This window comes from Frateuria sp. YIM B11624 (assembly GCF_049727805.1).
Lineage (GTDB): Bacteria > Pseudomonadota > Gammaproteobacteria > Xanthomonadales > Rhodanobacteraceae > Frateuria_A.
This window is the reverse complement of record NZ_JBCNYA010000008.1, coordinates 1-57,671: the sequence shown is the minus strand read 5'-3', so window position 1 is coordinate 57,671 and position 57,671 is coordinate 1. Positions and strand designations below refer to the sequence as shown.

The window sequence follows — 57,671 nt, the reverse complement described above, 5'->3', positions numbered from 1 at the left end:
GTGCGAGCCGATACCGATCACCTCGATCGGTTCGCCCGGCTCGTACTCGCCCACGATCGCGGTCACCTTGTTGGTGCCGATGTCCAGGCCGACGACCAGCTGCTTGTCGTTGCGCGTCTTCATAGGGTCAGGCTCATGTGCGGGGCACCCCCGCGGCAGGTGCGGCGGCGTCGGGCCAGCGCACGGCGAATCCGTTGGTGTAGCGAAGGTCGGCGTAGGCGAAGGCGGCCTCATGGCCGGCCATCACCTGCGGGTAGACGTCGAGGAAGCGGCGCAGGCGCTTGCCGGCCTGGGCGCGGTCGCCCAGCACGATCTGCGCGCCCGTCGCGGTGGCCAGGCTCCAGCTGCCGCGTTCGGACAGCGCCACGCCGGAAACCTTGAGCGGCGTGCCGGCCACCGCCTTGAGCGCATCGGCATAGAACGCGATCACCTCGGGCATCTGCGCATCGGGGCCGTGCAGATCGGGCAGCGGCGCGGTGGCGGCGTCCTTGCCGCCGTCGAACAGCACGCCCTGGCGGCTGATCAGGCGGGTGCCGTTCCAGCGCGCGAACGGCTGGCGCTCGTAGATGCGCAGGATCAACGTATCCGGCCAGCGCTTGCGCGCCTCCACCGACTCCACCCACGGCAGCGCGGCCACGGCCTGCTGCACGGCGTCCAGGTCCAGCGCGAAGAAGCCGTGGCCGAGCCTGGGCAGTACGGCGGCGCGGATCTCCCCGGCGCTCACATGCTTGAACTCGGCCTGCACGGTCAGCTGCGTCACCGGCCAGCGGTCGGCGGCGAACCAGCCGCGCAGCACGCCGACCACCGGCAACGCGACCAGTGCGATGGCCAGGCACCAGGCAACGAGGCGGATGGCTCCCCTCACAGGCCCTCCCGGAAGCTGGTTTCCAGCACGCGCCAGCAGACGTCCTCGTAACCGATGCCGGCGGCCTTGGCCGCCTTGGGCACCAGCGAGTGCGAGGTCATGCCCGGCGCGGTGTTCACTTCGAGCAGGTAGTTGCGGCCCTGGCGGTCGCGCATCACGTCGACACGGCCCCAGCCGTGGCAGCCGAGCGCGTCGAAGGCGGTGAGGGCCAGCACGCGCAGCTCCTCCTCGGCCGCGCCCTCGAGGCCCGGGCACAGGTACTGCGTGTCCTCGGCGACGTACTTGGCGTTGTAGTCGTAGAACGCGCCCTTGGGCACGATGTGGATCGAGGGCAGCACCTGGCGGCCGAGCACGCCGACGGTCATCTCGTCGCCTTCGATCAGGGTCTCCATCAGCAGGTCGCCCGGGTAGCGGGCGGCGAGCTGGACGGCGCTGTCGAGCTGGCTCTCCTCGAACACGCGGGTGACGCCCACGCTGGAACCTTCGCAGGCCGGCTTGACGATCAGCGGGAAACCGACCTGTTTCGCCGCCGCGTGCACGGCCTGCGCGTCGGCACCCCGCGGCAATGCAACGAACTTCGGCGTCGGCAGGCCGAGCGACTGCCACACGCGCTTGGAGCGCACCTTGTCCATCGACAGCGCCGAACCGAGCACGCCCGAGCCGGTATAGGGCACGTTGAGCGACTCCAGTGCGCCCTGCAGCACGCCGTCCTCGCCGCCGCCGTGCTGGCCGTGCAGGATGTTGAACACGCGCGCGAAGTGGCCGGCGCGCAGAGCGTCGAGCAGCGCCGGAATGCCGTCGATCGCGTGCGCGTCGACGCCGCGGCTCTTCAGCGCGGCCAGCACGTTGCGGCCGGAGTCGAGCGATACCTCGCGCTCGGCCGAGCTGCCACCCATCACCACGGCCACGCGGCCGAACTGGGCGGGATCGGTGATTTTGGCAGGAGCGTTCACTTGGCAGTCCTCAGGTGGCCGGCCTGCGCGAGCTCCACCGCCGCCGCGCCGATATCGCCGGCGCCGAGCAGCAGCAGGAGGTCGCCGTCGCGCAGCAGCGTCGGCAGGGTGTCCTTGAAGTCGCGCGGGTGTTCGACGAGCACCGGGTCGACCTTGCCGCGCGCGCGCACGGCACGGGCCAGCGCGCGGCCGTCGGCACCGGCGATCGGCGCCTCGCCGGCCGGGTAGACGTCGGTCAGCACCAGCACGTCGGCCTCGGCCAGCACGTTGGCGAAATCGTCGAGCAGGTCGCGCGTGCGGCTGTACCGGTGCGGCTGGAAGCCGACCACCAGGCGCCGGTCCGGCCAGCCGCCGCGGGCGGCGGCGAACACGGCGGCGAGCTCACGCGGATGGTGGCCGTAGTCGTCGACCAGCAGCACGCTGCCCTGCTCCAGCTTCAGTTCGCCGCGGCGATGGAAGCGCCGGCCGACACCCTGGAAGTTCTCCAGCGCGCGGGCGATCGCCGCTGCCTCGACGCCGAGTTGCCAGCCGATCGTGGCGGCGGCCAGCGCGTTGAGCACGTTGTGCCGGCCCGGCAGGTTCAGCGTCACTGGCAGCGCCTCGGCACGGCCGGGCAACTGCAGGTCGAACAGCATCTGGAAACCGCTCTGGCGCACGTTGGTCGCGCGCACGTCGGCATCGGTGGCGCTGATGCCATAGGTCATCACGCGGCGCGTGGTGTCCCTGGCCAGCTTCGCGACCTCTTCGTCGTCCACGCACAGCACGGCCAGGCCGTAGAACGGCAGGCGGTGCAGGAAATCGGCGAAGGCCTTCTTCACCTGGGCGAAATCGCCGCCGTAGTTCTCCAGGTGGTCGGCGTCGATGTTGGTGACCGCCGCGATCACGGGCGAGAGCAGCAGGAACGAGCCGTCGGACTCGTCGGCTTCGGCGACCAGGTATTGGCCCGTGCCGAGCCGCGCGTTCGCGCCGGCGGCGTTGAGCTGGCCGCCGATCACGAAGGTCGGGTCATAGTTGGCTTCGGCCAGCACGCTGGCGACCAGGCTGGTGGTGGTGGTCTTGCCGTGCGTGCCGGCGATGGCGACGCCGCGGCGGAAACGCATCAGCTCGCCGAGCATCTCGGCGCGCGGGATCACCGGAATGCGCGACGCGCGCGCGGCGACCAGCTCCGGGTTGTCCTGGCGGATCGCGCTGGAGGTCACCACGACGTCGGCGTCGCCTACGTGCGCGGCCTCATGACCGACATGCACGACGATGCCCAGCGCCGCCAACCGTTGCGCGGTCGGCGAGTTGGCCTTGTCCGAGCCGGACACGGCGTAGCCCAGGTTGTGCAGCACCTCGGCGATGCCGCTCATGCCCACGCCGCCGATGCCGATGAAATGCACACGGCGGAAGGTGGTCATCAGGTCTTCGTGCGCGAGCAGGCGACGGGGCGTCATGCGGCCACCTCCGGACGTGCTGCGTCGAGGCAGGCGGCCGCGATGGTGGCGGCCGCGTCGGGCTTGGCCTGCATGCGTGCGGCCTCGGCCATCGCGGTCAGCCGCGCGCGATCGGCGAGCGACGCGGCCAGGCGCTGCGCCAGTGTCTGTACGTCCAAATCACGTTCCTGGATCAGTTCGGCGGCACCGGCTTCCACCAGCGCCTGGGCGTTGCCGGTCTGGTGGTCGTCCACCGCGTACGGGAACGGCACCAGCACGGCGCCCAGACCCGCCGCGGTGAGCTCGGCGATGGTCAGCGCGCCGGCGCGGCACACCGCGAGATCGGCCCAGCCGTAGGCGGCGGCCATGTCCTCGATGAAAGGCACCACCTCCGCCTCAACGTCGGCCTGCGCGTAGGCCGCGCGCGCCTCGTCCAGTCCGCGGCTGCCGCACTGGTGGCGCACGGTCGGGCGCTGGTCGGCCGGAATCAGCGCGAGCGCCTGCGGCAGCGCGAGGTTGAGCGCGCGTGCGCCGAGGCTGCCGCCGAGCACCAGCAGTTGCGGGCGCCCCGAGCGCGCAGCAAGGCGCTCCGCTGGTGGCGGCAGCGCGGCGATGCTGGCGCGCACGGGATTGCCCACCCACTCGCCATTCGGCAGCGCATCGGCAAAGCCCGCAAGCACGCGCTTCGCGAATCCGGCGAGCTTGCGGTTGGTGTAGCCGGCCACGCGGTTCTGCTCGTGCACCAGCAGCGGCGTACCGGTCATACGCGCAGCCACGCCGCCGGGACCGGCCACGTAGCCACCCATCGACAGCACGCTGCGCGGCCGCAGGCGGCGCAGCACGCGCAGCGAAGCGACGAGCGCGCGCGCCAGCATCAGCGGCGCCAGCAGGCGCGTCTTCAGGCCCTTGCCACGCAGGCCACCGACGGCAACGGTATGCAGTTCGATGCCGTGCGCCGGCACCACCCGCGTCTCCATGCCGCCGGCCGCGCCCAGCCAGGCCACCGGGATGCCCTGCGCACGCAGCACGTCGGCCACGGCCAGGCCCGGGAAGATGTGGCCGCCGGTGCCGCCGGCCATGATCAGCACGGGACGGTTCGCGCTCATGCGGCCACCGCCTCGCGCTCGCGCGGCGATGCCACTGCCGCGTTGGCGTCGGCCACCGCCACGGCGGGCATGCGCGTGGCCATCTGGCGCGCATCCAGCGCACGGTTGATCTCGAAGGTGGCGCGCAGCAGCACACCAGCCATGGCGCAGGTCATCAGCACCGAGGAACCACCCGAGCTGATCAGCGGCAGGGTCAGGCCCTTGGTCGGCAACGCGCCGAGGTTCACGCCGATCGAGACCATCGCCTGCAGGCCCAGCATCAGCGACACGCCGAAGGCCACGTAGCCGGCGAAGCGCTGGCCCACTTCCACGCCCTTCAGGCCCAGGTAGAGGCCGCGCCCGACCGCCACGGCGAACAGCCCGATCACCAGCACGATGCCGGCCAGGCCTAACTCCTCGCCGATCACCGCCAGGATGAAGTCGGTGTGCGCCTCGGGCAGGTAGGAAAGCTTGAGCACGCTCGAGCCCAGCCCGACGCCGGTCCACTCGCCGCGGCCGATCGCCATCAGCGACTGGGTCAGCTGGAAGCCGTCGTTGAACGGATCCTTCCACGGATCCATGAACGAGGTCAGCCGCTTCATGCGGTAGCTCTCGCTGGTCGCCGCGATGGCGAGCAGCGGCATCAGCGGCAGGCCCATCAGCATCAGGTACAGCGGCCGCGCGCCGCCCAGCCACACCATGCCGATGGTGACCGCGATGATCAGCGTGGCGGAGCCAAAGTCCGGCTGCGCCAGCAGCAGCAGCACGATGATGCCGGCCACCAGCACCGGCCGCAGCAATCCCCAGAACTTCGTCTCCACGCTCTCGCGGTGGCGCACCAGGAAGCTCGCCACGTAGACCACCAGGATCAGCTTCACCGCCTCGACCGGCTGGAAGCTGAGCACGACGAAGTTGAGCCAGCGCCGCGCACCATTGATGCGCATCCCCAGGTGTGGCACGAACACCGCCAGCAGCATGACGCCGCCGACCAGCAGCAGCGGGAATGCGTACTTCTCCACCTGCTTGAGCTCCGTGCGCATGGCCACGCCGGCCATCACCAGTCCGAGCGCCAGGTAGAACAGGTGCTTCTTCAGGTAATAGAACGCGCCGATGTGCTGGCTGTCGGCCACGGCGATGGAGCTAGAGGTGACCATCACCACGCCCATGCTGGCCAGCCCGACGAGCGCGACCAGCAGCGGCAGGTCGAAGCTGCCGCGCGGCCCGTGCCGCTTGATCGCCTGGCTGGAACCGAAGCCGAACATCGTCAGCGCACCTTCAACGTGGCAAGGCCGATCAGCACCAGCACGACGCTGATGATCCAGAAACGCACGATCACCCGCGGCTCGGGCCAGCCCTTGAGCTCGAAGTGGTGGTGGATCGGCGCCATGCGGAAGATCCGCTTGCCGGTGAGCTTGAAGCTGGCCACCTGCAGCATCACCGACACGGTTTCCAGCACGAACACGCCGCCCATCACGATCAGCACGATTTCCTGGCGCACGATCACCGCCACGCAGGCCAGCGCCGCGCCGATGGCGAGCGCACCGACGTCGCCCATGAACACCTGTGCGGGATAGGTGTTAAACCAGAGGAAGCCCAGCCCCGCGCCGGCCAGCGCGCCGCAGAAGATCGAAAGCTCGCCCGCGCCGGGAATCGACGGGATGCCGAGGTACTCGGAGAACACCTTGTTGCCGGCGAGATAGGCGAACACGCCCAGCGCGCCGGACACCAGCACCGAGGGCATGATCGCCAGCCCATCCAGGCCGTCGGTCAGGTTCACCGCGTTGGAAAAACCCACCACCATGAAGTAGGCGACCACCACGAACAGCACGCCCAGCGGCAGCGCCACCTGCTTGAACAGCGGCACGTACAGCGCGGTCTCGGCCGGCAGCTGGGCGGTCTTGTACAGAAACACCGCCGCCGCCAGGCCGAACACCGACTGCCAGAAATACTTCCAGCGCGAGGCCAGCCCACGGCTGTCCCTGAGCACCAGCTTCTTGTAGTCGTCGTAGAAGCCGATCGCGCCGAAGGTGACGAGCACCGCCAGCACGATCCACACGTAGCGGTTGTGCAGGTCGGCCCACAGCAGCGTGGCGATGGCGATCGCCAGCAGGATCATCACGCCGCCCATGGTCGGCGTACCGGCTTTGACCAGGTGCGTCTGCGGGCCGTCGCTGCGCACCACCTGGCCGGCCTTGAGCGCGGCCAGCCGCATGATCAGGCCCGGACCCAGCAGCAGCGACATCGCCAGCGCGGTGAGCGCGGCCATGATCGTGCGGAAGGTGATGTACTGGAACAGGTGCAGGGCGGTGAAATGCCGCGCCATCCAGTCGGCCAGCTCAAGCAGCATCGATGGGGCCTCCGGAGGCGTGGGTTTGCTCTTTCAGTGACGACACAACCTGCTCCATGCCGGCCGAACGCGAGCCCTTGACCAGGCAGGTCACGCCCGCGTGCATCTGGCGTGCGAGCGAGGCGGCCAGCGCGGCCTTGTCGGCGTGGTGCTCGCCGCCCGTGCCGAAGGCCTTGACCGCCGCCGCGCTCAGCGGACCGACCGCGAACAGCCGCTCGATGCCGGCCGCCTTCGCACGCGCGCCGATGCCTTCGTGCAGCGCGCGCGCCTCGGGGCCGAGCTCGGCCATGTCGCCGAGCACCAGCCAGCGCTCGCCGGGCGCCAGCGCCAGCGTGTCGATGGCGGCGCCGACCGAGCCGGGATTGGCGTTGTAGCTGTCGTCGATCAGCGTCCAGCCGCCCGGCATCGCCTCGCTGCGCAGCCGCCCGGCCACGCCCGGCACGTGCAGCAGGCCGGCGACGATGGTTGCCAGCGGCACATCCAGCGCCAGTGCGATCGAGGCCGCGGCCAGCGCGTTGGCGATGTTGTGGCGTCCGGCCAGCGGCAGTGCCACCTCGGCTTCACCCTCGGGCGTGCGCAGCAGGAAGCGCGAACTGTCCACGCGTTGCTCGAGGATGGTCGCGCCGACGTCGACGTGGCCATCCAGGCCGAAGTGCAGCGTCGCCCGCGAGCCGGCAAGGCCTTCGAAGAAACCGGCGAAGGCATCGTCGGCATTGATGATCGCCACGCCGTCGGCCGGCAGCGCCTGGTACAGCGCGCCCTTGGTTTCGGCCACGCCCTCCAGACTGCCCATGCGCTCAAGGTGCGCCGGCGCGATGGTGTTGACGAGGCCGATATCGGGCCGCGCGATGGCCGCGAGGTAGGCGATGTCGCCTGGCTTGCCGGCACCCATCTCCAGCACCGCGTACTCGGTGTCCGCCGGCATTGCCAGCAGGGTCAGCGGCAGGCCCAGTTCGTTGTTGTAGTTGCCCGCGTTGACGTGGGTGCGGCCGTGGCGGGAAAGGATCGACGCGGTCAGCGTCTTGACCGTGGTCTTGCCGTTGGAACCGGTGATGCCGACCACGCGCACGTCGCGCTGCGCGCGCACTGCGCTGGCCAGGTCGCCAAGCGCCAGTTGGGTGTCGTGGACCAGCACCTGCGGCAGGTCCACGTCGACGCGGCGCGTGACCAGCGCCGCCGAGGCGCCGCGCAGGGCGGCCTCGCGCACGAAGTCGTGGCCGTCGACGCGCTCGCCCCGGATCGCCACGAACAGCTCGCCCGGCTGCAGCCGGCGGGTGTCGATCGCCACCCCGCTCACCTGCAGGTCGGGGCCGAGCAGGCCGCCGCCGGTCCACACCGCGATTTCGGAGAGGCGCATCATGCGTGGTTCTCCCGGGCCGGGCCGGCAAGGGCGGTGCGGGCGACGGCGAGATCGTCGAACGGACGCTTGCCGGCGGCGCCCTCCTGGTAGGTTTCGTGGCCCTTGCCGGCGATCAGCACGACGTCGTCGGGGCCGGCCTGCGCGATCGCCAGGGCGATGGCCGCGGCGCGGTCGCGCTCGACCGTAGCCGCGCGCTGCATGCCGGCGCGGATCTGCGCCACGATGGCATCGCCGTTCTCGCCACGCGGGTTGTCGTCGGTGACGATCGCCACGTCGGCCAGCCGCTCGGCGATCGCGCCCATCTGCGGACGCTTGCCCGCATCGCGCTCGCCGCCGCAGCCGAACACGCAGACCAGCCGGCCGGCGCAGTGCGCGCGCAACGCGGTGAGCGCCTGTTCCAGTGCATCGGGCGTGTGCGCGTAGTCGATCACGACCAGCGGATGGCGACCGTCGCCGCCGAGGCGATTCATGCGGCCGTTGACCGGCGCGAGTGCCTCGACCGCCTCGACGATGCGCGCGAACGGCTCGCCCAGCGCGCCGAGGCAGGCCACCACCGCCAGCAGGTTGGCCACGTTGAAACGGCCGAGCAGCGCGCTGCGGATCGCATGCGTGCCCCACGGCGTGCGCAGTTCGAAGGCCAGTCCCTCGGCGGAGGTCACGACGTCGGCGGCGCTGACATCGGCCACGGTGGCGATGCCAGTGCGCAGCACACGCATGCCATTCGGCAGGCGCTCGGCAAGCGCGCGACCGAAGGCGTCGTCCACGTTGACTGCGGCGGCCTTCAGCCCCGGGAAGGCGAACAGCTTGGCCTTGGCAGCACCGTAGGCTTCCATCGTGCCGTGGTAATCCAGATGGTCGCGCGTCAGGTTGGTGAACGCCGCGACCTCGAAGCCGACCGCGCCGACGCGGCCCTGCTCCAGCGCGTGCGAAGACACCTCCATCGCCACGTGCGTCGCACCCTGGTCGCGGAACCGCGCCAGCAACCGCTGCACGCTGATCGCATCCGGCGTGGTGCGTTCGCCCTCGTCGAGTGCGCCGTAGAGGCCGGCGCCCAGCGTGCCGATGCTGGCCGCGGTGCGGCCCAGCCGCGACAGCGCCTGGGTGATCAGCTGCACCGTCGAGGTCTTGCCGTTGGTGCCGGTGACGCCGACGATGCGCAGCGCGCGCGCGGGATGGTCGTAGAAGCGCGCGGCGATTTCGCCCAGGCGCGCGTGCAGGTCGTCGATCCACAGCACCGGCACGCCGGGAGTGAAACCCGCCACCGCCGGCGCTTCGGCCAGTACCACGGCGGCGCCGCGCGCCACCGCCTCGGCGGCGTAGGCGATGCCGTGCGCGCGAGTGCCGTGCAGCGCCACGAAGGCCTCGCCGGGCTGCACCTGGCGCGAACCGAGAGTGAGGCCGCAGATACGAAGATCGCCGAGCGCACCTGCGTCGGCGAAGTCGTGCAGCAACGCGGAGAGGGGGCGCGTCGTCATGGCCCGTCCTCCATCGGTGCGTCGTCGATCGGCATATCGGTCGGCGGCTTGCTACCGGCCAGGCCGTTCGGGCTCATCAATGGCCCGCCGGCATACCAGCGCCCGATGTTGTCAGGCGGCACGTCGAGCAGGCGCAACGCGCCTTCCATCACCCGCGCGAACACCGGCGCGGAAATGATGCCGCCGTAGTAGCTGCGCTTCTGCGGGTCGTCGATGACCACCACGCCGACCAGCCGCGGGTGGCTCGCAGGCACCAGCCCGGCGAAGGCGGCGGTGTAGTTGTTGCGCGAGTAGCCGCCGACCGCGGCCTTGTGCGCCGTGCCGGTCTTGCCGGCCACGATGTAGTTGGCGATGCGCGCGGTCGTGGCGGTGCCGCCCGGCGCGGTCACCGTCTCCATCATCTGGACGATCTCGTCGGCCACCTGCGTCGAGACGATCGCCCGCGGTTCGTTGTCGGCGCCCTTGATGAAGCTCGGCGTGTGCATCACGCCGTGGTCGCCCAGCGTCGCGTACGCGTTGGCCAGCTGCAGCGGCGTCACGTTAAGGCCGTAGCCGTAGCCCATGATCGCCTGTTCCAGCGGACGCCAGTCGCGGCCGATGCGCAGCAGGCCGGAGGACTCGCCGGGAAAGCCGCTGTTGGTGCTGTTGCCGAAGCCGAACGCGCGATAGGTGTTGTACATGAGCGCCGTGTCGAGCGTCATCGCGATGCGCGCGGCGCCCACGTTGCTCGACTTGGTGATCACGCCGGTGGGCGTGAGCACCCCATAGTTGTGCGTGTCGTGGATGTCGTGACCCTGGAAGTACCAATGGCCGCCGGTGGTATCGATCAGCGGACTGGTCGGCGTGTACTTGCCGCTGGACAGCGCCGCCGCCATCAGGATCGGCTTGATCGTCGAACCAGGCTCGATCAGGTCGGTGACGGCGCGGTTGCGCCGGTCGGAGAACTTGCTGCCGCCCAGCGCGTTGGGGTTGTAGGTCGGCAGGTTGACCATCGCCAGCACTTCGCCGGTCGGCACGTCCAGGATCACCATCGATCCGGAGGCCGCATCGAACTCGGTCAGCGCGTTCTTCAGCTCGTTGTAGGCGAGAAACTGGATGCGCCGGTCGATGCTGAGCGTGAGGTTCTTGCCCGGCTTGGGCTCGCGCACCTGCTCGACGTCCTCCACCACGTGGCCCATGCGGTCGCGGATCACCCGCTTGGCGCCGGGCTGGCCGGACAGCCAGTCGTCGAAGGCCAGTTCCAGCCCCTCTTGGCCATGATCATCGATATTCGTGAAGCCGAGCACGTGCGAAGTCACTTCGCCCGACGGGTAGTAGCGGCGGTATTCGCGCTGCGCGTTGACGCCCGGGATGTCCAGGTCCAGCACGGCTTGCGCCGCCTCCGGCGGCATCTGCCGACGCAGGTAGACGAATTCGCGGTCCGAGCGCTGCGCCAGACGCTCCTTCAGCTCGCCCGCATCCACGCCGAGCGCGGCGGCGAGGTCGGGGATGCGGTCGGCGTTCTCCAGCACCTGCGGCGGATTGGCCCAGATCGACATCACCGGCGTGGACACCGCCAGCGGTTCGCCGTTGCGGTCGAAGATGGTGCCGCGCGAGACCGGGATCTTCACCTCGCGCAGGAAGCGCGCGTCGCCCTGGTCCTGGTAGAACTGCTTGCGCATCACCTGCAGGTCGAACGCGCGCGCGACCAGCCCGAGCGAGGCCAGCGACAGCACGCCCACCACCAGCAGGATGCGCCGGCGTGCACTGGGGCCGGCGCCGCGGCGGCGGCCGCCGGAAGGTTGCGGCGTCGGTCGGCGCACGCTCATCGGCGCACCAACTGGATGTCTTGCGGCCTGGGCGTGACCATGCCGAGCTTGCTGCGCGCTTCCTGGTCGATGCGGCGCGGCTCGGCCCAGGTCGCCTGCTCCAGCTCGAGCCGGCCGTATTCGACGTTGAGCTCGTCGCGCTGGTTCTGCAGGCGGGTCAGTTCGACGAACAGCACGCGGCTCTCGTGGCGCGTCCATACCACGCCGATCGCGCTGACCAGCACGGCCAGCAGCACGATCACCAGTGCGATGCCGCCGAGCGCCCTCATGCGAGCTTCTCCGCCACGCGCAGCACCGCCGAGCGGGCGCGCGGATTGACCGCAAGCTCCTCATCGGAGGGAAAGCGCGCCTTGCCCACCGCCGCCAGCCGTGCCGGCGCCGCGGCGACCGGCGGGCCGCGCCGGCTGCCTTGCACACGGCCGGAGTGGTCTCGGATGAACTGCTTGACCGTGCGGTCCTCCAGCGAGTGGAAGCTGATCACCGAAAGCCGCCCACCGACCTTGAGCCGCTCCAGCGCGGCATCGAGCCCGCGCTGCACGGCATCAAGCTCGCCGTTCACGCGGATGCGCAGGGCCTGGAAGCTGCGCGTGGCCGGGTGCTTGCCCGGCTCGCGGCGGCCGATGGTGCGCTCGATCAGCGCCGCCAGTTCGCCGGTGCGGGCGATCGGCGCCTCGGCGCGGCGCGCGACGATGGCGCGGGCGATCTTGCGGCTGAAGCGCTCCTCGCCGAAGGTCCACAGCACGTCGGCGATCTCGCGCTCGTCGGCGCGGGCGAGGAACTCCGCGGCGCTCTCGCCCTGGGTGGTGTCCATGCGCATGTCCAGCGGCGCGTCGGCCATGAAGCTGAAGCCGCGCGCGGCCTCGTCCAGTTGTGGCGAGGACACGCCGAGGTCGAGCAGCACGCCGTCCAGGCCGCCGACGGTCTCGTCCCACTCGGCCAGTTCGGCGAAGTTGCCGTGGCGGATCGCCACGCGCGGCTCATCCGCGAACGCTTCGCGGGCGGCGGCGATGGCGGTCGGGTCGCGGTCCATCAGCAGCAGCCGGCCGTCGGGCCCCAGGCGCGACAGCACCGCGCGTGCGTGGCCGCCGCGTCCGAAGGTGCCATCCAGATACCGCCCGCCTGCCTGCACGGCAAGGCCCTCCACCGCTTCGTCCAGCATCACCGGGATGTGCCGCAACTCGGCCATGCCGCACCCTCCCGTCCCGTCTTCGTCCCGCACCGAAAGCACCGCGCCTTACAGGCGCAGGTCCGCCATGTCGTCAGTGATGTCGTCTTCGCCGAGGGTCTGGCGGATCTTGGCCAGGTGCGCCTGTTCGCTCCACAGCTCGAACTTGTTGCCCATGCCCAGCAGCACCGCCTTCTTCTCGATGCCGGCGGCGGCGCGCTGGCTGGCCGGCAGCAGGACGCGCGATGCGCCATCCGGCTCGACCACGGTCGCCGCGCCCACCAGCTTCATCTGCAGGTTGCGGTGCGGCGCCTTGACCATCGGCAGCGCGTTGACCTGGTCGCGCACCTTTTCCCACTCGGCATAGGGAAACAGCCACAGGCAGCCCGTCTCGAACGGGCTGTAGGTGACCACCAGTCGATTGGCGCAGGCGCCCGCGACCAGCTCCCGATACATGGTCGGGATGGCCAGCCGGCCCTTGTCATCGACGGTGATGGCGGTTTCGCCCTGGAACACCTGCGTGGACTCCACTGATTCCCACGATTTCACACAGGGTCCCACGATACGTCTCGCCTTTTGAGACGTCAAGGGAATTTTGCTTGCGAATCAAGGAGAAAGGCGGAAGTGTGGACGTATTTCCAGCCGTTTCGGAGAAAGGTCGGCAAGGTGATTGAAAGCTTGGGAAATTTTCAAATGGCCTGTGAGGCAAGTCACGGGCTTTTCGACGCCCACCCGGGCCGGACATGAACTGCCTGTTCAGGCCTAGGGTCCCTGCAGGAGCGACGACCGTTAGCCACCATCCCGCGCGACCCTTGGCATCAGCGCCTGCCGGATCGACCCGCCAGAAACGGAAAGGGCCAGGGCAGCGCGATCCCCTGCGCCACCCTGGCCCTTCCCTGGCAACGTGGCGAGGCACGCTGCCGCTAGAGGCGGAGCCGGCCTGTAAGCCGGGTTCTGTACGCCTTGCGGCGTGACAGTCATTCCTCTCGGCCAGGCGTCGCCGCCTGGCTCCAGCGACCTACCCGGGAACAACGCGGGCCGCGTTATCGTTCCCCTATTCGGTCTTGCTCCGGGTGGGGTTTACCGTGCCGTGCGGCGTTGGCCCCGCACGCGGTGCGCTCTTACCGCACCCTTTCACCCTTACCTGTGCCCTTGCGGGCCATCGGCGGTCTGCTCTCTGTTGCACTGGCCGTCGGCTCGCGCCGCCCAGGTGTTACCTGGCACCCTGCCCTGCGGAGCCCGGACTTTCCTCGACGCACTCGCGTGCGACGCGACTGTCCGGCCGACTCCAGTGTCGATTGTAGTCGAAGCATGCACACGGCGGGCTTCACCCCACCACGCGTAGTCAGCAAACGGCCGGTTCGACGATCGGCGCCGACTACGAAGCTTCGTAGAGGCTCTTGCGCGGCGCACCAGTGATCGCCGCGGCCAGCTTGGCCGCCTTGGCCGGCGGCAACTCCTCGCGCAGCAGTGCGAACACGCGCTGCCCTTCGGCCAGCCGCGCGTCCGTTTCCTCGCCGCGGCCGGCGACGAGGATCACGCACTCGCCGCGCTGCTGGTCCGGATCACCGGCCACGCGCGCGGCCAGTTGCTCCAGCGGCTCGCCGATCACCGTCTCGAACAGCTTGGTCAGTTCGCGCGCCAGCACCGCCTCGCGCGCGCCGCCGAACACTTCGCGCATGTCCGCCAGGCTTTCGGCCACCCGATGGGACGACTCATAGAAGATGAGCGTGCGCGGCTCGCCGGCCAATTCCTGCAGGCGGCTGCGCCGCGCACCCGCCTTCGGCGGCAGGAAGCCTTCGAACACGAAGCGATCGCTGGGCAACCCGGCCACCGACAGCGCCGCGATCGCCGCGCAGGCGCCCGGCACCGGCACGCAACGGATGCCGGCCGCGCGCGCAGCACGCACCAGGCGGAACCCCGGATCGCTGACCAGCGGCGTGCCTGCGTCGGAAATCAATGCCACCGATTGCCCTTCCAGCATGCGCCGCACCAGCGCATCGACCGCTTCGCGCTCGTTGTGCTCGTGCAGCGCCACCAGCGGCACGTCGACGTTGTGGTGCAGCAGCAGCGGACGGCTGTGGCGGGTGTCCTCCGCGGCGATCACATCGGCCGCGCGCAGCGTGGCGATCGCGCGCGCCGAGATGTCGTCGCGGTTGCCGATCGGCGTGGCGACGACCGACAAGCTGCCGGGCTGGACAGTAGGCATGGGAACTCCGAAGCGGTGCGCAAAGGGCGCGCGGCACGATCGGCTATGATCGCTCACCATGTCGACCACGACCAAGGGACACTCCATGCGACTGCTTCGCGCCGCCAGCCTCGGCCTGCTGATCGCCTTGGCCTCGAGCGCCTGCGTGCCGACCAAGGTGACCCGCTCGCCGCAGGAACTGGCCGCCGCGCAACATGCCGAGCAGCTCGTCAGCCAGGGCCAGTTCGACCAGGCTGTGCAGGCCTATCTCGACCTCGCCCGACAGACCGGCGACACCGACCACTACCGCATCCTGGCCGCCGAGGTGTACCGCGAGGAAGGTGCGATCGACCAGGCCGCGCCGCTGCTCGACCAGGTGCGCCGCCCGCGCCTCGAGGCCGAGGACGCCGCGCGCTACGACCTGCTCCGGGCGGAACTGGCGCTCGCCCACCACGATGCGCACACCGCGCTGCAACTGACCACCCAGCCTGCGCCAGTACCGTCCGCGCTCGAACTGCGCCTGCTCGAACTGCGCGCACGCGCCATGGAAGCCAGCGGCGACCTGTGGGGCGCCGCGCGCACGCGCGTGCAGATGGACCCGCAGCTCGAAGGCCTGGACCACACGCAGAACCGCAAGCAGATCCTCGATCTGCTCGGCCGGCTGGGGGTCGAGCCGCTGAAGCGCCGCGGCACCGCCATGCAGCAGGGCGACCGCATGCTGCCCTGGATCAACGAGGCGCTGACCCAGCTCGGCGTGCCGGTGGCCCAGCCGCAGCCGGATCTCGACCAGCCGGTCGGCACCATGCTGCCCGGCGCCAACGCGAACGTGCGCGAGGGTTACCGCATGCCCGCGCGCGTGGCGCTGCTGCTGCCGCTGGGCGGCAACTTCGCCGGCGCCAGCGGTGCGATCCGCCAGGGCTTCTTCGCCGCCTACGCCGACGCCGCGCGCAACAACGCGCCGCGCGCCGCGGTGAAGGTCTACGACAGCGGCGGTAGCGCCGACAGCGCGCTGAAGGCCTATCAGCAGGCCGCCAGCGATGGCGCACAGCTGGTCGTCGGCCCGCTCACCCGCGCCGAGGTGGCCGCCGTGTTCGGCCAGGCGCAGCTCCCGGTGCCGCTGCTCGCGCTCAACCATCCGGACGACAAGAGCCTGCCCGCCGCCGGCGCCACCGAGTTCGGCCTGCTGCCGGAAACCGAAGGTGCACAGGCGGCCGACCACATGGTCGAGCGCGGCATCCACGGCGCCTACGTCATCGTTTCGGACGACGACTTCGCCCAGCGCGCCGCCGGCGCCTTCAAGGCCGAGCTGGAGGCTCGCGGCGGCCACGTCGCCGGCATGGCCACGCTGCCGCCGGGCAAGGTGAACTACGCCAACGCGATCGCCGGGCTCAACATGCCAACCTCCGCGACGCCGCTGGCCGGCAGCGAGCCCGCAGCGGCCAGCTCGGCACCGGCCGCGGCCGGCAGCGCAGCGGTCGCCGCACCGGCACCGGTGCCGACCGGCGACACCGGCGTCTTCATCAGCATGCGGCCGGAGCAGGCGCGTCTGCTGCTGCCGCAGATGCACATCGCGCACGTCGGTCTGCCGGTGTTCGCCACCTCGCACATCTACGCCGGCGTGGACGACGCCGCAGCCGACCGCGACCTCGACGGCGTCGAGTTCTCCGACGCGCCCTGGCTGTTCGACGCCCAGCCGGGCCTGCCCAGCCACGACGCGATCGCTGCCCAGTTGCCCGCCGCGCGCGGCACCTCGGCGCGGCTGTTCGCCTTCGGCATGGATGCGTGGAACCTGGTGCCCTACCTCGACTGGCTGCGCGACCATCCAGGCAGCTACCTGCCCGGCGCCAGCGGCCAGCTCGCGGCCGACCAGTTCGGCCGCGTGCGCCGCGTACTGGTGTGGGCGCGTTTCCAGGACGGCCTGGCGCGCCCGCTGACCGGCAGCCTGCAGCTGGATGACGTGCCTTCCGCAGCGCCGCCGGTGGACGAGGGCGGCGGCACGCCGATCCCGGCCACCTCCACCGGCGTGCCGCCGGCCAGTTCGACCGGCCAGCCGCCCGCGGGCCACTGATGCGCGCGGCCGGCGACGCCTTCGAACAACGCGCCTGCCGCGAGCTCGAACGCGCCGGCCTCACACCGCTGGCGCGCAACTACACCACCCGCCACGGCGAACTGGACCTGGTCATGCGCGAGGGCGACACGGTGGTGTTCGTCGAGGTGCGCTACCGCGTGCGCGCCGGCCACGGCGACGCCGCCGCCTCGGTCACGCGGGCTAAGCAGGACAAGCTGATCCGCACCGCGCACCTCTGGCTGGCGGCGCATGCGCAGCATGCCCATCGCCCCTGCCGCTTCGACGTGGTGAGCTACGACGGACCCGCCGCCAATGCGCAGATGCACTGGCTGAAGGGCGCCTTCGAAGCCGAGTGAGCCTGCCGGCCATGCCGCTATCCGACGCCCTCCTCCACGCGCTGCAACCGGTCTTCGGCGACGCCCTGCACACCGGCCCGGCCGAGCGCCTGGCCTACGCCTACGACAACTCGCGCCTCAACGCGCAACCGGACGCCGTGGTGTTCCCCACCGAACACGCCCAGGTCGAGGCGCTGGTACGCCTGTGCCGCAAGCATCGCGTGCCGCTGGTCGCGCGCGGCCGCGGCAGCAACACCACCGGCGCCACGGTGCCGGTGGACGGCGGCATCGTCGCCAGCTTCGAGCGGATGAACCGCATCCTGCGGATCGACCCGGCCAACCGCCTGGCCGTGGTCGAACCGGGCGTGATCAACGGCGACCTGCAACGCGCACTGGCGCCGCACGGGCTGTTCTGGCCGCCCGATCCGAGCTCCTCGCCCTGGTGCAGCATCGGCGGCAACCTCGCCTGCAACGCGGCCGGCCCGCGCGCGGTCAAGTACGGCGCGCCGCGCGAGAACACCCTGGGCCTGCGCGCGGTCGCCGGCAGCGGCGAAGGCTTCCGCTGCGGCACCTTCACCAGCAAGGGCGCCACCGGCTATGACCTCACCCGCCTGCTGATCGGTTCGGAAGGCACGCTGGCGCTCATCACCGAGGCCACGCTCAAGCTCACGCCCAGGCCCTCGGCCATCCGCACGCTGCGCGCCACGTATCGCGACGTGGGCGCCGCCGCGCAGGCGGTCGCGCGCATCATGGGCCAGCCGGTGACGCCCTGCGCGCTGGAGTTCATCGACGAAACGGCGCTCAGGCTCGCGCACGCGCATGCGGGGAACGAGGTGCCGCTGGCGGGCGCCATGCTGATGATCGAGGTCGACGGCGAGCCGGACACGCTCGATGCCGCGGTCGCCGCGGTTTCCGAAGCGGCACGCGGTGCGGGCATGGAATCCCTGCACGTGGCGGCCACCGCGGAAGAAGCGCAGAAGCTCTGGGTCGCGCGCAAGGCGCTCTCCCCCGCGCAGCGCACGATCGCCCCGGACAAGATCAACGAAGACGTGGTGGTGCCGGTCAGCCGCCTGCCCGAGCTGGTCGAAGGCATCCGGCGCCTGGCGGCGAAGCACGACGTGCTGGTGGTGAGCTTCGGCCACGCCGGCAACGGCAACCTGCACGTCAACCTGCTGCCGCGCGACGCGGCCGAACGCGAACGCGCGCAATCGTGCCTGGCCGAGGTCTTTGCGCTGGTAATCGAACTCGAGGGCACGCTGTCGGGCGAGCACGGCATCGGCCGGGCCAAGCGCGAGTTCATGCCGCTCGCGCTGCAGCCGGCGACGCTGCACCTGATGCGCGAGGTGAAGCACGCCTTCGATCCCGACGGCATCCTCAACCCCGGCAAGCTGTTGCCCTGACGCGAGTGGGCCACTGAAGCGAGGCGCTACCATGTTCCGCTTCCAACCCGACGTGCACCATGCCCCGCCCCTCCCCGCTAGACCGGCTGCTCACCGAGATCCGCGCCTGCCAGCTGTGTGCCGCGCACCTGCCCCATGGCGTGCGCCCGGTGCTGCAGGCCTCGGCCACCTCGCGCCTGCTGATCGTGAGCCAGGCGCCGGGACGCAAGGTGCATTTGAGCGGCGTGCCGTTCGATGACGTGAGCGGCGACCGTCTGCGCGACTGGCTGGGTCTGGACAAGGTCGCGTTCTACGACGCGTCAAGGGTGGCCATCGTGCCGATGGGTTTCTGCTTCCCTGGCAGCGCGAACGGCGCCGACCTACCGCCTCGACGCGAATGTGCGCCGGCCTGGCATCCGCGGCTGCTGCCGCTGCTGAAGAAGGTCGACCTGACCCTGGCGATCGGCCGCTACGCCCAGGTGGGCCTGCTTGGCGCACAGGCCGGCCCGAGCCTCACCGATACGGTGAGCGACTGGCGCACGCACCTGGCCCGCGGCGTGCTCCCGTTGCCACATCCGAGCCCGCGCAACCAGCTATGGACCAAGCGCAACCCGTGGTTCGCGGAGGAGCTGCTGCCGGTACTGCGCGAACGCGTCGCCCTTGCCCTGCATTCGTAGGGTCAGGCCCGACGGGCGAGGATGAGATGCAGGCCGAAGGCCACGAACACGGCGCCGGCGAAACCGTCGATCCAGCGTGCCAGCCGCAGGTAGCCACGGCGCATCGCCGGCAGCGCGAAGAACGCCGCGACCAGCGCGAACCAGGCGAACGTCTCGGCCACGATTAGCGCCCACAAGCCCCAACGCGCGGCGGCATCCACACGGTCGCCCAGGAAGGCCGAGAACACGCTGCCGAAATAGACCACCACCTTCGGATTGGCCAGGTTGGTCAGCAGGCCCGCGCGCATCGTGGCCAACTCGCCGCCGGGCGTGGCCACGGCTTCGCCATGCACAGCGGGCGCATGCGCGAATGCGCCGCGCAGCATGCGCCATCCCATCCATACCAGGTACAGGCCGCCGGCCACGGCGATCAGTTGCTGCAGCCACGCCAGCCGGTGCAATAACAGTTGCAGCCCGAGCAATGCCAGCGCCGACCACAGCGTGATCCCCAGCGTGATGCCCAGCACGCCGAACAGCGCCTGCTTGCGCGACCGGCTGACCGCCGTCTGCGAAACGAAGAAGAAGTCGGGACCGGGACTGAGCAGCGCGACCAGGTGGACGAGAGCGATGGTGAGGAAAAGATTCATGGATGGCGGTCCGTAGTGAACGTCCGAGCTTAAGTGGTCACGTACTTCGCCCTTTCCCCGGGAAGGAAGATCACGTGTCCACGCGAGGCACCGGGCACTCCGGCCCTTGGGAAACGATGTCTGCAAACCCGACGTGCGCACCGAACACCGAATCCGGAACAGCAGCCGCGGCAGGATCAACGCGCATGTCCACGCGCTGCGCTGCGCCTTGCCCGCCCGCAACCGTTTCTCTAACCTGCCGGACTTTGCAGCCAGGGCGTTCGTCCCGCGGCTTTTGCAGGGGGAAAGCACATGCGGGACTTTGCACCATGAACATCAAGCTGCGCCTGATCGTGATGAACTTCCTGCAGTACTTCGTGTGGGGTTCATGGCTCACCACCATCGGCGCCTACTGGTTCCAGACCCGCCACTGGGGCGGCGCCGAATTCGGCGCGATCTTCTCGACCATGGGCATCGCCTCGCTGTTCATGCCGGCGATCACCGGCATCATCGCCGACAAGTGGATCAACGCCGAGCGCCTGTACGGCATATTGCACCTGGGCGGCGCGCTGATGCTGTTCATCGTGCCGATGGTCGACAATCCGGCCACGCTGTTCTGGGTGATGCTGGTCAACATGTGCTTCTACATGCCGACCATCGCGCTCTCCTACACGCTGGGCTACAGCGCACTCAGGACCGAGGGCGTGGACATCGTCAAGGTGTACCCGCCGATCCGCGTGTGGGGCACGGTTGGCTTTATCGCGGCGATGTGGGCGATCAGCCTGCTGCACATCGAGACCTCGCCGGGACAGTTCCGCATAGCCGCCATCGCGTCGGCGCTGCTCGGCCTGTACGCCTTCTCGCTGCCGCGCTGCCCGCCGCGCGACACGCGCCATACTTCGATGATCGACGTGCTCGGTCTGCGCTCGTTCGCACTGTTCAAGAACTACAAGATGGCGGTGTTCTTCCTGTTCGCGATGGCGCTGGGCGCCGCGCTGCAGCTCACCAACGCCTACGGCGACACCTTCCTGCACGACTTCGGCAAGGTCGATGCCTATAAGGGCCTGCTCACGGTGCGTTACCCGAACATCGTGCTGTCGATCTCGCAGATGTCCGAAACGCTGTTCATCCTCGCGATCCCGTTCTTCCTCAAGCGCTTCGGCATCAAGACCGTGATGCTGATCAGCATGGTCGCCTGGGTGCTACGCTTCGGCCTGTTCGCCTACGGCAACCCGGCGGAACTGCTGTGGATGATCGTGATGTCGAACATCGTCTATGGCATGGCGTTCGACTTCTTCAACATCTCCGGCTCCCTGTTCGTCGAGGGCCAGGCCGACCCGAAGATCCGCGCCAGCGCACAGGGCCTGTTCATGCTGATGACCAACGGCGTCGGCGCGGTGCTCGGCAGCTCGATCAGCGGCCAGGTGATCGAGCGCTTCTTCACCGCGCCGGATGGTGCGCTGCAGTGGCACGGCATCTGGCTGAGCTTCGCCGGCTACGCGCTGGTGGTGGCGGTGCTGTTCGTGATCCTGTTCCGCCACAAGCACATTCCGGAGAACGCGGCGCAGGCGAACCTGGGGCAGCAGGCGGGGGTCTGATTTCCCCGCCTCGCGCAATTTCCTGCTTGTTGTTGAGAATCATTTTCATTAGCATGCACAGCCTTCCCCACTGGAGGCTGTCATGTCGTCGTCCGTACGTCCGCTCGCGCTCGCCCTGACCCTGGCCCTGGCGGCCCCGCTGCACGCGGCGGACACCACGCAGGCGACGAACCTCGAGCGGGTCGAGGTCTCCGAGAGCACCCTGCGCCTGCCGCGCAGCCAGGGCGCGCTGCCGATGACGATCACCGTGATCGACCGCCAGGAGCTGGCCAACCAGCTGGCGATCACGCCGGACCTCGGCGATGCCATCGGCGCGCTGGTGCCCTCCTTCGCGCCGTCGACGCAGAAGCTCTCGGTGCGCGGCCAGACCCTGCGCGGCCGCAACCCGCTGTACATGATCGACGGCGTGCCGCAGTCCAGCCCGCTGCGCAACGGCTCGCGCGACGGCTACACGATCGATCCGGCGATGATCGAGCGGATCGAGATCGTCGAGGGCTCCAACTCGCTACAAGGCCTGGGCGCCGCCGGCGGCATCATCAACATCATCACCAAGCATGCGCCGACGAAGGACGGCATCCGCCAGGAAGTCACGCTGGACGCCAGCGCGCCCACGCAGGGCGCCGAGGGCCTGGGCTACGGCGGGGCCTGGCTGATCGGCGCGCGTTCGGGCGCGTTCGACCTGGTCGCCGGCGCCTCCTGGCGCAAGCGCGGCATGTATTCGGATGCGCGCGGACGGCTGATCGGCGTCGACGGCACCCAGGGCGACCTGATGGAATCGCAGAGCTGGGACGGCTTCGCCAAGCTCGGCTACACCTTCGCCGGCGAGCGCCGCCTGCAGCTGACCGCCAACCGTTTCGACCTCGAGGGCAACGGCGACTACACCGCCGTCTCCGGCGACATGGACGCGGGCGTCCCGACCACCTCGGTGCGCCAGAAGCAGCCGGGCCTGGCGCCGCGCAACCGGGTGCTGACCACCAGCCTGGACTACCGCGACCCGCAACTGGCCGGCGGCGAACTACGGGCGCAGCTCTACCACCAGCGCAACCGCGAACTGTTCGGCGGCGGCACCTTCGGCACCTTCCAGGATCCTGCCTACGGTCCGCTGGTGTTCGACCAGTCGCAGAACGAATCGGTCAAGGACGGCGCACGGTTGTCGTGGGCGCGCCGCGGCCTGTTCGACGACACGCTGACCGTGCTGGCCGGCGCCGACGGCTATCGCGACCGCACCCACCAGTCGCTGGCGCAGACCGGCCGCGACTGGGTGCCCGAAAGCACCTACACCGGCTGGGCGCCGTTCCTTCAGGCCGAGTACTGGCCGCTGCAGGCGCTGTCGATCAACGCCGGCCTGCGCCAGGAACACGGCCGGCTGGAAGTTCCGACCTTCCGCACGCTGGCCTCCTACGGCGGCGTGACCGTCGAAGGCGGTTCGCGCAGCTTCAAAAAGACGCTGCCGAACATCGGCGCGGTCTGGTACCTAACCGACGCGCTCAACCTGTTCGCCAGTTACGCCGAGGGCTACACCCTGCCCGACGTCGGCCGCGTGCTGCGCGCGATCAGCGTGCCGGGCCAGAGCGTCAGCCAGTTCCTGGACCTCAAGCCGGTGGTGTCGGACAACCGCGAGGTGGGCGCCGAGTACGCCGGCGCCGCCTTCAATGCGCGCGTGAGCTACTGGACCTCGACCTCGAAGCTCGGCGCACTGCTGGTGTTCGACGCGCCCAACCAGGTCTACAACGTGACCCGCCAGCGCACCGAGATCAGCGGCTGGGAAGCGCGCGCCGGCTGGACTCCGCGCGAAGGCACGCGGCTGGACGCCTCCTACGCGATCAACCACGGCCGTTCCGACCGCGACGGCGATGGCCAGGTGGATTCCGACCTGGACGGCGCCAACATCGCTCCGGACCGTCTGAACCTGTCGTGGACCCAGCGTTGGAACGGCGTGCTGTCGAGCTACCTGCAGCTCTCGCGCCTGGCCAGCCGCGACTTCGCCGCGCTGGGCGAGCGCACCGCGCACTTCGACGGCTATGTCACCGCCGACGCCTATGTGAAGTGGCACGCCGGCGCCGCCGGCGACTGGACGCTGGGCGTGCAGAACCTCACCAACAAGCAGTACATCAACTACGTCTCGCAGACGGTCGGCGACGACGACTCGTACTTCGCCGGCCGCGGCCGCACGGTCTCGCTCACCTGGCAGCAGGTGTTCTGAGCATGCTCGACAGGGTCAGGCACGACACCGCCCACCAGGCCGCACCGGCCCGTTCGGCCTTCGGGCTGCGCCACTGGCTGCGCAAGCTGCACCTGTGGCTGGGCCTGGGCGTGGGCACGGTCTACGCGCTCATCGCACTGAGCGGCAGCGTGCTGGCATTGCAGGGGCCGCTGCTGCGTGCGCTACACCCGGAACTCGCGGCGCATGCCCTGCCCACGCCGGCACAGGAAGCGGCAGTGCTGGAGCGCATCGCGCGCGAGTGGTCGCCGCAGGGACTGCGCAGCGCCGACCTGCCGGATGCCGAACTGCCGGTGTGGCAGCTCTACTTCAACGGTGGCGTGCGCCGCTACCTCGACCCGGCCAGTGGCGAACTGCTGCTGACCCGCACGCCAGGCAACGACGCGCTGCTCGCCCTGCGCGACTGGCACACCCACTTGCTCGCCGGCCGCGCCGGCGAAACCTGGCTCGGCGCGCTCGGCTGGCTCAGCCTGTTCCTGCTGGTCTCGGGCGTGGTGTTGTGGTGGCCGGGACGCGGGCGGGTCCTGGCGCACCTGAAGCCGCACACGCAGCCGCCGGTGCGACGCTGGCTGACCTGGCACCGCAGCTTCGGTGCAATGAGCCTGCCGGTGATGTTGCCGGTGACCCTGACCGGCACGCTGATGTGCTACCACGGGGGCACCCGCTCGACCCTGCAGGCGCTGTTCGGCGACGCGCCGGAAGCGCCGCAGCCGGCTCGCATCGCCATGCGCGACGCGGCGATCGATTGGCCCGCCGTGCTCGCCGCCGCACGGCAGGCGCTGCCGGGCGCCACTCTCGGCCGGCTTTCCTTTCCCAGCGAACGGGATGGCCGCGTCACCCTGCGTGCCCGCGTTCCGGGCGAGTGGAATCCGACCGGCCGCAGCATGATCTGGATCGACCCCTGGCAGCCGCGCGTGCTGGGCGTGTCGGACGCCACCCGCGCCGACACCGGCGTGCAGGTGAACAACGCGATCTACCCGCTGCACGCCGGCACCACCGGGCCGGTCTGGCGCACGCTGGTGATCGTCTCCGGATTACTGCCGCCGTTCTTCCTGGTGACCGGCTTCCTGTTCTGGCGGGCACGCACAAAGCGGCGCGGCTGAGGCCGACACCGGCGGTTCCCTGCCCGCGCTAGCATGCGCGCAGGTTACGGGGGATACGCCATGCAGGACGCCAATCGACGCCCCATCGCCGTGCGCGGCAGCGGCTGGGCGCAACGCGTCGCCGCGGTGCTGGCGCGCAGCCGGCTGACACCCAACCAGATCTCCGTGCTCAGCGTGCTGTTCGCGCTGGCCGGCGCCTGGGCCTTGCTTGCCCTGCCCGGCGCGGCCGGTGCGCTGCTGTGCGCGCTGGCCATCCTGCTGCGGCTGCTGTGCAACCTGTTCGACGGAATGGTCGCCGTCGAAGGCGGCAAGGGCACGGCGACCGGCGCGCTCTACAACGAACTGCCGGACCGGCTGGCCGACTCGCTGTTCCTGGTCGCGCTGGGCTACGCGATCGCCACGCCCTGGCTCGGCTGGCTGGCCGCCCTGCTGGCCGCGCTCACCGCCTACATCCGTGCGCTCGGCGGCGCACTGGGCCAGGCGCAGGATTTTCGCGGACCGATGGCCAAGCCGCACCGCATGTGGCTGCTGGGCGTGGCGCTGGTGCTGGCGGCGCTGCTGCCGGCGTGGCGCCAGCCGACCCTGCTCGCCACCGCGGTCATCATCGCCGGCGGTTCGGCGCTGACCTGCGTGACCCGCATCCGCGCGATCGCCGCGCGACTGAAGGGCGCCGGCGCATGATCACCTCGCGCATCCTGGTCGGCCTGGTACGCCTGCTGGTCGGTGCGCACGGCCGCTGGCTCGGTTGCGAGCCCAAGCCGGTACAACGTATCTACTTCGCCAACCACAGCAGCCACCTGGACACGCTGGCGCTGTGGGCCGCACTGCCGCCGCTGCTGCGCCGGCGCACGCGTCCGGTCGCCGCGCGCGATTACTGGGGCAAGGGCGGCCTGCGCGGCTTCATCGCCGAGCATGGTTTCCGCGCCGTCTACATCGAGCGCGACCGCGAGCGCCGCGACGGCGATCCGCTGGATCCCTTGTGCGAGGCGCTGGCCGCGGGCGATTCGCTGATCCTCTTCCCGGAAGGCACGCGCAGCCCCGATCCCCTGCCGCAACCCTTCAAGGCCGGGCTCTATCACCTGGCCCGGCGCCATCCGCAGGCCGAGCTGGTGGCGGTCTACCTGGACACGCTGCACCGGGCGATGCCCAAGGGCAGCCTGCTGCCGGTGCCGCTCACCTGCATGGTGCGCTTCGGCCGCGTGCTGCGGCTGGCCGAGGACGAGGACAAGGAAAGCTTCCTGCAACGCGCCCGCGCGGCGGTGGTGGAACTGGCATGAGCCCGCAACAGAAATTCTGGACCGTGATGGGCGCCGTGCTGGCGCTGCTGGTGGTGGCGAGCCTGATCGGCTGGGCGTTGGCGCGGCGCGCACGCAGCGAGGCATCCCGGGACGTCATCGCCAACCTGAACGCCCGCATCGGCGCCTGGTGGTGGATGGTGGCGATCCTGTGCGTGTGCTTCCTGCTCGGGCGGGTGGCCACGCTGGTGCTGTTCGCGCTGGCCTCGTTCTTCGCGCTGCGCGAGTTCCTCACCCTTACGCCGACGCGCCGCGGCGACCACCTGCCGCTGGTGCTGTGCTTCTACGTCGCGATTCCGCTGCAGTACTGGCTGATCGGCATCGACTGGTACGGGCTGTTCGCCATCTGCATCCCTGTGTACGGCTTCCTGCTGCTGCCGGCGATCACCGCGCTGGGCGGCGACACCGAGTCGTTCCTGGAGCGCACCACCAAGATCCAGTGGGGCCTGATGCTCACCGTCTACTGCATCAGCTACGCGCCGGCGGTCCTGCTGCTGCACGTGCCCGGCTACGAGGGCCAGAACCTGTTGCTGCTCCTGTACCTGCTGCTGGTGGTGCAGATCAGCGACGTGTTCCAGTACGTGTTCGGCAAGCTGTTCGGACGACGCAAGCTGGCGCCGTCGGTGAGCCCGTCCAAGACGGTCGAGGGATTGGTCGGCGGCGGGTTGTCCGCGGTGGCGGTGGGGGCGGGACTTTGGTGGATCACGCCGTTCTCGTTCTGGGGCTCGGCCGGGATGTCGCTGGTGATCGTGGTCGCCGGCTTCCTCGGCGGGCTGGCGCTGTCGGCGGTCAAGCGCAGCCTCGGTGCGAAGGATTGGGGACACATGATCGAGGGCCACGGCGGCATGCTCGACCGGCTCGATTCGGTCAGCTTCGCCGCGCCGGTGTTCTTCCATGTCGTGCACTACGCGCTGATGTAAGCCCTCGTAGGGCGGGCTTCAGCCCGCCTTCCCGGCCCGCGAAAGCGGTGGGTCGAAGTCCACTCTGCGGGTACCTCGTACAATGGGCGAATGCAGATCGGCCCCTACCGTATCGATCCGCCCGTGGTGCTCGCGCCCATGGCCGGGGTCACCGACAAGCCTTTCCGCCTGCTGTGCAAACGGCTGGGCGCGGGGCTGGCCGTGTCGGAGATGACCACCGCCGATCCGAAGCTCTGGCATACGCGCAAGTCGCTGCACCGCATGGATCACGCCGGCGAGCCGGAGCCCGTCAGCGTGCAGATCGCCGGCTACGATCCGGCGATGCTGGCCGAGGCGGCGCGTTTCAACGTCGCCAACGGCGCGCAGATCGTCGACATCAACATGGGTTGCCCGGCCAAGAAGGTGTGCAACGTCTGGTCGGGCTCGGCGCTGCTGCAGGATGAGCCGCTGGTGGCGCGCATCTGCAGGGCGGTGGTCGATGCCGTCGAGGTGCCGGTGACGCTGAAGATCCGCACCGGCTGGGACCATGAACACCGCAACGCGCTCAGCATCGCGCGCATCGCCGAGGACAGCGGCATCGCCGCGCTCTCGGTGCACGGTCGCACGCGCGCCGACAAGTACGAGGGCGAGGCCGAGTACGAGACCATCGCCGCGGTGAAGGCCGCCGTGCACATTCCGGTGCTGGCCAATGGCGACATCACTACGCCCGGGCGCGCCCGCCACGTGCTCGACGTCACCGGCGCGGATGCGGTGATGATCGGCCGCGGCGCGCAGGGGCGGCCGTGGATCTTCCGCGAGGTCGCGCACTACCTGGCCACCGGCGAAACACTGCCCGAGCCGACGCCGGCCGAAGTCGCCGGCATCCTGCTCGGCCACCTGGAACACCTGTACGCCTTCTACGGCGAGCAGGCCGGCGTGCGCATCGCGCGCAAGCACCTGGGCTGGTACGCCAAGGACCGGCCGGAGAACGCCGCCTTCCGGCACGTGGTCAACCGCGCCGAGAGCGCCGCCGAGCAGTTGCGCCTCACTGCCGAATACTTCGCCGGTCTGGGCGAACTCCGGCGTGCCGCCGCCTGACGATCACCTCGCTCCCGAAGGAGAGAGGTAAAAGCCGCCCGACTCCCCGCTTGCGGAACACAGAGCCCTCTCCCCTCCGGGAGAGGGTCGGGTGAGGGACCGGGGCTCGCGGGAGCCCTTTTCCAGCCGGCGTTGTTCAAAAGCTCGCGCCAGCCGCCTTGTCGCGAGGTTGCCCCTCACCCCAGCCCTCTCCCCGGAGGGGAGAGGGAGCAGCATCGTCGAAACGGCGCGTACCGCGGCGGGCATGCAACGAGACGGAAAGCCGAGCGCCGCCATTTGGCCGTCCATCCGTCCGGCGCCTGAACGGGTATGAAACCTTCACCCCGCGGTAGTACGCTGGCCTGCAATCCGCCGCGCCCCCGTGTATCATGCGCGGCTTCTTTATCTCTGTATCCGAAAGGAAGGATATAACCCGCGATGAGCAACTACCTCTTCACCTCCGAGTCGGTCTCCGAAGGCCATCCCGACAAGGTCGCCGACCAGATTTCCGACGCCGTCCTCGACGCGATCCTCGCGCAGGACCCGCGTGCGCGCGTGGCGTGCGAGACGATGGTGAAGACCGGCGTGGCGATCGTCGCCGGCGAGATCACCACCTCCGCCTGGATCGACCTGGAAGGCCTGACCCGCAAGGTCATCCTGGACATCGGCTACGACTCCTCCGACGTGGGTTTCGACGGCGCCACCTGCGGCGTGCTCAACCTGATCGGCAAGCAGTCGCCCGACATCAACCAGGGCGTGGACCGCAAGAAGCCCGAGGAACAGGGCGCCGGCGACCAGGGCCTGATGTTCGGCTACGCCACCAATGAAACGAAGGACTTCATGCCGGCGGCGATCTACTACTCGCACCGCCTGGTCGAGCAGCAGGCCAAGGTCCGCAAGAAGAAGAACTCGCCGCTGCCGTGGCTGCGCCCGGACGCCAAGAGCCAGGTGACCCTGCGCTACGAGAACGACGTGGCCGTCGCCATCGATGCCGTCGTGCTCTCGACCCAGCACGATCCGGGCATCAAGCAGAAAGACCTGATCGAGGCGGTGCGCGAGGAGATCCTGAAGCCCGTGCTGCCGGCCAAGCTGCTGCACAAGGGCACCAAGTTCCACATCAACCCGACCGGCAAGTTCGTGATCGGTGGCCCGGTGGGCGACTGCGGCCTGACCGGCCGCAAGATCATCGTCGACACCTACGGCGGCTGGGCCCGCCATGGCGGCGGTGCGTTCTCGGGCAAGGATCCGTCCAAGGTCGACCGCTCGGCCGCCTATGCCGCGCGCTACGTCGCCAAGAACGTCGTCGCGGCCGGCCTGGCTGACCGCTGCGAGGTGCAGGTGTCCTACGCGATCGGCGTGGCCGAGCCGACCTCGATCTCGGTGACCACCTTCGGCACCGGCAAGATCTCGGACGAGAAGATCGAGAAGCTGATCCGCAGGCACTTCGACCTGCGTCCGTACGGCATCATCAAGATGCTCGACCTGATCCACCCGATGTACCAGCAGACCGCCAGCTACGGCCACTTCGGCCGTGCCCCGTACGAGGTGAAGGCCGCCGACGGCAGCACGTTCACCGCGTTCTCGTGGGAGAAGACCGACAAGGCCGAGGCGTTGCGCGCCGACGCGGGTCTGGGCGGCAAGCGCAAGTAAGCGCACCGCCAGGCGAAATGAAAAACCCGCGGCATGCCGCGGGTTTTTTCGTTTCCGACACCATCAACCGGGAGGGGGTCAGTCGTCGCCTTCCGCGGCGGCCGACCGCTTGGTCGTGCGGTCGGCCAGCTTGACCGAGTGATGGCGGGCACGATGGGTGGAGCGGCGGGCGGTGGTCGTCTTGCCGTGGTGTTTCGCGCGCCGCGGCGACGACGTCGGCGCCGGGTCGGCCTCGGCGTTGGCGATCGGCGAAAGCGCGGCAAGCACACGGTGGGCCACGCCCGTGGCAGGCTGGCCCGCGGCAGCCAGCGCGTCGGCCGCCGCGCTCTGCTCGAAGCCGGCGTCGAGCAGGCTCGCCATCAGCCGGTCGCGCTTGGCTGCGGTGCGCCCGCCCAGCACCACGGCGAACAGCCGGTGACCATCGCGCACGGCGGTGGAGGCCAGGTTGAAGCCCGATGCGGCGATGTAGCCGGTCTTCAGGCCATCCATGCCTTCGTAGCGCTCCATCAGGTGGTTGTGGCCGCGCACCACGCGCCCTTCGAAGGTGAACTCGCGGGTCGAGAAGTAGTGCGAGTACTGCGGGAAGTCACGGTACAGCGCCATGGCGAGCGTCAGCAGGTCGCGCGCAGTCGATACGTTGTTCGGATCGGGCAGGCCCGAGGCATTGTCGAAATGCGTGCCGCTCATGCCCAGCAGCGCCGCCTGGGCGTTCATCATGTCGGCGAAGCCCGCTTCGGAACCGCCGATGCTCTCCGCGGCCACGGTGGCCGCGTCGTTGGCCGACTTGGTCACCATCGCCAGGATGCAGTCCTGCACCGAGATGGTCTTGCCCGCGCGCAGGCCCAGCTTGCTCGGCTCCCGGTTGGCCGCCCATCGCGACACCGGCAGGTTGTCCTCGAGCGTGAGGCGGCCGGCCTTGAGCTCGCGGAAGGTCAGGTAGAGGGTCATCATCTTGGTCAGCGAGGCCGGGTAGTTCTGCTCGTCCGCGTTGACCTGGCCCAGCACACGCCCGGTGGTGGCATCGACGACGATGGCCGCCTGGCCGGCGTGGGCCACGCTGGCGACCAGCCACAGCAGGGAGATGACGAACAGGGCGCCAAGTCGGTTCGGCGAAATGAATGCAGAAGTCACACCGGTATTCCCCGCCGCCAACGGCGACGTCATGTCACGTAGAACAGACCTTAATGCACGCTGGCTGCAATATCCACCGAAAAGCCACAACTTCGTCCTGCAAATGGCTGTTGTGCCGCGGGTTTGTCGCAGGGGTGTCGACTGCATCCGGTCGCGTTCGCTTGTCCGCGCCCCGGGTTCGGCGGCCGGCAGCCGCGGCATTGCACCCGCCGCAGCTGCCCCTTGAACAGACTTCCGGTTGACGGCACGGTGGACGGACGACGGTACGGCGCCTATTTGCCCACCGCCGCCAGCGCCTCCTCGCGCACGCTGCGCATGCCGGCGTTGAGCGTTTCCGGCTGCATCGCGATCACCGGTTGCAGGTAGGTGTCGAGCACGTGCCTGGCGCCGGCGGCGTCGTGCAGCTTGAGCAGGGTGACATACAGCCGCGAGGCGCTCTCGATGGTGTGCGCGTCGGTGTCGCCGAGCGTGCGCGCGCGGCCTTCCAGCGCCTTGGCGTGGGCGTCGCGCGCCAGAGTCCACTGGCCGGCCCCCGCCTCGATGCGCCCGACCAGGTCATAGGTGGCCAGGGTCATCGGATGGTCGTCGCCCAGCTGGCGGCGCAGGGCCGCGAGCACCTGCTCGCCCTGCACGCGGGCCTCGGCGTACTGGCCGTTCTCGCACAGCAGGCTGGACAGGCTGCCGCGCGCGTACAGGGTGCTGATGTGGTCCGGACCCAGGCTGCGGATGCGGCCGGCCAGGATCGCCCGTTCCATGGCGATCGCGTCGCCGTAGCGGTCCTGCTTGGAAAGCAGCCGCACCATGTCGGTCATCGCGTCGAGCGTGTGCGGATTGTCCGGACCCAGCACGCGCCGGTCGCCCTGGATGATCGCATCCAGCCGCGTGTGCACCTGCGCCATGGTCGCCGGATCGAGCGCCAGCCGCACCTCGTTGGACGCAGCCAGCCCGCGCGCCTGCAGGGTCAGCGGATGGTCCGGCCCCAGCCGCCGCTCGCGGATCGCCGCCACGTCCTGCGCCAGCGCGAGCGAGCGCTCGTACTCGTTGTCCTGCGAGTACAGCAGCGTGGCCAGCGTGAGGGTGGTGGCGAGGGTTTCCGGATGTTCCACGCCGAAGGTCTGGCGGTACAGCGGCACCAGTTGTTCCAGTTCCGTCCGCGCGCGGTCGCGCTGCCCGAGCAGGGTCAACGTTTCGACGCGGTCGCGGCGCAGCCGCAGCAGGCCTTCGTCGGTAAGGGGCAGACGTCGCGCCAGGCCGGCGTAGAGCGCCTCCTGCTGATCCAGCGCCTGCTTCAGGTGGCCCCGCGCGGCAAGCACGCGGGCACGCCCGGAAAGCGCGGCGACCTGCAGGGGATCGGCCAGCGGCAGAGTGGCGGCAGCCGGCAACGCGCTGTCGTACACGCTGGCCGCCTGCTCCAGCTGGCCGCCGCGATAGAGCGCCTCGCCCAGGTCCACCCGCGCCGACGCCAGTGCGGCGGCGGTCGCCGGCAACTGCCGTTCGCGCACCTGCACCACCTTGCGCAATTCCGCGGCGGCATGCCCGTAGCTGCCGATGGTCAGCAGCACGCGCGCCAGTGACTGACGCAGGTCCGCTGCGAGCAGCGGCGCATCGGCGAAATCCTTGTCCAGCCGCGCCAGCGCATGGCTCACGACGTAAGTGTCCAGCGCGTCGCGTGCGGGTCCGGAGGCGGCGATGCCGGCGAACGCCTGCTCCAGTTGCGCGCGATCCATCGCCTGTCCCGGCACGGCATCGAGGCGCGCCAGCACCAGCGCGCGCTCGCCGTGGGTCAGCGCGTGGCCCATGGCATCGATGTCCACGCTCTGCAGCATCGACTGCTGGAAGTCGACCATGCGCTCCAGGTCGTGCTGGCGCTGCTCGGCCAGCCGCTGCGCCGCGCGGGTCTGCGCCAGCGCCATCAGCGAGGCGGTCAGCCCGGCCAGCACGGCGGCCAGCACCATGCCCGCCGCGGCCAGCGGCCAGCGGTTGCGCTGGGCGAAGCGGCGCATGCGGTACCACTGCCGGCCGCGGCGCGCCTTCACCGGCCGCCGCGCGAGGTAGTTGCGCAGGTCCTGGGCGAGCTCGGCGACGCTGGTGTAGCGCTGGCTGACCTGCCGGCGCAGCGCCTTGAGCACGATCGCGTCCACGTCCGCCGGAATCGACCGCCACGGCCGGCGCTGGTCGGCCGGCGCCTCGCGCAGGCTGCGGCTGGGTGCGTCGATCTGGCCGCCGACGATGGCATTGGACAGCAGGTGCGGCGTGACCAGGTGCTGGTACGGGCGACGCCCGGCGATCAGCTGGTAGAGCACCACGCCCAGCGAATAGACGTCCGCGGCGGTGGTCAGCGGCTGCTGTTCGATCTGCTCGGGACTGGCGTAGGCGAGCGTCAGCGCATGCGCGGCGGTGGCCGTGGCGAGCACCTGCCCTTCCTCGATGATGCGCGCGATGCCGAAGTCGAGCAGTTTCGGGGCGCCCTCGGAGGTGACCAGGATGTTGGCCGGCTTGATGTCGCGGTGGATCACCAGGTTGCGGTGGGCGAACTCGACCGCGTCGCAGACCTTGAGGAACAGCGCGATGCGATCGTTGAACGACAGCGCGCGCGCGTCGCACCACTCGTCGATGCGCTGGCCCTCAACGTACTCCATCGCCAGGAACGGCCGGCCGCTGTCCATCACGCCGCCGTCGAGCAGGCGCGCGATGCCCGGATGCTCCAGCCGCGCCAGCAGCCGGCGCTCCTGGCTGAAGCGCTCGTGCAGGATCGGCGAGCCTTCGTTGGCGGCGTGCAGGAACTTCAGCGCGACCTGCTGCGAGAAGCCCTCGTCGCAGCGCTCGGCCAGGTAGACCATGCCCATGCCGCCCTCGCCGAGCAGGCGCAGGATGCGGTAGTTGCGTGGCGCGGGGGCCTGCGCCTGCTGGCCGCTCAGGTCGGGCGCCGCCGCGGCCGGTGCGAACGGTAGCGTGGCGGTGTGGGTGCGCTCGATCGCATCGAGCATCCAGCGCACCTCGCGTGCGAGCTCGGCGTCTTCACCGACATGCTCGTCGATCAGCGCATCGCGCGCGGACGCATCCACGTCCATGGCCGCCATCGCGATGCGCTTGGCCTCGACGTAGCGGTCCGTCAGCTGCCTTGCCATACAACCCCCCGGTTCCCGGAGGGCGATTATGACCCCGAATTCACGCGCATATCACATGTCACGGCACGCAGATGAGGTTTCGGCCCCCGTTTTGCCGATGCCTTGCCAGGAAAGGCCCGCCGGCAATGCCCGTGGAAACGTGGAAGTACGAGGACCCTCGGCGGGCGGCGCGAGGCGCTCAGACCTTCGCCAGGATCCGCACGTTCGGGGAGCCGCCGGCGCGGAACGCGACCGTGCGCGAACCGATCCGCTCGAAGCCCAGGTCGATGCTGTCGCCGCCCACGTCCAGCTTGTGCAGGGTCAGCCGGTCGACGCCCTCGGGCAGGCTGGGCCGGTCGATGCGCACTTCGCCGCGGCGGCCGTCCACGGTGATTCCCAGGCAGGCCTGCAGCATCATGAACACCGAGCCGGCCGCCCAGGCCTGCGGCAGGCAGGCGACCGGATAGGCGATCGGCGGCTCGCCGGTGGCGCGGGGAAACCCGCAGAAGAGCTCCGGCAAGCGCATGCCGAAATGCACCGCCGCCTCGAACGTCTCGCCGAGCAGCCGTACGGCATCGTCGCGCTCGCCGTAGTGCGCCATGCCGGCGGCGCAGATCGCCACGTCGTGCGGCCACACCGAGCCGTCGTGGTAGGACATCGGGTTGTAGCGCGCCTGCTGCATGGCCAGCGTGCGTACGCCCCAGCCGCTGTCGAACGGCGCCGAGCGGAACTGGCGGATCACTTTCTTCGCCCGCCACAGCTTGGGCAGGCCCACGTAGAGCAGATGGCCGGCGTTGGAGGCGCGCACGCTGCACAGCGAGCCGTTGCCGTCGCGGGCGATGCCGTAGGTGCCCAGCGCCTCGTCCCAGAACAGCTCCTCCACCGCCTTGCGCATGGCCAGCGCGCGATGGCGCCACGCGGCGGACGCATCGTCGTCGCCGCGCCGTTCGGCCAGCCGCGCCATGGCGATCAGCGCGGCGTACACGTAGCCCTGCACCTCCACCAGCGCGATCGGTGCCGGCGGGATGCGTCCGTCGGCGTGGAACACCGAGTCCTCGCTGTCCTTCCAGCCCTGGTTGAGCAGGCCGCCCTTCTCGCCCTGGGCGTAGGTGAGAAAGCCGTGCGGGTCGCGGTCGCAGGTGCGCTCGATCCAGCCCATCGCCGCGGTGAGCGCCGGCCACAGCTTGTCGATGAACACCTCGTCGCCGGTGCGCTCGGCATAGGCGCCGGCCAGCATCACGTACAGCGGCGTGGTGTCGACGCCGCCGTAGTAGCGCCCGAACGGCACTTCGCCGAGCTCGGCCATCTCGCTCTTGCGCGTCTCGTGCATGATCTTGCCGGGCGAGGAATCGCGGAAGGCCGAGGTTTCGTGCGCCTGGTGCGCGGCCAGGTAACCGAGCACGCCGCGCGCCAGGCTGGCGTCCAGCCACAGCAGTTGCAGCGCGGTGATGATGCCGTCGCGCCCGAACGGCGTGGCGAACCAGGGAATGCCGGCGCACGGGTACGGCCCGGTCGGGAACTCGCTGACCAGCAGGGCGATGTCCGCGCGCGAGCGTTCCAGCCAGGCGTTGAACAGCCGCGCGTTGCTGCGCGGCCGGGCGCCGTGGCCGCGGCGCCGGCGCATCGCGCGGCGCGCCTTGGCGGCGGCGGCGCGGAAGCGTTCGCGGCTGGGCTGGGCGTGCTCCGGGCCGACCTCGACGTAGAGCTCGGTGTTGCTCAGGCGCGGCAGGGTGAGCCTGAGTTCGGCCGACTCGCCGTCCAGCCGGTCCGGCGGTACGGAAAGGCAGACCACCGAACGCCGCGTGACGCCGTCCAGCCCTTCGTAGCACAACGCCACCGACGCCTTGCCGACCTTCGGCGCGTGCAGCGTGCCGCGCTGCTTCCGCGGCGTGCCGCGGACCTCGAAGATGTCGCGAAAGTCGGCGCCGAAGCGCAGCGTGAGCGTCACGTGCACCTCGCTGTCGTCGTAGTTGACGCAGGCGATGCGCTCGTACAGGCGCCCGTCCCACAGGAACCGCGTGCGCTGCAGGTGGATCACCCCCTGCGGCGTGGCGCGCTCGCCCATCGGCGGCAGCGGCTTGTTGGAGAGGTTGGCGGTGAACAGCACGTTGTCGTGGCTGATCGCCGCGCTGAGCAGCGAGGGCGACTTGCCGCCCAGGTCCAGGGTGAACGACGACAACATGCGCGTGTCGTTGTGGAACAGCCCGTTGGCATCGCCGCGGATGTCGCCGTAGGCGTCGCAGACGACGAAGGTATCGCCGGACTTGAGCGAGTATTGCCCGCGCGAGGTGCCGGCCGAAGGGGTTTCGTCGTCTTGCGTCGCTTCGCTCATCGTGTCGCCTCCCAGGCCACCGGCCAGGCCGGCAGCGCCGGCGCGACGCGGCAGCGTCGTTCGTACAGGTCCACGTAGTTGCTGGCCATGATCTCGGCCGAGAAGCGCCGCTCGAAGGCGGCGCGCACCTGGCGGCGGTCGAGCCGCGGCAGCCGCCGCACGGCCGCGACCGCCTCGGCCTCGCTCTGCACGATGAAGCCGCTGACGCCCTCGTCGACCACCTCCGGCACCGCGCCGCAGTTCCAGGCGATCACCGGGGTGCTGCAGGCCATCGCCTCGATCATCACCAGGCCGAACGGTTCGGGCCAGCCGATCGGAAACAGCAGCGCTGCGGCATTGCCCAGGAAATGTTCCTTGTCGGCCTCGCCGATCTCGCCGATGAACTCCACCAGCGGATCGTCCAGCAGCGGCTCGATCTCCTCGCGGAAGTAGGCGCGGTCGGCCAGGTCGACCTTGGCAGCGATCTTCAGCGGCATGCCGCTCGCGCGGGCGATGGCGATTGCGCGGTCGGGCCGCTTCTCCGGCGAGATGCGCCCGAGGAAGGCCAGGTAGCCGCCCTCCGGATGCGGATGCGGACGGTGCAGGGCTTCGGGCAGGCCGTGGTGCACGGTGCCCGCCCAGTTGGCGAAATGCAGCGGCTGGCGCTGCTGCTGCGAGATCGACACCAGCGGGTAATGTGGCCAGCGCCGGTACACCTCGCCCAGGTCCTTCAGGTCCAACCGGCCGTGCAAGGTGGTCAGGCTGCGCCCGGCGCAATCCTCGAACATCGGGAAATGCAGCATGTCGACGTGGAAGTGCAGCACGTCGAACTCGTCGGCGCGGCGGCGCACCTCCTGCAGCATGGACAGGTGCGCGGCCAGTTCCGACTTCAGCGGCGTCGGATCCAGCCGGATCGCCTGGTCGCGCACCGCCACCAGCTCGGCGCGCGTGCAGGCATCGGCGCTGGCGAACAGGGTGACCTCGTGGCCGAGCTCGACCAGGGTGTCGGCGAGCCAGGCGACGATGCGCTCGGTGCCGCCATAGAGGCGGGGCGGAACGGACTCGCACAACGGAGCGATCTGGGCAATGCGCATTGGATACCTCGGCGCCGCCACCTCCGAGGGCGCGGCGCGTTGAACGGGCCTGTGCGCGCCGCAGTCCACCGACCGTATCGGTCAACCGTATCCATTAAGATAGGCGGATGTCCCTGATCCAATTGCAGCACGTCGATTTCAGCATCGGCGGCCCCCTTCTGCTTGCCGATGTCGACCTGTCGATCGAGCGCGGCGAGCGCGTCTGCGTCGTCGGCCGCAATGGCGAGGGGAAGTCCACTCTGATGAAGTTGATCGCCGGCCAATTGCAACCCGACGACGGTGAAGTGAGGGTGCAGAACGGCATCGTGGTGGCGCGCATGGCGCAGGAAGTGCCGCAGTCCACCGCCGGCTCGGTGTTCGACGTGGTGGCCGAAGGGCTGGGCGACCTCGGCCGTCTGCTGGCGCGCTACCACCATCTGCTGGCCGCAGGCGACCTGGACGCGCTGGGCGAGGTGCAGCACGAAATCGAGGCACGCCAGGGCTGGGACCTCGACCGCCGCGTGGACGACGTGCTCGCGCGGCTGGAACTGCCGGGCCAGACCGACTTCGCCGCGCTCTCCGGTGGCATGAAGCGCCGCGTGTTGCTGGCGCAGGCGCTGGTGACCAAGCCCGACGTGCTGCTGCTGGACGAGCCGACCAACCACCTGGACATCGAGGCGATCGGCTGGCTCGAGGGTTTCCTGAAATCGTTCGACGGCTCGATCGTGTTCGTCACCCACGACCGCAGCTTCCTGCGCGCGCTGGCCACGCGGATCGTGGAAATCGACCGCGGCGCGCTCACCGACTGGCCCGGCGACTACGACAACTACCTGCGCCGCCGCGAGGAGCGCCTGCACGCCGAAGCCCAGGCCAACGCGCTGTTCGACAAGAAGCTGGCGCAGGAGGAAGTGTGGATCCGCCAGGGCATCAAGGCCCGGCGCACCCGCAACGAGGGCCGCGTGCGTGCGCTGAAGGCGCTGCGCCGCGAGCGCGCCGAGCGGCGAGAGCTGGTCGGCAGCGCGAAGATGACGCTGGCCAATGCGCAGGCCTCGGGCAGGAAGGTGATCGAGCTCGACCACGTGCACCAGGCCTACGGTGGGCGCGTGCTGATCGACGATCTTTCCACCACCGTGATGCGCGGCGACCGCATCGGCATCATCGGCCCCAACGGCGCGGGCAAGAGCACGCTCTTGAAGATCATGCTCGGCGAGCTCACGCCCGAGCGCGGCACGGTGGAGCTCGGCACCGGCATCCAGATCGCGTATTTCGATCAGCACCGCGTGCAGTTGGACGAGCGGCTCAACGCGCTGGACAACGTGGCGCAGGGGCGCGAGTACATCGAGCTCGGCGGCCAGCGCAAGCACGTCATCGGCTACCTGCAGGACTTCCTGTTCTCGCCCGAGCGCGCGCGTGCGCCGATCACCCGCCTCTCCGGCGGCGAGCGCAACCGCCTGCTGCTGGCCAAGCTGTTCGCGCAGCCGTCGAATCTATTGGTCATGGACGAACCGACCAACGACCTCGACGTCGAGACGCTGGAACTGCTGGAAGAGCTGCTGACCGACTACACCGGCACGCTGCTGCTGGTCTCGCACGACCGCGCCTTCCTCGACAACGTGGTGACCAGCACGCTGGTGCTCGAGGGCGAGGGCCGGATCGGCGAATACGTCGGCGGCTACAGCGACTGGCTGCGCCAGCGGCCGGCCATGCCCGCGCCGGCTCCGGCGAAGCCCGCGCCCGCGCCAGCCGCCGCTTCGGAGCCCTCGCCCGCCCCGGCCGCGGCCAGGCGCAAGCTGAGCTTCAAGGACCAGCGCGAGCTGGAACTGCTGCCCGCACGGATCGAGAAGCTGGAAAGCGACATCGCCGCGCGCGCCGAGGCGATGAACGACCCGGCGTTCTTCCGCCAGGAACCGACGGCGATCACCCGCGCCAACGAGGCGTTGGCTGCCCTGCAGGCCGAGCTGGACGCTGCCTACCAACGCTGGTCCGAACTGGACGGCTGACGCCGAACCGCCTTTGGAACCCTCTCCCGGAGGGGAGAGGGAGCTGGCCTCCACGCTACCCTTCGCGCTACGGCGGGCGCGGCCCGGTCGATCCCCGCACGACCAGGTCGGCCGCCAGCACCCGCTTGCGCGGCGGCACCGCGGGGTCGTCGAGCAGCTCGATCAGCATGCTCATGGCTTCGCGCCCCAACGCATTCTTCGGCTGCGCGACGGTCGTCAGCGGCGGCGAGGTATAGCGCGCAAAGCGGATGTCGTCGAAGCCGATCACCGAAACGTCGTCCGGCACGCGCAACCCGTGCGAACTCAGCGCACGCATCGCGCCGATCGCCATCTCGTCGTTGGAGCAGAACACCGCGCTGAACGACCGCCCCTGCGCCAGAAACAGCTCGACGGCGCGCTCGCCCGCCTCGATCGAGAAATCGCCGGCGGCGACCAGCGCGGGATGCGCTGCAAGCTTCGCCCGCTGCAGCGCCAGCCGGTAGCCCTGCTCGCGATCCACGCTGATCGGGCTCGACGGCGGCCCGGCGACGAAGGCGATCTCGCGGTGGCCGAGCATGACCAGATAGTCGACCGCGGCGCCGGCCGCGGCGACGTTGTCGATGTAGACGCTGGAGACCTGCGCGTCCCTGACGTACTCGCACGCGTTGACCACCGGCAGGCGGCCCTGCAGCGGGATCGCCGGCACGCGCGGGGACATCGTGATGATGCCGTCGGCGCGGCGCGCCGCGACCATGTCGGCGTAGGCCTGCTCGCGCACCAGGCTGCCCTGGGTCTCGCCCAGCAGCACCGAGTAGCCGTTCTCGTGTGCCACCTGCTCGATGCCGCGGATCACCTCGGAGAAGAACGGATTGGCGATGTCTGGCAGCAGGGCGACGATCAGCCGCGTGCGCGCCGTGCGCAGGTTGCGCGCCAGCGCGTTGGGCGTATAGCCCATGCGCTTGACCACCTCGTGGATGCGCAGGCGCGTCGCCTCGCTGACGATCTCGGGACGCTGCAGGGCGCGCGACACGGTGGCCACCGACACCTTCGCGATGGCGGCGATCTCCTTGACCGTGCTGACGCGGGCCGGCGGCGCGGCCTTCGTGCCCTTGCCGCCCTGCCGTCCCTTGGATGCCTTCGCGCTCAATCGTCCTGCTCCCGTCTGCACCGTCGCCGTCGGCGGACGATATCACCCGCCCCACGCTACGAGCGCCCGACGAGGATGTGCTCCAGCCATCGTTTCCGGGCTGTTGTTGCGCTGCAATGTAATGGATTACATGAAAATCGTTGCGTGGGCGCGCGTACATCTGATACATACGATGCGTTCATGTGAGCGGCTCCCCGGCGCACAGGCACCAGCCAGGATCGTGCCGCTCGCGGACGAAGCGCCAGAAAGACTTGTTTCCACGCCGATGTAATCGAATACATCCGTAGTCGAGTACGTCTCCAGCGGCAGCGAGGGGTCATGGCAAGCCAGCCCGTATCGACGGCATCCGTAGTGCAGTCGGCCCGATGAAGAAGCTCGGCATGGCGCTGGTCGGCCCCGGCTTCATCGCCGCGCACCACATCGATGCGGTGCGCCGCCTCGGCGACGTCGACGTGCTCGGCCTCGCCGGCTCCAGCCCCGACTCGGCAAAGAAGCGGGCGCGCGAGCTGGGCGTCGGCCATGCCTACGCCAGCTACCGCGACCTGCTCGCCGACCCGGCCGTGCAGGTGGTCCACAACACCACGCCCAACCACCTGCACAGGGAGATCTCGCTCGCGGCGCTGCGCGCCGGCAAGCACGTGATCTCGGACAAGCCGCTGGCCGCCAACGTGCAGGAAGCCCGCGAGCTGTACGAAGCCGCGCGCGATGCCGGCGTGGCGCACGTGGTCACCTTCAACTACCGCGGCCACCCACTGGTGCAGCAGGCGCGCACGATGATCGCCAAGGGCCGGCTCGGCGCGCCGGTGTTCGTGCACGGTTGCTACCTGCAGGACTGGCTGGCCGACGCGCGCACCTACTCGTGGCGGCTCGATCCGAAGCGCGGCGGTGCCAGCTCCGCGCTCGGCGACATCGGTTCGCACTGGTGCGACCTGGCCGAGCACGTGACCGGCGCGCGCATCACCGCCGTGCTGGCCGACCTGCATACGGCCGTGCCCGTGCGCGAGGCACCGGCGACCTCGACCAAGGCCTTCGCCAGCGCGGCGAGGAACGCGCCGCGGCGCAAGGTAAAGATCACCAGCGAAGACCTGGCCAGCGTGCTGCTGCGTTTCGACAACGGCGCGCGCGGCTGCGTCACCGTCGGCCAGGTGCTGCCCGGGCACAAGAACGACCTGCGCCTGGAAGTGAACGGCCGCCTCGCCTCGCTGGCGTGGCGGCAGGAGCAGCCCAACGAACTGTGGCTCGGCCACCAGGCGCAGGCCAACGTCCTGCTGCCGCGGGACCCGGCCTTGCTCGATCCGTCCGCGCGCGGCTACGCGCACCTGCCGGCCGGCCATCCGGAAGCGTGGGCGGATGCCTTCCGCAACCTGCTGGCCGACGCCTATGCGTGGATCCGCCGCGGCGGCACGCCGGCCACGAAGCCGGCGGCCCTGCCGACCTTCGCCGATGGCTACCGCAACAGCCTGCTGATCGACGCCATGCTCAGGAGTCACGCCGCGGGCGGCGTGTGGCAGGGCGTCGAAGAGCACCGCGAACCACCACGCAAGAGGGGAGCACGGCGATGAAGTGGCGCCTTCGGCTGATGATGCTGTTCGAGTACGCGATCTGGGGCGCGTGGTACGTCACGGTCGGCACCTGGCTCGGCAGGACGCTGCACTTCAGCGGCAGCGAGATCGGCGCGGTCGCCGGCACCACCGCGATCGGCGCGATGATCTCGCCGCTGTTCGTCGGGCTGCTCGCCGACCGGCTGTTCGATACGCGCCGCGTGTTGGCCGCCCTGCACCTGGTCGGCGCCGTGCTGCTCGTGGTCGCCGCACGGCAGGGTTCGTTCCCGCTGCTGTACGCCACGCTGCTGGCCTACAGCCTGTGCTACATGCCGACCCTGGCGCTCACCACCTCGCTGGCGATGCGGCACATCGACGATCCGCGCGAGGAGTTCGGCGCAATTCGCGTGTTCGGCACAATCGGCTGGATCGTAATGGGCCTGATCGTCGGCGCCTGGGGCGTGGAAGCCACCGCCTCGCCGCTGCTGCTGGCCGCGGGGCTCTCGCTCGCGATGGCGCTCTACTGCCTCACCCTGCCGCCGACGCCGCCGCTGGCGCGCAACCGGCGCTTCGAGCTGCGCCACGCGCTGCCGCTCGAATCCCTGCACCTGCTGCGCGACCGTTCGATGGCGGTATTCGCCCTCGCCTCGTTCCTGATCTGCATCCCGCTGCAGTTCTACTACGCCTTCACCAACCTCTTCCTCAACGAGATCGGCGTCGTCAACGCCGCCGGCAAGATGACCGGCGGGCAGATGTCGGAACTGTTCTGCATGCTGCTGATCCCCTGGTTCTTCCGCCGGCTCGGGGTCAAGTACATGCTCGCCGTGGGCATGCTCGCCTGGGTGCTGCGCTATGCCATGTTCGCCTTCGGCATGCCCGGCGAGCTGATGTGGATGCTGTGGCTGGGCATCGTGCTGCACGGCATCTGCTTCGACTTCTTCTTCGTGGTCGGCCAGATCTACATCGACCGTGAAGCACCGCCGGCGCTGCGTGCCGCGACCCAGGGTCTGATCACGTTCCTCACCTACGGCCTGGGCATGTTCGTCGGCTCCTGGCTGTCGGGCGTGGTGGTGGACGCCCATGCTACGGCCGGCGGCCACGACTGGCGCTCGATCTGGACGATCGCTGGCGGCTGCGCCGCGGTCGTGCTGGTGCTGTTCGTGCTGGCGTTCAAGGACCGCAAGGGCAGCGTCGGCGCGACCGTCGCCGTCGCCGACTGATTCACGGGAGGAACGAAACGATGATGACCCGCAGGCAATTCCTGGCCCGATCCACCCTTTGCGGCGCCGCCGCGTGGCTGACCGCCGGCGCGCCCGGAAGGCTGCTGGCCGCCGCCGCGGGCAAGTCGCTCGGCATCCAGCTCTACATGGTGCTGGACGCCTACCGGCACGATCCGGCCGGCACGCTCAAGACGCTCAAGGCGATCGGCTACAGCGAGATCGAGGCGATCGTCACCAGCACCGCCAAGACCTTGCGCGACCAACTGAATTCCGCCGGCCTCGCCTGCCCCAGCCTGCACTTCGACAGCCTCGGCTTCGAGCCGGGCATCGAGGCGGCGCACACGCTCGGCGCGAAGTACATCGTCAGCAGCATGCTGCCCGCGATCATGCAGAAGGAACGAGGCGCCAACGCCCCGGAGCCTAGCTACTCCCTGGACGACGCCAAGCGCACCGCGGAAGTCGCCAACCGGCTCGGCGAGAAGGCCAGGCGGGCGGGCCTGCAGTACGCCTATCACAACCACCATCGCGAGTTCACCGACGTCGGCGGCGGACGGACCTTCTACGACGTGCTGCTGAAGGAAACCGACGCGAAGCTGGTGCAGTTCGAACTCGACTGCGGCTGGGTCCACATGGGCGGCAAGAATCCCGCCGACTATTTCACGGCCCATCCCGGACGCATGCCGCTGATGCACGCGAAGGATTTCCTGCCCGGCGCCGGCGCCGACGGCAAGGACTATCCGGGCGCCGAACTCGGCCGCGGCACGCTGGACTACAAGCCGATCATGGCCGCCGCCGACCGCGCCGGGCTGAAGCACTGTTTCGTCGAGCAGGAGGGTCCCTTCGCGCGCATGGGCCAGCTCGAGGCCGCGCGCGTCGACTATGCCTACCTGCGCCCGCTGCGCTGAGCGGCGCATACCGCCATTGACCGACACCTTGTCCCAAGAGGCCTCATGAACAAGCACACGTACGACGCCATCGTCGTCGGCACCGGCGTCAGCGGCGGCTGGGCGGCGAAGGAACTGACCGAGAAGGGCCTGAAGACGCTGGTGCTGGACCGCGGCCCGATGGTCAAGCACGGCGACTATCCCACTGCCATGAAGGCGCCCTGGGAACTGCCCTACGCCGACGAGCCCACCCTGCACGACATCGAGCGCCATCCGATCCACACGCGCCCGTCGTTCTACGGCATCACGCAATCGACCAAGCACTGGTTCGTCGACGACCTCGACAACCCTTACGAGGAAACCCGCCCGTTCGACTGGTTCCGCGGTTACCACGTCGGCGGCCGCTCGCTGATGTGGGGCCGGCAGAGCTACCGCTTGAGCCCGATGGATCTGGAGGCCAACGGCAAGGAAGGCGTCGGCGTGGACTGGCCGATCCGCTACGACGACATCGCGCCCTGGTACGACTACGTCGAGCACTTCATCGGCGTCAGCGGCTCGGTCGAGCACCTGCCGCAACTGCCCGACGGCGACTTCCTGCCGCCGATGGAGCTGACCTGCGTGGAGAAGGATTTCCGCGACAAGATCGCCGGCCGATTCGGCGGCCGCAAGCTGATCATCGGCCGCACCGCCAACCTCTCCGCGCCGCTCAAGCACGACAAGAGCCCGCAGCGCTCGACCTGCCAGTACCGCAACCTGTGCATGCGCGGCTGCCCGTTCGGCGGCTACTTCAGCAGCAACTCGTCCACCCTACCGGCGGCGGAGAAGACCGGCAACATGACCATGGTGACCAATGCCATCGTCTACGAGCTGATCTACGACAACGACAAGGGCAAGGCGACCGGCGTGCGCGTGCACGACGCCGAGACCGGCCGGCAGACCGACTATTTCGCGCGGGTGATCTTCCTCTGCGCGTCCACCTTCGGCACCACGCAGATCCTGCTCAACTCCACCTCCAGCCGCTTCCCCAACGGCTTCGGCAACGACAGCGGCGAGCTGGGCCACAACATCATGGACCACGTGTTCGGCAGCGGCGCGTCGGCGTCGGTCGACGGTTTCGAGGACCGCTACTACTCCGGCCGCCGTCCCAACGGCTTCTACATCCCGCGCTACCGCAACGTCGGCAGGGACAAGCGCAGCTACCTGCGCGGCTTCGGCTACCAGGGCGGCGCGAGCCGCCGCGACTGGACGCGGCTGGTCGACACGCCGGCGATCGGCGGCGAGCTCAAGCGCGCCGCGGAAGCGCCCGGCCCCTGGCAGATCTCGATGATGGGCTTCGGCGAGATGCTGCCCTCCCATCGCAACAGGGTGACCCTGGATCGCAACCGCAAGGACAAGTACGGCCTGCCGCTGCTCAACTTCGATGCCGCGCACGAGGAGAACGAGCGGGCGATCGAGAAGGCCATCATCGAGGACGCGCTGGAGATGTTCAGCGCCGCCGGCTACCGCGACGTGCACTCGTTCAAGGTCCAGGCGAACGTCGGCGCCGGCATCCACGAGATGGGCACCGCGCGCATGGGCCGCGACCCGAAGACCTCGGTGCTCAACGGCTGGAACCAGATGCACGCCTGCAGGAACGTGTTCGTCACCGACGGCTCGTTCATGGCCTCCTCCGGCTGCCAGAACCCCTCGCTCACCTACATGGCGATGACCGCGCGCGCGGCCGACCATGCGGTGGCCGAACTCAAGCGCGGCAACATCTGAAGGAGCCCGCCATGAACCGTCGCGAATGGTTGAAAAGCATGTCCATGCTGGCCGTCGGCGCCTTCACCGCGCCCTCGCTGCTGGCCGTGCTCGACGCGCACGCCGCTGCGCGCAACGGCGGGCCCGCGCCGCAGTTCTTCGCGCCGCCGCAGATCGACGTGGTGACCGCGGTGGTGGACATCATCGTCCCGCGCACCGATACGCCAGGCGCGGTCGATGCGGGCGTGCCGCGTTTCATCGACCAGATGTTCAAAGACGTCTACACGCCGCAGGACCAGCAGCGCTACCTGCGCGCCCTCGCCGCCTTCGAGAAGGCCGCCATCCTGCCGTTCGCGCAGCTCGATGCCGGCCAGCGCCAGGCGCTGGTGGCCCGGCTGCACGAACAGGCGCTGGCCGGCGGCAAGGACCTCGACCCGGTCTCGGCGCCCGCCTTCGTGCTGATGACCAAGAAGCTGGCGATGCTCGGCTTCTTCATGTCCCAACCCGGCTGCACCCGGGTGTTGCAGTACGACGCCGTGCCCGGCGCCTGGCGTGGCGACATCCCGGTGTCGAAGGCAGGCAATGGCCACGCCTGGGCGGAGGAAACAGTGCTGAGGATCTGACGCATGAGAACGCTCAAAGGCCCCGGCATCTTCCTCGCCCAGTACGCGGGCGATGTCGAACCGTTCAACTCGCTGCCGGCGATCGCCCGCTGGGCGGCGTCGCTCGGTTTCACCGGCGTGCAGATCCCGTCCAACGATGCCCGCCTGTTCGATCTCGAGCAGGCAGCGGCGAGCAGGACGTACTGCGACGACGTCGCCGGCATGCTGGCCGGACACGGACTGGTCGTGACCGAACTGTCCACCCACCTGCAGGGTCAGCTCGTCGCCTCGCATCCGGCCTACGACCGTCTGTTCGACGGCTTCGCGCCGCCGGCGTTGCGCGGCCGGCCGCGGGAGCGCCAGGCCTGGGCCGTCGAGCAACTGAAGCTGGCCGCCCGGGCCAGCCGCAACCTGGGCCTCACCGCGCATGCGACCTTCTCCGGCGCGCTGGCCTGGCACCTGTTCTATCCGTGGCCGCAGCGGCCGGCCGGCCTGGTCGACGAGGCGTTCGCCGAGCTCGGCCGGCGCTGGCGCCCGATCCTCGATGCCTTCGACGAGGCCGGCGTGGACGTCTGCTACGAACTGCACCCCGGCGAGGACCTGCACGACGGCGCCACCTTCGAGCGCTTCCTCGACGCCGTCGGCCAGCATCCTCGCGCGAACGTCCTGTACGACCCCAGCCACATGGTGTTGCAGCAACTGGACTATCTTCAGTTCATCGACTTCTACCACCCGCGCATTCGCGCCTTCCACGTGAAGGACGCCGAGTTCCGCCCCAACGGTCGCGCCGGCGTCTACGGCGGCTACCAGGACTGGATCGACCGCCCCGGCCGCTTCCGCTCGCTGGGCGACGGGCAGATCGATTTCCGCGCGGTCTTCAGCAAGATGGCGCAGTACGGCTATCCGGGCTGGGCGGTGCTGGAATGGGAGTGCTGCATCAAGGACGCCCAGCAGGGCGCGAAGGAAGGCGCGGTGTTCATCCGCGACCACATCATCCAGGTCACCGACCACGCGTTCGACGATTTCGCCGCGAGCGGTGCCGACGCCACGCTCAACCGCCAGATCCTGGGGCTCGCATAGCCATGTCCGAACCTTCCCGAGGCATGACCCGCCGCGACGCGCTCGGCCTGATGGCCACCGCCGCGGCGTTTGGCGCCACTTCGTGGCTGCTGCCTGCCGACACCTCGCTCGCCAGGCCGGCTTCCGGAAAGGTTTCGCCCGGACGCCTCAGGCAATCGCTCAGCCGCTGGACGTCCAAGGCGCCACTGCCCGAGCTGTGCACACGCCTGAAGGCGATCGGCTTCGTCGGCGTCGACCTGCTGTATGCGGACGAATGGGCGGTGGCCATCGACCACGGCATGCAGGTCTCGATGGGCTATCCCTCGCGCCGCGAGAACTTCATCGCGATGGGCTTCAACGACCCGGCCAACCATGCCGTGCTGCTGAAGGAGCTGGAAGCGACCATCCCGCTCGCGCGGCGCGCCGGCGTGACGAACCTGATCACCATGTTCGGCAACCGCAAGGCCGGCATCGACGAGCGCCAGGCCATCGACAACTGCGTCGCAGGGCTGTCGAAGATCGCGCCCTACGCCGCCGAAAACGGCATCACGATCTGCGTCGAGCTGCTCAACAGCAAGGTCGACCACCACGGCTACCAGGGCGACAGCACGGCTTTCGGCACGGCCGTGATGAAGGGCGTCGACTCGCCCCACGTCAAGCTGCTCTACGACATCTACCACATGCAGATCATGGAGGGCGACGTGATCCGCACCATCCGCGAAAACATCGCCTGGATCGGCCATTTCCACACCGGCGGCGTGCCGGGTCGCCACGAGATCGACGGCACGCAGGAGCTCAACTACCACGCCATCGCCAAGGCGATCGCCGACCTCGGCTTCCAGGGCTACCTCGCGCACGAGTTCGTGCCCGCCGGGCCCGATCCGTTCGCCGCCTTCGCCGACGCCTACCGGATCTGCACCGTCTGATCCTCTACCGGACCTGCCCATGAACCCGCGCTTCGCTTTCGCCCTTCTTCCCCTCGCACTCGCGGCCGGCGTCGCCTCGGCACAGGACGCATCGCCGGCCGGCGATCCCAAGGCCACCGAGCAGTGGACGCCGGTGCCGCCGGTGGTAACGCCGGGCCGCAGCGACGCCGCGCCGCCTTCGGATGCCATCGTGCTGTTCGACGGCCGCAACCTCGACCAGTGGGAAGCCTCGAAGGATCACTCGCCCGCACGCTGGAAGGTCCACGACGGCGTGGCGACGGTCGACAAGGCGACGGGCAACATCCAGACCCGGCGGCGCTTCGGGAGCTACCAGTTGCACCTGGAATGGCGCGTGCCCGAGGGCATCACGGGCGACGGCCAGGCGCGCGGCAACAGCGGCGTCTTCCTGGCCTCGACCGGACCGGGCGACGAAGGCTACGAGATCCAGATCCTGGACTCGTACCGGAACACGACCTACGTCAACGGCCAGGCCGCCAGCATCTACAAGCAGGCGCCGCCGCGGGTCAATGCAATGCGTCCGCCGGGGCAATGGCAGAGCTACGACATCGTCTGGACCGCGCCCGTGTTCGGTGCCGACGGCACGCTCAAGTCGCCGGCCTACGTGACGGTGCTGCACAACGGCGTGCTGGTGCAGGACCACGTCCGCCTGGCCGGCGAAACCTTCTACATCGGCCAGCCGAAGTACAAGCCCTACGACCGCGCGCCCATCAAGCTGCAGGCGCACGGCGACCCGTCGCAGCCGATCAGCTTCCGCAACATCTGGGTGCGGCCGCTGGATTGAGCGGCCCTTCGGGCGAAGCGCATCCACCGCACCGCCTGCGACGCGGCACTCAATCGCCGGCTGCGCTGCCGGCCGCCGTTTCCAGCGGCAGCCACAGCCGCGCCAGCGCGCCGCGCGCATCCTCGCGTGCGGTCAGCGCCACGCCGCCGCCATGCGCCTCGGCGATCTGCCGCGCCAGCGCCAGGCCAATGCCCGAGCCGCCCGGCTTGGTGGTGAAGAACGGCACGAACAGGTTGTCGCTGGGCGGCGGCCCCGGGCCGTCGTCCTCGACCTCGACCAGCGCCCGCCCGCCCTGCCGCCGCAGGCGCACGCGCACCTCGCCCGAGGCCGCATCCACCGCGTTCTGCACGAGGTTGATCAGCGCCTGCGCGACCTGGTCGGCATCGGCAGCCACCACCAGCGGCTCGCCCTCTTCCAGCGTGACCCGGCGCTCCGCCGAACGCGCCAGCGGCAGTCGCGCGACCTTCCCGGCCAGCTCGCGCAGGTCCACGGCTGCACGCTGCGGCGGCGGCAGCCGCGCCAGCTTGCCGTAGCCGGTGAGGAAGCGCGCCAGTGCGCCGGCGCGGTTGCCGATCACCTCCAGCCCGCTGCGGAAATCCTCGCGCCAGTCCTCCGGCAGTGGCTCGCGCGCGGCCAGCGTCGCCAGCGTGCCGGCCATCGACTGGATCGGCGCCAGCGAGTTGTTGACCTCGTGCCCGAGCACGCGCAGAAGGCGCTGCCAGGCGGCACGCTCCTCCTCGCGCAGCACGCGGCCGACGTCGTTGACCACCAGCAGCCGGCCGCCGCGGCCGCCGCTGCGCAGCGCCGCGTGGCGTACCTGGAAGCGGCCGCTGCGGCTGGGGAAGGTGTGCATCGTGACCTGGTCGGCCGGACCGTCGAGCAGGCCGGCCAGGCCGAGCTCGGCGGCGCTCAGGCCGAACAGCCGATGGCGCTCGGCGTCGAGCAGACGTTGCCCGGCAGGATTGAGCAGCCGCAGCCGCAGGGCCTCGTCGAATACGAACACGCCGCTGTCGAGCGCCGCCAGCGTCTTGCCCAGCAGATGCGTCGACTCCTCGAAGGCCAGCCGCTCCTTCTGCAGCCGTTCGGCCAGCGCGTTGATGTCGTAGACCACATCGCCGAGCACGCCTCCCTGCACGCCGCGCAGGCTGTAGTCGCCCTCGCGCAGGGCCTCGAGCAGGCCGGCCAGGGTGTACAGCGGAAACACCACGCGGCGGTACTGCCAGCGCGCCAGCGCGGCGGTCAGCGCCGCCGCGGCGGCGAACAGCACCCAGCGCGCGGCCGCATCCGCCGGCGGCTGCAGCACCAGCGCCAGCACGGCCAGCAGCGCCGGCGCGGCCACCAGCAGCGCGCCGCCGAGCACGCGCCGTTCGAAGCGCGGCATGCGGCCGGCGCGGGCGCGGGGATCAGTCCCCGGCATCGGCGCCGGCCGCGCGCAGGTCGTGTTTCTCCAGCCGCCGGTACAGCGACTGGCGGGTGATGCCCAGCGCATCGGCGGCACGCTGAAGGTTGCCCTCGTGCCGCTCGACCGCGCGCGCGACCAGCCAGGCCTCGGCCTGCTCCAGGGTCATGCCGTCAAAGTCCTGCGCCGCCTGCGCCGGCGCGCCGAAGTTGAGTACCGCGGCATCGACCTGGTCGCGCTCGGCCAGCAGCGCGGCGCGCTCCATCAGGTGCTGCAGTTCGCGTACGTTGCCCGGCCAGCGCCAGGCGAGCAGCGCGCGCTCGGCCGACGGCGCCAGGTGCAGGCCGTCGCGGCCGTAGCGCCGCGCGTTGCGGGCGAGGAAGGCGTTGGCCAGCGGCAGGATGTCCTCGACGCGCTCGCGCAGCGGCGGCAGGCGCAGCTCCAGCGTGTTGAGGCGGTAGAGCAGGTCCTTGCGGAAGCGACCCGCGGCGACCTCGGCGTCGAGATCGGCATTGGTCGCCGACACCAGCCGCACGTCGACCTTCTGCGTGCGCGAGGAGCCGAGCCGCTCGAACTCGCCGTCCTCCAGCACGCGCAGCAGCTTCGGTTGCTGCGGGGCCGGCACGTTGCCGACCTCGTCCAGGAACAGCGTGCCGCCGTCGGCCAGTTCGAAGCGGCCGATGCGCTCGCCCTTGGCGTCGGTATAGGCACCGCGCACGTGGCCGAACATCTCCGACTCGAACACGCTCTCGGCGATGCCGCCCATGTTGACCTTCACCAGCGAGCGCCCGGCGCGCGCCGAATGCTCGTGCAACAGTTGCGCGATCACGCCCTTGCCGGTGCCGTTCTCGCCCAGCACCAGCACGTTGGCGTCGCTGGGCGCGATGCGCGCGACCATCTCCAGTACGCGGCGCATCGCGGCCGATTCGGCGACCACGTCGGTGGAACCGCGCAGCAGCGCGTTCTCCGCCTCCAGCCGGCGCTGCCGCCGCGCGCCCTCGCCGAGCGCGATCTGCGCACGCAGCACGCGCAGCAGCCGTGCGTTGTCCCAGGGCTTCTCGATGAAGTCGGCGGCGCCGCGGCGCATCGCCTCCACCGCCAGCGGCACGTTGCCCCAGGCGGTCATCACCACCACCGGCAGCTCCGGCGCCTGCTCGCGCAAGCGCGCCAGAAGGTCCAGCCCCTCCTCGCCGGAAGTGGTGTCGCGGGTGTAGTTGAGGTCGATCAGCGCGCAGGCGAACTCGCGCTTGCGCAAGGCCTCCAGCGCCGCGGCCGGGCCCTCGGTGGCGACGCTGGCCAGGCCGTCGGACTTGAGCAGCAGGCGCAGCGCCTCGCGCACGTCGGCCTGGTCGTCGGCCAGCAATACGGTGGGGTCGGGCTTGGTCATGCGATTACCTGGTTGATGGACGCAGCATACCGCCGCGGCCTGGCTCCCTCTCCCTTCCGGAGAGAGGGTTGGGGTGAGGGGCCGGGGCTCACCACGATGGCTCCTGCGAACCCCGGAACAAATAAAGGAAAAGAACTGCGCATCACCGAGACCAGGGCCAGCCGTGCTCCTCACCCCGGCCCTCTCCCCATCCTCCATGAAGGGCGGGAGAGGGAGCGGGCTCTATTCGTATCTCAGCGCCACCGCCGGATCGACGCGCAACGCGCGCAGCACCGGCCACAGCGACGACAGCAGGGCGATGCCCGCCACCAGCGCCACGACCGGCAGCAGCACCGCCGCATCGTGCCCCTGCGTATGCAGGTTCGGATCGGCCAGCAGGTTCGACCACGGCCAGGCCAGCACCAGCCCGATCGCCAGGCCGAGGCCGAGCTGCCACAGCAACTGCCGCCCGACCGTGCGCACCACGTCGCCATGTCCCGCCCCGATCGCGCGCCGGATGCCGATCTCGCGCGTGCGCTGCGCCACCGAAAACGCCAGCACGCCGTACAAGCCCACCGCAGCCAGCAGCAGCGCCACCAGGCCCAGCGCACCGAACACCTCGGTCAGCACGAGCAGCCCGACACGGTCCATCGCCGCGCCATGGGCCTGGCTGTGCAGCGCATAGGCGGCGGCCTGCGCGTCCACGCCGTGCACGACCGTCGCCAGCCGCGGCGCATAGACACCGGCCGCGCCGCGCACGCGCACGGCCAGGCCCACGCTTTCCAACGGCCGCATGTGCGCCGACTGGGCCAACGGCACCAGCAGGCCGGGCAAGGCCCGCTCCAGCGCGCTGTCCAGTTGCAGCGGTTCGGTGACGCCGACCACCGTGAGCGTGGTCGCGTATTCCCGGTCGGGATAGAGCACCAGGTGCCGGCCCAGCGCATCGTGCCCGGGCCACAGCGCCTCGGCGGTCTTGCGATCCACCACCGCCACCCGCTGGCCGCCGGCGACGTCGCGCGCGTCGATGAAGCGCCCTTCGAGCAGGCGCACGCCGAACACGTCCAGGAAATGCGGGTCGACGATACCCATCTGCGCGTCGGGCCAGCCGCCGGCGGGGCGCGGCTGGCCTTCGGCGGCGACGGTTTCGTGGCTGCCCAGCTCCGCGCCCGGCACGGTGTTGGTAGCCGTCGCCGCGAGCACGCCCGCGTCCGTGCGCAGGCGCTCGCTGGCACGCTCGAGGAAGCCGATGCGTGCGGCGCCATCGGGATAGGTCGAACGTGGCAGCGCGACGTGCGCGGTGAGCACCTCGTCGGCATGCTGCGCGCCGGCCAGCGGCTGGGTGAGCAGATGGTCCAACGCGCGCACGAACATGCCGGCGCCGACCAGCAGCACCACGGTCAGTGCGATCTCGGCCACCACCAGCGCGCGCGCCACCCGTGCGAAACTGCCGCCCGAGCCCTTGCCGCCGTCGTGCAGCGCGTCCTTCAGGTCGGTGCGGCCGGCGCGCCAGGCGGGAATGACGCCGGCCAGCGCGGTACTGGCCAATGCCACGACCACGGCAAAGGCCAGCACGCCGCCGTCGATGCCGAAGCGCAGGAAGGCCGCCGGCGCCTTGTCGCTGTCGGCGAAGGTCGCCAGCAGCCAGTGGTTACCGTAGTGGGTGATCGGCAGCGCGATCGCCAGCGCCGCGGTGCATAGCAGCAGGCTCTCGGCCAGGGCGCCGGCCATCAGCCGCGCGCGGCCGCAGCCCAGCGCGCTGCGCACGGCCATCTCGCGGCGGCGGTTGAGCGTCTGCACCAGTTGCAGGTTGGCCACGTTCACGCAGGCCAGCAGCAGCACCAGCACGCCGGCGCCGAACATCAGCCAGACCCAGTGGCGGGTGTCCTCCTGTACGAAGCTGGTGGAGAACGGCTTGATCACCAGTTGCTGCTGCTCGCGCCACTGCGGCAGCTCGCGGCGCAGGCGCGCGTCCAGCGCGGACAGTTCCTGCCGTGCCGCCGCGAGCGTGGTGCCTGCCTTCAGCCGCGCGACCATGTAGAACTCCATGCCGTGCGCCGGATCAGGCCGCAGCGGCAGCCACAATTGGGGATCGCCGCCGATGAAACCGAAACGGGCCGGCATCACGCCGACGACGGTGGCCCAGTCGCCATCGATGCGCACGGCGCGGCCGACGATATGCGGGTCGGCGCCGAAGCCGTGCCGCCACAGATGCTCGCCCAGCAACACCACTGGTGGTGCGCCCGGCCGATCGTCGGAGGGCAGCAGGTCGCGGCCGAGCAGCGGCCGGGCGCCGAGCAGCTCCAGCATCGAGGCGGTCAACCGTACGCCGTCCACGCGCGTGGCGCCGGCGCCGCTGTCGAGCGAGACGCCGACGCCGAGGTAGCCACCGCTGACCTCCACGCCGTGCAATGACCCAGCGAGCCGCAGGTACTGGTCGGTGTCGATGTCGCCGATGCCGATACCGGTATCGCCGACTCCGCCGTTGCCGCGGTCGAGCTCGCCGACCGCCATCACCCGGTCGGCATGCGGCAGCGGCAAGGGCGTCAGCATCAGTGTGTTGATCAGGCTGAACAGGAACACCACCACGCCCAGGCCCACGCCGAGCACGGTGACCGAAAGCGCGGCATAGCCGGGTCGCCGGGCCAGCCGGCGCCAGGCAGCGTGCAGTTCTCGCAGCAGCATCATCCTCACTCCCCGCGCAGGGCGCGCATCGGTGGTACGCGGCCGGCCCGCCATGCCGGCAGCAGGCAGGCGAGCAGGCCGGCGGCGAACAGCACGACGCACACGCCCAGCATGGCCCACGGATCGACGGCGCCGCCGCGTCCGAGCATTCCCAGCAGCAGCATGGAAAGCGCGTGCGCCAGCCCCAGCGCCGCGACCACGCCGACCGCCAGCCCCAGCGCGATCTGCCTGAGCCCACCGCGCAGCACCAGCCGCACCAGCCTGGCCGGCTGCGCTCCCATCGCCAGCCGCACGCCGAACTCGCGCTCGCGCGCGGCGACCGCCACTGCCATCACCGCGTACAGGCCGGCCGCCGCGAGCAACAGCGCCAGCAACGCGAACAGGCCGATCAGCAGCAGTCCCAGGCGGGCGCCCTGCGTGGTCTGGCGCACGATGCTGTCCATGCTGCGCACGTTGGCGATCGGCTGGTCCGGCGCCATCTCGGCGACGGCCTGCCGTATGCCTGCACCCCAGTCGGCCGGGTTGCCGTTCCCGCGCAACGCGAAGCGCAACGGCTCCAGGCTGTGGAACACCGCCAGGATCGGCTCGGGCATCTGCTCCAGCGGCAGGTACAGCACCGGCTGCCTGGGCTGCAGCGGACCGAACTGGTAGGTCTCGTCCACCACGCCGACGATGCGCGCGGGCCAGTGGTCGTCGCCGTTGCCTTCGATGCGGATGGTCTTACCCAGCGCATGCCCGCCGTAGTACGTGTCCGCCAGGTCCCTGCTGACGATCGCGACCCGCTCGCCGCCGTGCACGTCGTTGCGGGTGAAATCGCGTCCCGCATGGAGCGCGATCGAAAACAGCCCGAAGAAGCCCGGCCCGACGCCATGCAGTTGCACCTGCATCTGCTTGCCGTCCGGCGTGCTCGCGGCATTCTTGAACTGCCCGAAGCTGGCATCGCTCGCCGGCAGGTTGGTCGCCACCGCGGCATCCGTCACGCCGGGGATCCGGTGTAGCCGTTCGACCAGCCGCTCGGACAAGGCGTGCATCGACGCGTCGTCCGGGTGCTCGCCCTTCACCGGCGCCAGCTCGAAGGTGAGGATCCGGTCGCTGGCGAAGCCCAGCGGCGTCTGCGAGGCATCGTGCAGCGCGCGCACGAACACGCCGGCGGCGCACAGCAGGATCGTGGCCAGCGCCACCTGCGCCATCACCAGCACGCGGCCGAGCCGACCACTGCGGACACCGATGCCGGAGCGTCCGCCCTCGCGCAGCTCGCCCACCGTGACCGTGCCGCGGCTGCGCCAAAGCGCGAGCACCGCGGCGACCAACGCCCCGAGCAGGCCCATCGCGAACGCAACGGCCCATGCCCCGATGCCCGGGCGCACCAGATCGCCGTGCACCCACTCGGCCGGGATCAGTGACTGCAGCACTGCCAGCGCCGCCGCCCCGAGCACCATGCCCATCAGTGCACCACCGATGCCCACCAGCAGCCCCTCGCCGAGCGCCGGCGTCATCAGGCGCAACACCGGCGCGCCCAGCGCGCTGCGTACGGCGCCGTCGTGGCTGCGCGCCAGTGCGCGCAGCAGCATCAGGTTGGTCAGGTTCACCAGCGCGATCAGCAGCACCAGTGCGGCGCAGGCGACGAACAGCAGCAGCACCGGCCGTGCGCCGCGGTGCTGCAACTCGGTCAGGCGGCCGGCGCCGAACCACGGCTGCTTCCAGTCGCCGCCCATCGCCATGTCGCGGTACATCGCACGCTCGCGTGCGTCGACCTGCGCGGCCACTGCCGCCACGGGGACGCCGTCGGCCAGGCGCGCGATCGCCAGTTGGGCGTTGCGGTTGTAGTCGCGGCTGACCGCCGGCAGGGCCATCGGCAACATGATGCCGCCGCCCCCGGCGAACAGGTCGAAGCGGTTGGCCACCTCGAAGCTTGCCGGCAGCACGCCGACGATGGTGGTGGGCGTGCCCTCGACCTGCAGGCTGCGGCCGATCACCGCCGCATCGCCGCCATAGCGCCGCAGCCAGAGGCCATGGCTGAGCAGGACCGCCTTCGGCCCGCCCGGCCGGTCTTCCTGCACGCTGAAGTTGCGGCCCAGCATCGGCCGCAGGCCCAGCGTCGGCAGCAGGTTCCGGTCCGCGCGGGTCACCGGCACCTGTTCGGGCGGGCCGCCGCCGGCGATGTTCGCCACCATGCCCACCTGCTCCAGCGACAGCGACGCCACGCCCTTGAGCGCGTCCAGTTGCTGGAACTCGTGCGGCGAGATGCCGCCCACCCGGCCCTCCCACAGCTTGCCCAGCACCACCAGCCGGTCCGGCTGCGGTACCGGCAATGGCCGCATGAGCGTGCCGGCGATCAGTGCGAACACCGCCACGCTGGCACCGACGCCCAGCGCCAGCACGCTGCTGGCCAGCAGCACGAAGCCAGGCCGGCGCAAGCTCGCGCGCCAGCTGCGCCAGATCTCGGCGAGCCACACGTTCATGCGTTGCGCCCGGCGCGGCGGCCGGCTCCGTCATCGGCAGTCGGCATGTTCATTCCCCCCGCAAGGCAAGCATCGGCGGCACGCGGCCGGCACGCACGGCCGGCACCAGGCTGGCGATCGCACCGATGGCCAGCAGCACCACGCAGACGCCGGTGAACACCGGCAGGTCGAGCACGCGGCGGTCCATGCCGAGCATGAGCATCAGCATGCGCAGCACCCGGCCCAGGCCCAGCGCCAGGGCGACGCCCAGGCCCAGGCCGATGGCGACCTGCACCACGCCGCCGCGCAGCACCAGCCAGGCCAGCCTCGCCGGCGCCGCGCCCAGGGCCTGGCGCACGCCGAACTCGTGCGTGCGCGCAGCCACCGCCACCGCCATCACGGCGTACAGGCCGGCAGCGGCGAGCAGCAGCGCCAGGGCCGCGAACAGGCCGGTCAGCCATAGCTGCATGCGCGTGTCGCTGGTGGTCGAATGGATCACCTGCGACATCAGCCGCACGTTGTCCATCGGCTGGCCCGGCGCGACCTCGGCCACGGCCTGCTGCAGGGCTTGCCGGTAGCTGCCCGGATCGCCCTGCACGGCCAGCGCGTAACGCATCGGCTCGAAGCTGCGGAACGCACGCAGTGCGTCCTCGCTCACCTGCGCCAGCGGGCGATAGAGGATCGGCTGCCGCG

The 57,671-nt window shown here is 70.2% G+C and carries 46 protein-coding genes and 1 other RNA gene (1 of these 47 running past the window's edge); 21 read left to right on the top strand and 26 right to left on the bottom strand.

Translation table 11 applies throughout. The features are described from left to right. The 15 genes from ftsA to rsmI form a co-directional block, all read right to left on the bottom strand. A protein-coding gene (ftsA, locus tag AAIL17_RS05825; RefSeq protein ID WP_424681880.1) for a cell division protein FtsA crosses the window boundary here: on the bottom strand, nt 1-123 show its beginning. It extends 1,110 nt beyond the left edge of the window; the window shows 123 of its 1,233 coding nt (coding positions 1-123); its start codon is at nt 121-123; the stop codon falls past the left edge of the window. A 10-nt stretch (nt 124-133) separates the two neighbouring features. Next, complete coding sequence (locus AAIL17_RS05820; protein WP_424681879.1) at nt 134-865, bottom strand: cell division protein FtsQ/DivIB; 732 nt, start codon at nt 863-865, stop codon at nt 134-136. Then, nucleotides 862-1,818 (bottom strand): D-alanine--D-alanine ligase, encoded by a 957-nt coding sequence (locus tag AAIL17_RS05815; RefSeq protein ID WP_424681878.1) that lies wholly within the window; start codon nt 1,816-1,818, stop codon nt 862-864. Before AAIL17_RS05815 ends, AAIL17_RS05820 begins: the two co-directional genes overlap by 4 nt. After that, complete coding sequence (gene murC, locus AAIL17_RS05810) at nt 1,815-3,254, bottom strand: UDP-N-acetylmuramate--L-alanine ligase (protein ID WP_424681877.1); 1,440 nt, start codon at nt 3,252-3,254, stop codon at nt 1,815-1,817. Before murC ends, AAIL17_RS05815 begins: the two co-directional genes overlap by 4 nt. Continuing rightward, on the bottom strand, nt 3,251-4,339 hold the full coding sequence (gene murG, locus AAIL17_RS05805) for an undecaprenyldiphospho-muramoylpentapeptide beta-N-acetylglucosaminyltransferase (protein ID WP_424681876.1): 1,089 nt from the start codon (nt 4,337-4,339) through the stop codon (nt 3,251-3,253). The genes murC and murG overlap by 4 nt, the downstream gene beginning before the upstream one ends. Then, nucleotides 4,336-5,580, bottom strand: coding sequence for a putative lipid II flippase FtsW (ftsW, locus tag AAIL17_RS05800; protein WP_424681875.1), 1,245 nt, complete (start codon nt 5,578-5,580; stop codon nt 4,336-4,338). The genes murG and ftsW overlap by 4 nt, the downstream gene beginning before the upstream one ends. A 2-nt stretch (nt 5,581-5,582) precedes the next feature. After that, entirely contained in the window at nt 5,583-6,665 is a 1,083-nt protein-coding gene (gene mraY, locus AAIL17_RS05795; protein ID WP_424681874.1) for a phospho-N-acetylmuramoyl-pentapeptide-transferase, read from the bottom strand. Continuing rightward, entirely contained in the window at nt 6,655-8,025 is a 1,371-nt protein-coding gene (locus tag AAIL17_RS05790) for a UDP-N-acetylmuramoyl-tripeptide--D-alanyl-D-alanine ligase (RefSeq protein ID WP_424681873.1), read from the bottom strand. The genes mraY and AAIL17_RS05790 overlap by 11 nt, the downstream gene beginning before the upstream one ends. Continuing rightward, nucleotides 8,022-9,500 (bottom strand): UDP-N-acetylmuramoyl-L-alanyl-D-glutamate--2,6-diaminopimelate ligase, encoded by a 1,479-nt coding sequence (locus AAIL17_RS05785; protein WP_424681872.1) that lies wholly within the window; start codon nt 9,498-9,500, stop codon nt 8,022-8,024. Before AAIL17_RS05785 ends, AAIL17_RS05790 begins: the two co-directional genes overlap by 4 nt. Further along, entirely contained in the window at nt 9,497-11,308 is a 1,812-nt protein-coding gene (locus AAIL17_RS05780; RefSeq protein WP_424681871.1) for a peptidoglycan D,D-transpeptidase FtsI family protein, read from the bottom strand. The genes AAIL17_RS05785 and AAIL17_RS05780 overlap by 4 nt, the downstream gene beginning before the upstream one ends. Beyond that, nucleotides 11,305-11,577: a cell division protein FtsL gene (gene ftsL, locus AAIL17_RS05775; RefSeq protein WP_424681870.1), complete on the bottom strand. Its 273-nt coding sequence runs from the start codon at nt 11,575-11,577 to the stop codon at nt 11,305-11,307. Before ftsL ends, AAIL17_RS05780 begins: the two co-directional genes overlap by 4 nt. Beyond that, nucleotides 11,574-12,494, bottom strand: coding sequence for a 16S rRNA (cytosine(1402)-N(4))-methyltransferase RsmH (rsmH, locus tag AAIL17_RS05770; RefSeq protein WP_424681869.1), 921 nt, complete (start codon nt 12,492-12,494; stop codon nt 11,574-11,576). The genes ftsL and rsmH overlap by 4 nt, the downstream gene beginning before the upstream one ends. A gap of 48 nt (nt 12,495-12,542) precedes the next feature. Further along, nucleotides 12,543-12,989: a division/cell wall cluster transcriptional repressor MraZ gene (gene mraZ, locus AAIL17_RS05765; RefSeq protein ID WP_424681946.1), complete on the bottom strand. Its 447-nt coding sequence runs from the start codon at nt 12,987-12,989 to the stop codon at nt 12,543-12,545. A 411-nt stretch (nt 12,990-13,400) separates the two neighbouring features. After that, nucleotides 13,401-13,763: RNase P RNA component class A (gene rnpB / locus AAIL17_RS05760), an RNA gene on the bottom strand. 88 nt (nt 13,764-13,851) lie between these two features. Continuing rightward, nucleotides 13,852-14,682, bottom strand: coding sequence for a 16S rRNA (cytidine(1402)-2'-O)-methyltransferase (gene rsmI, locus AAIL17_RS05755; protein WP_424681868.1), 831 nt, complete (start codon nt 14,680-14,682; stop codon nt 13,852-13,854). Between the two features lie 85 nt (nt 14,683-14,767). Between rsmI and AAIL17_RS05750 the strand changes: the two genes are divergently transcribed. From AAIL17_RS05750 to AAIL17_RS05735, 4 genes are read left to right on the top strand one after another with little or no spacing between them, the layout of a single operon-like run. Then, nucleotides 14,768-16,729, top strand: coding sequence for a penicillin-binding protein activator (locus AAIL17_RS05750; RefSeq protein ID WP_424681867.1), 1,962 nt, complete (start codon nt 14,768-14,770; stop codon nt 16,727-16,729). After that, nucleotides 16,729-17,085, top strand: a complete 357-nt coding sequence (locus AAIL17_RS05745; protein ID WP_424681866.1) for a YraN family protein — start codon at nt 16,729-16,731, stop codon at nt 17,083-17,085. The genes AAIL17_RS05750 and AAIL17_RS05745 overlap by 1 nt, the downstream gene beginning before the upstream one ends. A gap of 11 nt (nt 17,086-17,096) precedes the next feature. Then, the gene (locus tag AAIL17_RS05740) at nt 17,097-18,464 is read left to right on the top strand and encodes an FAD-binding oxidoreductase (protein WP_424681865.1); all 1,368 of its coding nucleotides are present in this window, start codon (nt 17,097-17,099) and stop codon (nt 18,462-18,464) included. A gap of 59 nt (nt 18,465-18,523) precedes the next feature. Beyond that, the gene (locus tag AAIL17_RS05735; protein WP_424681864.1) at nt 18,524-19,120 is read left to right on the top strand and encodes a uracil-DNA glycosylase family protein; all 597 of its coding nucleotides are present in this window, start codon (nt 18,524-18,526) and stop codon (nt 19,118-19,120) included. A 2-nt stretch (nt 19,121-19,122) separates the two neighbouring features. On the opposite strand, the gene rhtC is transcribed toward AAIL17_RS05735, so the two are convergent. Further along, a complete protein-coding gene (gene rhtC / locus AAIL17_RS05730) occupies nt 19,123-19,746 on the bottom strand; it encodes a threonine export protein RhtC (protein ID WP_424681863.1) in 624 nt (207 codons plus the stop codon). 308 nt (nt 19,747-20,054) lie between these two features. Here rhtC and AAIL17_RS05725 point away from each other — a divergent pair, with 308 nt between their 5' ends. From AAIL17_RS05725 to metK, 8 genes are all read left to right on the top strand, one after another. Next, a complete protein-coding gene (locus tag AAIL17_RS05725) occupies nt 20,055-21,323 on the top strand; it encodes a nucleoside permease (protein WP_424681862.1) in 1,269 nt (422 codons plus the stop codon). 82 nt (nt 21,324-21,405) lie between these two features. Further along, nucleotides 21,406-23,526, top strand: a complete 2,121-nt coding sequence (locus tag AAIL17_RS05720; protein WP_424681861.1) for a TonB-dependent receptor — start codon at nt 21,406-21,408, stop codon at nt 23,524-23,526. Between the two features lie 2 nt (nt 23,527-23,528). Continuing rightward, the gene (locus tag AAIL17_RS05715; RefSeq protein WP_424681860.1) at nt 23,529-24,647 is read left to right on the top strand and encodes a PepSY-associated TM helix domain-containing protein; all 1,119 of its coding nucleotides are present in this window, start codon (nt 23,529-23,531) and stop codon (nt 24,645-24,647) included. A gap of 60 nt (nt 24,648-24,707) precedes the next feature. After that, nucleotides 24,708-25,328 carry a CDP-alcohol phosphatidyltransferase family protein gene (locus AAIL17_RS05710; RefSeq protein WP_424681859.1) on the top strand — a complete coding sequence of 207 codons (621 nt, stop codon included), beginning with the start codon at nt 24,708-24,710 and terminating at the stop codon, nt 25,326-25,328. Then, on the top strand, nt 25,325-25,924 hold the full coding sequence (locus AAIL17_RS05705; RefSeq protein ID WP_424681858.1) for a lysophospholipid acyltransferase family protein: 600 nt from the start codon (nt 25,325-25,327) through the stop codon (nt 25,922-25,924). Before AAIL17_RS05710 ends, AAIL17_RS05705 begins: the two co-directional genes overlap by 4 nt. Next, entirely contained in the window at nt 25,921-26,862 is a 942-nt protein-coding gene (locus AAIL17_RS05700; protein ID WP_424681857.1) for a phosphatidate cytidylyltransferase, read from the top strand. The genes AAIL17_RS05705 and AAIL17_RS05700 overlap by 4 nt, the downstream gene beginning before the upstream one ends. Before the next feature lie 90 nt (nt 26,863-26,952). Beyond that, nucleotides 26,953-27,939: a tRNA dihydrouridine synthase DusB gene (gene dusB / locus AAIL17_RS05695; protein ID WP_424681856.1), complete on the top strand. Its 987-nt coding sequence runs from the start codon at nt 26,953-26,955 to the stop codon at nt 27,937-27,939. A gap of 417 nt (nt 27,940-28,356) precedes the next feature. After that, the gene (gene metK / locus AAIL17_RS05690) at nt 28,357-29,568 is read left to right on the top strand and encodes a methionine adenosyltransferase (RefSeq protein ID WP_424681855.1); all 1,212 of its coding nucleotides are present in this window, start codon (nt 28,357-28,359) and stop codon (nt 29,566-29,568) included. Nucleotides 29,569-29,646: 78 nt separating this feature from the next. Here metK and AAIL17_RS05685 read toward each other — a convergent pair whose 3' ends face one another. From AAIL17_RS05685 to AAIL17_RS05670, 4 genes are all read right to left on the bottom strand, one after another. Then, nucleotides 29,647-30,699: a D-alanyl-D-alanine carboxypeptidase family protein gene (locus AAIL17_RS05685; protein ID WP_424681854.1), complete on the bottom strand. Its 1,053-nt coding sequence runs from the start codon at nt 30,697-30,699 to the stop codon at nt 29,647-29,649. 272 nt (nt 30,700-30,971) lie between these two features. Beyond that, entirely contained in the window at nt 30,972-33,827 is a 2,856-nt protein-coding gene (locus tag AAIL17_RS05680) for a protein kinase domain-containing protein (protein WP_424681853.1), read from the bottom strand. Between the two features lie 178 nt (nt 33,828-34,005). After that, nucleotides 34,006-36,138 (bottom strand): glycogen debranching N-terminal domain-containing protein, encoded by a 2,133-nt coding sequence (locus AAIL17_RS05675; RefSeq protein ID WP_424681852.1) that lies wholly within the window; start codon nt 36,136-36,138, stop codon nt 34,006-34,008. Next, a complete protein-coding gene (locus AAIL17_RS05670) occupies nt 36,135-37,211 on the bottom strand; it encodes a glycosyltransferase family 4 protein (protein ID WP_424681851.1) in 1,077 nt (358 codons plus the stop codon). Before AAIL17_RS05670 ends, AAIL17_RS05675 begins: the two co-directional genes overlap by 4 nt. Before the next feature lie 107 nt (nt 37,212-37,318). On the opposite strand from AAIL17_RS05670, the gene AAIL17_RS05665 reads away from it, so the two are divergent. Continuing rightward, entirely contained in the window at nt 37,319-39,190 is a 1,872-nt protein-coding gene (locus tag AAIL17_RS05665) for an ATP-binding cassette domain-containing protein (RefSeq protein ID WP_424681850.1), read from the top strand. A gap of 67 nt (nt 39,191-39,257) precedes the next feature. Here the strand turns inward: AAIL17_RS05665 and AAIL17_RS05660 are convergent, their stop codons facing one another. Further along, on the bottom strand, nt 39,258-40,316 hold the full coding sequence (locus tag AAIL17_RS05660) for a LacI family DNA-binding transcriptional regulator (RefSeq protein ID WP_424681849.1): 1,059 nt from the start codon (nt 40,314-40,316) through the stop codon (nt 39,258-39,260). Nucleotides 40,317-40,681: 365 nt separating this feature from the next. On the opposite strand from AAIL17_RS05660, the gene AAIL17_RS05655 reads away from it, so the two are divergent. From AAIL17_RS05655 to AAIL17_RS05620, 8 genes are read left to right on the top strand one after another with little or no spacing between them, the layout of a single operon-like run. Then, entirely contained in the window at nt 40,682-41,878 is a 1,197-nt protein-coding gene (locus AAIL17_RS05655; RefSeq protein WP_424681848.1) for a Gfo/Idh/MocA family protein, read from the top strand. Further along, nucleotides 41,875-43,077: a nucleoside permease gene (locus AAIL17_RS05650; RefSeq protein WP_424681847.1), complete on the top strand. Its 1,203-nt coding sequence runs from the start codon at nt 41,875-41,877 to the stop codon at nt 43,075-43,077. Before AAIL17_RS05655 ends, AAIL17_RS05650 begins: the two co-directional genes overlap by 4 nt. A 23-nt stretch (nt 43,078-43,100) precedes the next feature. After that, nucleotides 43,101-43,982 (top strand): sugar phosphate isomerase/epimerase family protein, encoded by an 882-nt coding sequence (locus AAIL17_RS05645; protein ID WP_424681846.1) that lies wholly within the window; start codon nt 43,101-43,103, stop codon nt 43,980-43,982. A 45-nt stretch (nt 43,983-44,027) separates the two neighbouring features. Then, a complete protein-coding gene (locus AAIL17_RS05640; protein ID WP_424681845.1) occupies nt 44,028-45,722 on the top strand; it encodes a GMC oxidoreductase in 1,695 nt (564 codons plus the stop codon). Nucleotides 45,723-45,733: 11 nt separating this feature from the next. After that, a complete protein-coding gene (locus AAIL17_RS05635) occupies nt 45,734-46,324 on the top strand; it encodes a gluconate 2-dehydrogenase subunit 3 family protein (RefSeq protein WP_424681844.1) in 591 nt (196 codons plus the stop codon). Between the two features lie 3 nt (nt 46,325-46,327). Beyond that, on the top strand, nt 46,328-47,383 hold the full coding sequence (locus AAIL17_RS05630; protein ID WP_424681843.1) for a sugar phosphate isomerase/epimerase family protein: 1,056 nt from the start codon (nt 46,328-46,330) through the stop codon (nt 47,381-47,383). Between the two features lie 2 nt (nt 47,384-47,385). After that, nucleotides 47,386-48,288: a hydroxypyruvate isomerase family protein gene (locus AAIL17_RS05625; RefSeq protein ID WP_424681842.1), complete on the top strand. Its 903-nt coding sequence runs from the start codon at nt 47,386-47,388 to the stop codon at nt 48,286-48,288. Nucleotides 48,289-48,307: 19 nt separating this feature from the next. Beyond that, on the top strand, nt 48,308-49,090 hold the full coding sequence (locus AAIL17_RS05620; protein ID WP_424681841.1) for a 3-keto-disaccharide hydrolase: 783 nt from the start codon (nt 48,308-48,310) through the stop codon (nt 49,088-49,090). A gap of 49 nt (nt 49,091-49,139) precedes the next feature. Here AAIL17_RS05620 and AAIL17_RS05615 read toward each other — a convergent pair whose 3' ends face one another. The 5 genes from AAIL17_RS05615 to AAIL17_RS05595 form a co-directional block, all read right to left on the bottom strand. Further along, nucleotides 49,140-50,471, bottom strand: a complete 1,332-nt coding sequence (locus AAIL17_RS05615; protein ID WP_424681840.1) for a sensor histidine kinase — start codon at nt 50,469-50,471, stop codon at nt 49,140-49,142. 22 nt (nt 50,472-50,493) lie between these two features. After that, a complete protein-coding gene (locus AAIL17_RS05610) occupies nt 50,494-51,876 on the bottom strand; it encodes a sigma-54-dependent transcriptional regulator (RefSeq protein WP_424681839.1) in 1,383 nt (460 codons plus the stop codon). A 222-nt stretch (nt 51,877-52,098) separates the two neighbouring features. Beyond that, on the bottom strand, nt 52,099-54,540 hold the full coding sequence (locus AAIL17_RS05605; RefSeq protein ID WP_424681838.1) for an ADOP family duplicated permease: 2,442 nt from the start codon (nt 54,538-54,540) through the stop codon (nt 52,099-52,101). Between the two features lie 2 nt (nt 54,541-54,542). Next, complete coding sequence (locus tag AAIL17_RS05600; RefSeq protein ID WP_424681837.1) at nt 54,543-56,999, bottom strand: ADOP family duplicated permease; 2,457 nt, start codon at nt 56,997-56,999, stop codon at nt 54,543-54,545. A 49-nt stretch (nt 57,000-57,048) separates the two neighbouring features. Further along, the coding region (locus AAIL17_RS05595; RefSeq protein ID WP_424681836.1) for an FtsX-like permease family protein at nt 57,049-57,671 on the bottom strand (623 nt) is incomplete at its 5' end.

Coding starts and splice junctions, on each gene's coding strand:
- AAIL17_RS05750 (WP_424681867.1), top strand. CDS start 14,768: ATGCGACTGCTTCGCGCCGCCAGCCTCGGCCTGCTGATCGCCTTGGCC.
- AAIL17_RS05740 (WP_424681865.1), top strand. CDS start 17,097: ATGCCGCTATCCGACGCCCTCCTCCACGCGCTGCAACCGGTCTTCGGC.
- AAIL17_RS05665 (WP_424681850.1), top strand. CDS start 37,319: ATGTCCCTGATCCAATTGCAGCACGTCGATTTCAGCATCGGCGGCCCC.
- AAIL17_RS05610 (WP_424681839.1), bottom strand. CDS start 51,876: ATGACCAAGCCCGACCCCACCGTATTGCTGGCCGACGACCAGGCCGAC.
- AAIL17_RS05705 (WP_424681858.1), top strand. CDS start 25,325: ATGATCACCTCGCGCATCCTGGTCGGCCTGGTACGCCTGCTGGTCGGT.
- AAIL17_RS05635 (WP_424681844.1), top strand. CDS start 45,734: ATGAACCGTCGCGAATGGTTGAAAAGCATGTCCATGCTGGCCGTCGGC.
- AAIL17_RS05735 (WP_424681864.1), top strand. CDS start 18,524: ATGCCCCGCCCCTCCCCGCTAGACCGGCTGCTCACCGAGATCCGCGCC.
- rsmH (WP_424681869.1), bottom strand. CDS start 12,494: ATGGCCGAGTTGCGGCACATCCCGGTGATGCTGGACGAAGCGGTGGAG.
- AAIL17_RS05620 (WP_424681841.1), top strand. CDS start 48,308: ATGAACCCGCGCTTCGCTTTCGCCCTTCTTCCCCTCGCACTCGCGGCC.
- AAIL17_RS05605 (WP_424681838.1), bottom strand. CDS start 54,540: ATGATGCTGCTGCGAGAACTGCACGCTGCCTGGCGCCGGCTGGCCCGG.
- AAIL17_RS05630 (WP_424681843.1), top strand. CDS start 46,328: ATGAGAACGCTCAAAGGCCCCGGCATCTTCCTCGCCCAGTACGCGGGC.
- AAIL17_RS05650 (WP_424681847.1), top strand. CDS start 41,875: ATGAAGTGGCGCCTTCGGCTGATGATGCTGTTCGAGTACGCGATCTGG.
- AAIL17_RS05600 (WP_424681837.1), bottom strand. CDS start 56,999: ATGAACGTGTGGCTCGCCGAGATCTGGCGCAGCTGGCGCGCGAGCTTG.
- rhtC (WP_424681863.1), bottom strand. CDS start 19,746: ATGAATCTTTTCCTCACCATCGCTCTCGTCCACCTGGTCGCGCTGCTC.
- AAIL17_RS05790 (WP_424681873.1), bottom strand. CDS start 8,025: ATGATGCGCCTCTCCGAAATCGCGGTGTGGACCGGCGGCGGCCTGCTC.
- AAIL17_RS05640 (WP_424681845.1), top strand. CDS start 44,028: ATGAACAAGCACACGTACGACGCCATCGTCGTCGGCACCGGCGTCAGC.
- mraY (WP_424681874.1), bottom strand. CDS start 6,665: ATGCTGCTTGAGCTGGCCGACTGGATGGCGCGGCATTTCACCGCCCTG.
- AAIL17_RS05745 (WP_424681866.1), top strand. CDS start 16,729: ATGCGCGCGGCCGGCGACGCCTTCGAACAACGCGCCTGCCGCGAGCTC.
- AAIL17_RS05675 (WP_424681852.1), bottom strand. CDS start 36,138: ATGAGCGAAGCGACGCAAGACGACGAAACCCCTTCGGCCGGCACCTCG.
- AAIL17_RS05720 (WP_424681861.1), top strand. CDS start 21,406: ATGTCGTCGTCCGTACGTCCGCTCGCGCTCGCCCTGACCCTGGCCCTG.
- murG (WP_424681876.1), bottom strand. CDS start 4,339: ATGAGCGCGAACCGTCCCGTGCTGATCATGGCCGGCGGCACCGGCGGC.
- AAIL17_RS05645 (WP_424681846.1), top strand. CDS start 43,101: ATGACCCGCAGGCAATTCCTGGCCCGATCCACCCTTTGCGGCGCCGCC.
- murC (WP_424681877.1), bottom strand. CDS start 3,254: ATGACGCCCCGTCGCCTGCTCGCGCACGAAGACCTGATGACCACCTTC.
- dusB (WP_424681856.1), top strand. CDS start 26,953: ATGCAGATCGGCCCCTACCGTATCGATCCGCCCGTGGTGCTCGCGCCC.
- AAIL17_RS05710 (WP_424681859.1), top strand. CDS start 24,708: ATGCAGGACGCCAATCGACGCCCCATCGCCGTGCGCGGCAGCGGCTGG.
- rsmI (WP_424681868.1), bottom strand. CDS start 14,682: ATGCCTACTGTCCAGCCCGGCAGCTTGTCGGTCGTCGCCACGCCGATC.
- AAIL17_RS05625 (WP_424681842.1), top strand. CDS start 47,386: ATGTCCGAACCTTCCCGAGGCATGACCCGCCGCGACGCGCTCGGCCTG.
- AAIL17_RS05715 (WP_424681860.1), top strand. CDS start 23,529: ATGCTCGACAGGGTCAGGCACGACACCGCCCACCAGGCCGCACCGGCC.
- AAIL17_RS05700 (WP_424681857.1), top strand. CDS start 25,921: ATGAGCCCGCAACAGAAATTCTGGACCGTGATGGGCGCCGTGCTGGCG.
- AAIL17_RS05780 (WP_424681871.1), bottom strand. CDS start 11,308: ATGAGCGTGCGCCGACCGACGCCGCAACCTTCCGGCGGCCGCCGCCGC.
- ftsL (WP_424681870.1), bottom strand. CDS start 11,577: ATGAGGGCGCTCGGCGGCATCGCACTGGTGATCGTGCTGCTGGCCGTG.
- AAIL17_RS05725 (WP_424681862.1), top strand. CDS start 20,055: ATGAACATCAAGCTGCGCCTGATCGTGATGAACTTCCTGCAGTACTTC.
- AAIL17_RS05785 (WP_424681872.1), bottom strand. CDS start 9,500: ATGACGACGCGCCCCCTCTCCGCGTTGCTGCACGACTTCGCCGACGCA.
- AAIL17_RS05655 (WP_424681848.1), top strand. CDS start 40,682: ATGAAGAAGCTCGGCATGGCGCTGGTCGGCCCCGGCTTCATCGCCGCG.
- AAIL17_RS05680 (WP_424681853.1), bottom strand. CDS start 33,827: ATGGCAAGGCAGCTGACGGACCGCTACGTCGAGGCCAAGCGCATCGCG.
- AAIL17_RS05670 (WP_424681851.1), bottom strand. CDS start 37,211: ATGCGCATTGCCCAGATCGCTCCGTTGTGCGAGTCCGTTCCGCCCCGC.
- ftsW (WP_424681875.1), bottom strand. CDS start 5,580: ATGTTCGGCTTCGGTTCCAGCCAGGCGATCAAGCGGCACGGGCCGCGC.
- metK (WP_424681855.1), top strand. CDS start 28,357: ATGAGCAACTACCTCTTCACCTCCGAGTCGGTCTCCGAAGGCCATCCC.
- AAIL17_RS05615 (WP_424681840.1), bottom strand. CDS start 50,471: ATGCCGCGCTTCGAACGGCGCGTGCTCGGCGGCGCGCTGCTGGTGGCC.